Source organism: Pseudomonas sp. B6(2017) (genome assembly GCF_002112765.1).
Lineage (GTDB): Bacteria > Pseudomonadota > Gammaproteobacteria > Pseudomonadales > Pseudomonadaceae > Aquipseudomonas > Aquipseudomonas piscis.
The window spans coordinates 167046-222958 of sequence record NZ_NEIQ01000009.1 but is presented as its reverse complement, the minus strand read 5'-3'; the positions used below and the strand labels follow the sequence as shown (position 1 = coordinate 222958).

The window sequence follows — 55913 nt, the reverse complement described above, 5'->3', positions numbered from 1 at the left end:
GTGATCCGGCCTGGGTCGCCGAACTGCTCGAGCGGTGCCAGGCGCACCAGATCGTGGCCCGGGAACTGAACCTGGCCACCGGCGCGGTGCGACTCGAGCCGGCACGCAAGAGCGATGAGCTGGCGTTCGACGGAGCCATCTTGCGGGCGATCTACGGGCCGCGCTGGCGCTTGCTGTTGATCGGCGCCGGGCAGCTGTCCCGATACGTGGCGCAAATGGCCCGCCTGCTGGACTTCGAGGTGCTGGTCTGCGATCCACGGCGGGAGTTCGTGCATGGCTGGGACGCGGAGGACGGACGGTTTGTCACCGGCATGCCCGACGATGCGGTTTCGAGTATCGAGCCCGATGAGCGTACTGCCGTGGTGGCCCTGACCCATGATCCGCGCCTGGACGACATGGCCTTGCTCACGGCGCTCGACTCCCGGGCCTTCTACGTCGGTGCGTTGGGCTCCCGGGTCAACAGTCGCAAGCGCCGGGACAACCTGGCGCTGCTGGGGTTGTCGGCCCAGGCTATCGGGCGTCTGCACGGGCCGGTGGGCCTGCATATCGGCAGCCATACCCCGGCGGAGATCGCCTTGTCGCTGATGGCCGAGATCGTGGCACTGAAGAACGGCGTCGAAACCGTGCAGAAAAAGCCCGCGTCCCACGCCAGCCAGGTGGCCGTATGAGCCTGCTGCCCTGTGCGCTGATCCTGGCGGCGGGGCAGGGCAGGCGTTATCAGGATGTGGCGGGGCATGGCCAGGACAAGCTGCTGGCGCCCTGCCTGGGGCGTGACGGGGTGTTGCGGCCGGTCCTGGAGCAGGCGTTGGTGAATCTGCCGGGGGAGATTGTGCATCGAGTCCTGGTGACCACTGCACACCGGCCGCAGGTCCTGGCATTGGGTCGGGCCCATCGCTGTGAAGTGCTGCAGTTGGAGTCCGCCGGCATGGGCCATAGTCTGGCAGCAGCGGTGAGCGCCGCGGCAGAGGCCAAGGGTTGGCTGGTGGTGCTGGGGGATATGCCCTTCATCCAGGCCGACACTATCCGGCAAGTGGTCGAGGCCATGGAGCCAGGGTGGATTTGCGTGCCAAGGCAGGGTGACGAGCTGGGACATCCGGTGGGTTTTGGCCGGGCTTATGGCCAAGCGTTGCTCGGGTTGGCCGGTGATCGCGGGGGCAGGTCGCTGTTTGCTTCCGGGGCGGTGGTCGAGGTACCGGTGAGTGATCCGGGTGTCCTGTGGGATGTGGATGTGCCGCAGGCGCTGGACTATCGGCAGGGCTGAAGCACGGGTATGAAAAAGCCCCGCCCGGAGGTCCGGAGCGGGGCTTTTTATCAGCCGATGGAATCAGACGAGAGGTTTGGTCTCGTGCTCTTTCTCTTCGGCGTGGGCTACGTGCTCAGGGCTGTGCTCGACAGCGCGTGGCGCTTCTTCGACCACTGGGGCAGGTTGCTGCGCCTCAGGCTCGGCAACTGGCGCAGGAGCTGCGGCAGGTGCTTCGACAGGTGCAGGAGCTGCCTCGACGATCGCAGGGGCTTCAACTACCGGTGTAGCTTCGACAGCGACCACGGCTTCGGCCGGAGCAGCAGCGGCAGCCAGTTCGGCTTCCTTCTGCAGGCGCTCGGCTTCACGCTTGCGGCGACGCACTTCGCGCGGGTCGTTGGGTGCGCGGCCGTTGCTGGTCAGGGCGCTGGCCGGAGCCGCTTCGGCTACCGGAGCTGGAGCCTCGACCGCTACTGGAGCGACAACCGGAGCAGGCTCCACTACCGGGGCTGGCTGCTCGGCAACCACTGGCTGCTCGATCACCGGTTCAGCTACTGGAGCGGCTACCGGGGCTGGCTCGGCGGCTGGTTCTTCGAACGCTGGAGCTGGGGCTACAGGTTCTACGACAGGCTGCTCGGCAACCACCGGCTGGGTGTCGACGACCACGGCGGGTTCGGCAGCGACCTCGACCGGCTGTTCAGCGGCTGGTGCGACTTCGGCTGCTGGAGCCACTTCCACGGCTGGTGCGGCTGGAGCCTCTACCGCAGTGGTGGCCTCGACCACCGGTGCTTCAGGGGCCGGTTCGGCAACGGCGGCGGTAGCGCGTTCGGCTTGCTGATGAGCCTCGGCTTCGGCATTGGCGCTGATCACGGTGCTGGCAACGGCAGCGGTGACTGCCAGGCCGACGGCCAGGTCGTCGCTGCTTGGCTCTTCGGTGTTTTCTTCCGAGCCTTCGATCAGGTTGCCGTTGGCGTCACGCTGACGCTCGCGACGGTTGCTGCGACGACGCTGGCCGCGGGAGCGACGACGTGGACGCTCGCCTTCGGCGTTGTCCTGGCCTTCTTCCAGCAGTTGCTCTTCGTTAGGCAGCGCTTCTTCTTCGCTGACGGCTGCGGCCTGGGCCTGTTCGGCACGTGGTTGGCGCTCTTCACGTGGCGCACGTGGCTGGCGCTCTTCGCGTGGCTGGCGAGCCGGACGCTCTTCGGCCACGGCTGCAGTAGCGGCGGCAGCGGCTACCGCTGGAGCGGCATCCAGGGGTTCGCGCAGTTCGCGTACGCGCTCTTCACGCTCGCCGCGAGGCTTGCGATCTTCGCGCGGGGCGCGTGGCTGGCGTTCTTCTCGCGGTGCACGCGGCTGGCGCTCTTCGCGAGCAGTGGCCTGGCCTTCATCACGAGCTTCGCGCAGTTCACGCGGCTGACGCTCTTCCCGTGGTGCGCGTTCCTCACGCGGAGCACGTTCTTCGCGCGGCTTGCGATCTTCGTCGCGACGACCGTTGCGGCTACGGCTCTGTTGGCGACCGTTGCGACGTTCTTCGTTACGGGCAGGACGCTCGGGGGTCGGTTTCTCGGCCACCACTGGTGCGGCAGGCTCTTCCTTGCTGGCGAACAGGCTGACCAGGGACTTGACCAGGCCCTTGAACAGGCTTGGCTCGGCCACCGGAGTCGGTGCCGGAGCAGGCGCTGGGGCGGCGGCTTCGGTAGGAACCGGAGCGTTGGCACGCGCTGGAGCTGTCTTCACCGCGGCTTCCTGGCGAACCAGGGTGCGAGTGCCGGCGGCCGGTTGTGGCTCTTCGGCCTCGGCAGCGGCAGCGGCGATTTCGTAGCTGGACTGGTTGTTGTTGGCGTCCGGGTTGTCATCACGCAGGCGCTGGACTTCGAAGTGCGGCGTCTCCAGGTGATCGTTCGGCAGGATGATGATACGGGCTCGGGTACGCAGTTCGATCTTGGTGATCGAGTTGCGTTTTTCGTTGAGCAGGAACGCGGCGACCGGGATCGGTACCTGGGCGCGGACTTCGGCGGTGCGGTCCTTCAGGGCTTCTTCTTCGATCAGGCGCAGGATGGCCAGGGACAGCGACTCGACGTCACGGATGATGCCGGTGCCGCTGCAGCGTGGGCAGACGATCCCGCTGCTCTCGCCCAGGGATGGACGCAGGCGCTGACGGGACATTTCCAGCAGGCCGAAGCGCGAAATGCGGCCGATCTGCACGCGGGCGCGGTCGGCTTCCAGGCATTCGCGGACTTTTTCTTCCACGGCACGCTGGTTCTTGGCAGGGGTCATGTCGATGAAGTCGATGACGATCAGGCCGCCGATATCGCGCAGGCGCAGCTGGCGAGCGATTTCTTCCGCCGCTTCCAGGTTGGTCTGCAGGGCGGTTTCTTCGATGTCGCTGCCTTTGGTGGCGCGAGCCGAGTTGATGTCGATGGACACCAGGGCTTCGGTCGGGTCGATGACGATGGAGCCGCCGGAAGGCAGTTCGACCACGCGCTGGAAGGCGGTCTCGATCTGGCTTTCGATCTGGAAGCGGTTGAACAGCGGCACGCTGTCTTCGTACAGCTTGATCTTGCTGGCGTACTGCGGCATCACCTGGCGGATGAAGGTCAGGGCTTCGTCCTGGGCTTCGACGCTGTCGATCAGTACTTCGCCGATATCCTGGCGCAGGTAGTCGCGGATCGCGCGGATGATGACGTTGCTTTCCTGGTAGATCAGGAATGGCGCGGAACGGTCCTGGGACGCTTCCTTGATAGCGGTCCAGAGTTGCAGCAGGTAGTCCAGGTCCCACTGCATTTCTTCGCTGCTGCGGCCCAGGCCGGCAGTGCGGACGATCAGGCCCATGTCGGCAGGTGCCACCAGGCCGTTCAGTGCTTCGCGCAGTTCGTTGCGCTCTTCGCCTTCGATGCGGCGCGAGATGCCACCGGCGCGAGGGTTGTTCGGCATCAGGACCAGGTAGCGACCGGCCAGGCTGATGAAAGTGGTCAGGGCTGCGCCCTTGTTGCCACGTTCTTCTTTCTCGACCTGGACGATGACTTCCTGGCCTTCGCTCAGGACGTCCTTGATGTTGACGCGGCCTTCAGGGGCTTTCTTGAAGTATTCGCGGGAGATTTCTTTGAGAGGCAGGAAGCCGTGGCGCTCAGAGCCGAAATCGACAAAGGCAGCCTCGAGGCTAGGTTCGATACGAGTGATGCGGCCTTTATAGATGTTGGCCTTTTTCTGCTCGCGTGCACCGGACTCGATGTCCAAGTCGTAGAGGCGCTGGCCGTCTACCAGGGCAACACGCAACTCTTCGGGTTGAGTTGCGTTAATCAGCATTCTTTTCATGTAGTACCGTCGGTTTCCGGGCTGCCGGAAACGGCGTTCGGCACACACGACTTCTCACGGTCGGTGTCAGGTGCGTCAGGAGTGGTTGACCACTCGAGTGTCTAGCGAGGTTCGTCCCTGTCAACCGGGAACGAAGTCGCGACTCACGCGTCCTGCTTGCTGTGGTGACTAAAGCACCGCTTAAGCAAAAGTCTGTCAGGAGGAGGAATCAACCGGCGACTGTGGACGAGATGAAGCGTCTTGATAAAGCCTAATGCTACACAGTCCGACGGTTGTGCATCTCCACCCTACACGTATCCCTGATAATTCGGGTGCTGCCGCGCGCAGAATCCGCAGCGGGTTGGCATTTACCGTGAACTCCGAAAGGGGAGGTCACGCATCATGGCTAAGGCGTTGTTTCCACAACTTCCGCCTGGGTGTCGTCAGTCGCTGACTGCACTTTGTGAACTGGCCGTTAATCGCTGCGTAAGAGGCGAGTGGAACTCTGCTTCCTACGGGTTTCAGGCCTCATGTCACCTGCGCTTGTTACAGCGTCCAACTCGTCCGTTATGTGGCGAGAGCTGCGTAGGACGGCCTTGCGTCCTCATGAATTGCGTTGGTCAGGGCCGGCTGTTGGCCGCTGTTCCTCTGTCCAGCCGCTTTTGGCGGCGTTCGCGACTATAGCAGTAATCATTAAGTGCTTCAAATCCATAAAAATTGTTATTATCCGCGACATGACGACTACTGCCCCCTCGACTCCAGGCGTTCAACTGCTTGAGGTCACGCCGGAATATGCCGGCCAACGTATTGATAATTTCCTTCTCGCTCGACTCAAAGGCGTGCCCAAGACCTTGATTTATCGCATTTTGCGCAAAGGCGAAGTGCGGGTGAACAAGGGGCGGATCAAGCCCGAGTACAAGTTGCAGGAGGGCGATGTTGTGCGCGTGCCCCCGGTGCGCGTGCCCGAGCGCGATGAGCCTGTGCCACTGGCCCAGGGGTTGCTGCAGCGTCTGGAGTCTTCCATCGTCTTCGAAGACAAGGCGCTGATCGTGATCAACAAGCCGGCCGGCATTGCCGTGCATGGCGGCAGTGGCCTGAATTTCGGCGTGATCGAAGCCTTTCGTCAGTTGCGGCCGGATGCCAAGGAGCTGGAGTTGGTGCATCGCCTCGATCGCGACACTTCCGGTCTCCTGATGATCGCCAAGAAGCGCAGCATGTTGCGTCATTTGCATGCTGCATTGCGTGGCGACGGTGTGGATAAACGCTACATGGCGTTGGTGCGTGGCCATTGGGCGACCGCCTTGAAGCAAGTGCGGGCCCCGTTGCTCAAGAGCAACCTGCGCTCTGGGGAGCGCATGGTGGAGGTCAACGAAGAGGGCAAGGAGGCCTTGACGGTGTTCAAGGTTCTGCGTCGCTTCGGCGATTTTGCCACCATGGTCGAAGCCAAGCCGGTGACCGGACGTACGCATCAGATTCGGGTGCACACCCTGCATGCCGGGCATTGCATCGCCGGTGACAGCAAGTACGGCGACGATGATTTCACTCGGGAAATCCGCGATCTGGGCGGTAAACGCCTGTTCCTGCACGCCTACATGTTGACGGTGCCGCTGCCCGATGGTGGCGAGCTGAAATTGCAGGCCCCGGTGGACGAGATGTGGGCCAGGACCGTGGAGCGCCTGAGTGCACCCTGATTACAAGCTGCTGATCTTCGATTGGGATGGCACCCTGGCGGATTCCATTGGTCGGATTGTCGAATCGATGCATGTGTCCGCCGACCGTTCCGGCTTTCCCCGGTGCGATGACTCCGCCGTCAAGGGCATCATCGGACTGGGCCTGCCGGAGGCGATCCGGACCCTGTATCCGGAAATCGATGATGAGCAGTTGGTGACGTTTCGTCAGCACTACGCGGATCACTACATCGCGCTCGATACCGAGCCCTCGCCGCTATTTGACGGGGTGGTGCAGTCGCTCGAGAGCTTTCGGGTCGAGGGGTATCGGTTGGCAGTCGCGACCGGCAAGGCGCGGCGTGGCCTTGATCGGGTGCTGAAGGCTCATGGTTGGGAGGAGTATTTCGATATCACCCGGGCCGCGGATGAGACTGCCAGCAAACCGCATCCCTTGATGTTGGAAGAGATCCTTGCGCATTGTGGGGTCGGAGCCAGGCAGGCGCTGATGGTTGGGGATTCTTCCTTCGACCTGTTGATGGCGCGCAATGCGGGCATGGATTCGGTCGCCGTAAGCTACGGTGCCCAGCCTATCGAGGCGTTGCAAATGCTGGAGCCGCGCTTGTCCATCGATCATTTCCCTCAATTGCATGCCTGGCTCAATCGGGCTGCGAGTTAATTTTTTGCTGAGGTAGTAGGCATGACCGACGAATGGAGGGCGCCGCGCGCATCGGGCGCCGAAGGCCCTGACGACAGAAGCTGGAAACTCTTGGAAAAGACCCTGTTGGCGAGTGTCCAGGAGCAGCGGCGTTCGCGGCGTTGGGGGATCTTCTTCAAGTTGCTGACCTTTGTGTACCTGTTCGTGGCATTGCTCGTGTTCACTCCGTTGTTGAGTATCGAGAAGAATGCCGCCCGTGGTGGCAGCTACACCGCGGTAATCGATGTGACTGGGGTGATCGCAGACAAGGAATCTGCCAGTGCGGACAATATCGTCGGCAGTCTGCGCACCGCTTTCGACGATCCGAAGGTCAAGGGCATCGTGCTGCGAATCAACAGTCCGGGTGGCAGCCCGGTGCAGTCCGGATATGTCTATGACGAGATCCGCCGCCTGCGTGCCTTGCACAAGGACACCAAGGTCTATGCGGTGATTTCCGATCTTGGGGCTTCGGGCGCTTACTACATCGCCAGTGCCGCTGATCAGATTTATGCCGACAAGGCCAGCCTCGTGGGGTCTATCGGCGTCACGGCAGCTGGATATGGCTTTGTCGGGACCATGGAGAAGCTGGGGGTCGAGCGTCGTACCTATACCTCTGGCGAGCACAAGTCGTTCCTCGATCCCTTCCAGCCGCAAAAGCCCGAGGAGACTCAGTTCTGGCAGGGTGTGCTGGACACCACTCATCGTCAGTTCATCGCTAGTGTCAAGCAGGGGCGTGGCGAGCGGTTGAAGGACAAGGAGCACCCCGAACTGTTTTCCGGTCTGGTGTGGTCCGGCGAGCAGGCGTTGCAGTTGGGATTGATCGACGGACTGGGCAATACCAGTTCGGTTGCGCGTGACGTGATCGGCGAGAAGGAAGTGGTGGACTTCACCGTCCAGGAGTCGCCCTTCGATCGCTTCTCGAAGAAGCTTGGCGCCAGCGTCGCCGAGCAGATCGCCATGTGGATGGGCTTCCAGGGGCCGACCTTGCGTTGAGCCTCTGGCGTCCAATGAAAGCCGGCCTTCATGGTCGGCTTTTTCGTGGTCTCAAGGTATGTTCACGCCTTCGACCAGCAGCATGTCCACCAGGCGGATCAGTGGCAGCCCGATCAGGCTGGTGGCGTCGCTACCGTCAGTGCTTTTGAACAGGCTGACCCCGAGGCCCTCGGCCTTGAAGCTGCCGGCGCAATCGAAGGGGCGCTCGGCATTCAGATAGCGCTCGATGCGCTGGTCGTCCAGGGTGCGCATGTGCACTGTGAAGGGAATGCAGTCGACCTGGCATTGGCCGGTCTGGCTGTTGAGCAGGGCCAGGCCGGTGAGGAAGGTCACGCTGGCGCCGCTGGCGTCCAGCAGTTGCTGGCGGGCCTTGTCGAAGGTGTGGGGCTTGCCGATGATTCGTTCGCACAATACTGCGACTTGATCCGAGCCGATGATCAGGTGGCCTGGGTGGCTGGGGGCGAGGGCACGAGCCTTTTCCTCGGCCAGGCGTTTGACCAGTTCCACGGCGCTTTCGCCTGGGCGATGGCTTTCGTCTATGTCGGGGGAGCTGCAGGTGAATGGCAGTTGCAGGCGGGACAGTAATTCCCGGCGGTAGGTCGAGCTTGAGGCGAGTAGTAAAGGCAGCATGCGCATCTCCTGGGCGGGCCGGGAATTCTAGCGGGGCGGGCAAGTGATGGGCAGGGCTGAATTTCCTTTGACATGGCCGGGGGCATCCCTATAATGCTGCGCCTATGTTGAATGACCCGATTCCACCTCACGTTGACCCGCGCAAATTGGCTGACCGTGGTACCACCCTCCAGGGGGAAGTGCTGCTGGCCGATTTGGAGAGACTCTGCGACCCGCTTGCCGACGATGTCGGTACGGTGCAGGCTAAATTCGTTTTCGAGCGTGACGAGCGTAAAGCTGTAGTTATCCACAGCTCCATCGACGTCGAAGTCAAAATGGTTTGCCAGCGTTGTCTTGAGCTGGTCACCCTGCCGATCCACAGCGAATGCAGTTACGCGGTGGTGAAGGAGGGTGCGAATACCCAGTCGTTGCCGAAAGGTTATGACGTGCTGGAACTGGGCGAAGATCCTTTGGATCTGCAGGCGTTGATCGAGGATGAGTTGTTGCTCGCCTTGCCCATCGTGCCTGCTCATCATCCGGAAGAATGCCAGCAGCCGGCGGGGCTCGATGAGCCCGAACCGAGCGAGGACGAGGTAACGCGGTCCAACCCGTTCAGTGTATTGGCGCAGTTAAAGCGTGACCCAAACGTTTAGGAGTTAATCAATTATGGCTGTTCAGCAGAACAAAAAATCCCGCTCTGCCCGTGACATGCGTCGTTCCCACGATGCTCTCGAGGCTAGCACCCTGTCCGTAGAAAAGACCACCGGTGAAGTTCACCTGCGTCACCACGTATCGCCAGAAGGCGTATACCGTGGTCGTAAAGTGATCGACAAGGGCGCTGACGAGTAATCCTTGTCCGCTCAAGTCATCGCGATTGACGCAATGGGCGGGGACTTCGGTCCCCGCAGCATTGTTCAGGCCAGTATTGCGTGCCTGTCTGCTACCCCCTCGCTGCACCTGACCCTGGTGGGTCAACCCTCCCTCCTTGAAGAACTGATTTCCAGCCATTCGGCCGTGGATCGCGCGCGCCTGTCGATCGCCCCTGCGAGCGAGGTGATCACCATGGACGAAAAGCCTTCCCAGGCCTTGCGCGGCAAGCCTGATTCTTCGATGCGGGTGGCGCTTGAGCTGTTGCGCGAGGAAAAGGTCCAGGCTTGTGTCAGTGCCGGTAATACCGGGGCGCTCATGGCGCTGTCGCGTTACGTACTCAAGACCTTGCCCGGTATCGATCGCCCGGCAATGGTGGCTGCCATTCCCACCCAGCGTGGCTACTGCCAGTTGCTCGACCTGGGGGCCAACGTCGATTGCAGTGCCGAGCATTTGCTGCAGTTCGCCATCATGGGTTCGGTTGCGGCGGAGAGCCTGGGCATCGCTCGTCCCCGGGTGGCCTTGCTGAACATCGGCACCGAAGACATCAAGGGCAATCAGCAGGTCAAGCTGGCGGCGAATCTCCTGCAGCAGGCCCGGGGCTTGAACTACATCGGCTTTGTCGAGGGAGACGGTCTGTATCGTGGCGAAGCGGACGTGGTGGTGTGTGACGGCTTCGTCGGCAATATCCTGCTCAAGTCCAGTGAAGGCCTGGCGACCATGATCGCGTCCCGCATCGAGGCGCTGTTCAAGCAGGGCATGCTTTCTCGGGCGGTAGGGGCCTTGGCCTTGCCTTTGATGCGGCGACTGCAGGCGGACCTGGCGCCGGCCCGGCACAATGGCGCGAGCTTCCTGGGTTTACAGGGGATCGTGGTCAAGAGCCATGGCTCGGCGGGAGTTCAGGGCTTCCAGAGTGCGATTCAGCGCGCGCTGATCGAGATCCAGGAAGATCTGCCGCGACGCTTGCACGGGCGCCTCGAAGACCTGCTGCCTTAGGCATTTTCCCGGCGGGATGCTTAAATGTGACCGCTCGGTACGATTGGCCATCCAACTGTCAGTTTCTTGCGTCCACTACGGTGTGACGTCAATTCTCCGACGACAAGATCATTAGGGGCTCGTTACATGTCTGCATCCCTCGCATTCGTCTTTCCAGGACAGGGCTCGCAGTCCCTCGGCATGTTGGCCGAGCTGGGCGCGCAGTACCCGTTGATCCTCGATACTTTCAAGGAAGCCTCCGATGCCCTGGGCTACGATCTCTGGGCCCTGACCCAGGAAGGTCCGGCGGAGCTGCTGAATCAGACCGACAAGACTCAACCCGCGATTCTCACCGCGTCCATCGCTCTGTGGCGCCTGTGGCTGGCCGAGGGCGGTGCGCGCCCGGCATTCGTTGCCGGCCACAGCCTGGGCGAGTACAGCGCCCTGGTCGCTGCCGGCAGCTTGACCCTGGCCGAGGCGGTCAAGCTGGTGGAACGTCGTGGCCAGCTGATGCAGGAAGCGGTGCCGGCAGGGCAGGGCGCCATGGCGGCGGTCCTTGGCCTGGACGATGCCGACGTGGTGGCTGCCTGTGAAGAGGCGGCGCAAGGTGAAGTGGTCAGCGCGGTGAACTATAACTCCCCGGGCCAGGTGGTGATCGCCGGTGCCAAGGCTGCCGTGGACCGTGCCATCGAAGGTTGCAAGGCCCGCGGTGCCAAGCGTGCCATGCCGTTGCCGGTCAGCGTGCCATCCCACTGCGAGCTGATGCGCCCTGCGGCCGAGCGTTTTGCCGAGTCGATCGCCGCGATCGACTGGCAGGCTCCGCAGATCCCTCTGGTGCAGAACGTCAGCGCTGCGGTGGCGGTTGACCTGGATAGCCTCAAGCGCGATCTGCTGGAGCAGCTGTACAAGCCTGTACGTTGGGTCGAATCGGTGCAAACCCTGGCCGCCAGCGGTGCTACCGAGCTGGTTGAGTGCGGTCCGGGCAAGGTCCTGGCTGGCCTCAACAAGCGCTGCGCCGAAGGCGTTTCGACCTCTAACCTGAATACCCCGGATGCTTTCGCTGCCGCCCGCGCAGCGTTGGCCTGAACTAGGAGAAGCTTGCATGAGTCTGCAAGGTAAAGTTGCACTGGTGACCGGCGCCAGCCGTGGGATCGGCCAGGCCATCGCCCTCGAGCTGGGGCGCATGGGTGCCATCGTGGTGGGTACCGCCACTTCCGCCTCGGGTGCCGAGCGTATCGCTGCCACCCTCAAGGAAAACGGCGTTCAAGGCACTGGCCTGGAACTCAATGTCACCAGCGACGAGTCCGTGGCTGCGGTCCTGGCCAGCATCACCGAGCAGTTCGGTGCGCCGGCGATCCTGGTGAACAACGCCGGTATCACCCGCGACAACCTGATGATGCGCATGAAAGATGACGAGTGGTACGACGTGGTCGATACCAACCTCAATAGCCTGTATCGCCTGTCCAAGGGCGTCCTGCGCGGCATGACCAAGGCTCGTTGGGGTCGAATTATCAATATTGGCTCGGTTGTGGGTGCCATGGGCAACGCAGGCCAAGTAAACTACGCCGCCGCCAAGGCCGGCCTCGAAGGTTTCAGCCGTGCCCTGGCGCGGGAAGTAGGTTCGCGGTCGATCACTGTGAACTCGGTCGCTCCTGGTTTCATCGATACCGATATGACCCGCGAGCTGCCGGAAGCACAGCGTGAAGCCCTGCAGGCACAGATTCCGCTGGGCCGTCTGGGCCAGGCCCAAGAGATCGCGCAAGTGGTCGCTTTCCTGGCATCCGACGGTGCGGCATACGTTACTGGGGCTACAATCCCGGTCAACGGCGGGATGTACATGTGAGGCAGATGTGACGGATTGCTTCAAAAAAGTGTCATACGAGCTGTCTAAAATCCGTTATAAGGCTGCAATCTATTTATAGGCAGATGGCCAAAGGGTTGAGTGGTAAAGCTTTCGGTTGAAAAGCTGAAAAGCCTTTCTATACACTTACCCACTGGCCAGTTGCCTGAATTTGTCCATTAGGAGTGAAAACAAGGTATGAGCACCATCGAAGAGCGCGTCAAGAAAATCGTTGCTGAGCAACTGGGCGTTAAAGAAGAAGAAGTTGTTAACACCGCTTCCTTCGTTGAAGACCTGGGTGCCGACTCCCTTGACACCGTTGAGCTGGTGATGGCTCTGGAAGAGGAATTCGAGACCGAAATCCCTGACGAAGAAGCTGAGAAGATCACTACCGTTCAAGCAGCTATCGACTACGTTAACAGCCACCAGGCTTAATCGTTTGTAGTCGTATTTTGCTGTCATGGAAAAACCGCACTGCCGTCACGGCGTGCGGTTTTTTCTTTAGGCCTGATGCAAAGAGTGTCGTCATTAGAAAAAGGAGAGTGCTGTGTCGCGTAGACGCGTCGTAGTCACCGGTATGGGTATGTTGTCGCCGCTGGGTACGGATGTACCGACTAGCTGGCAGGGCATTCTGGCTGGCCAAAGTGGCATCGGTCTGATCGAGCACACCGACCTTTCTGCCTATTCCACCCGTTTTGGCGGCTCGGTAAAGGGCTTCAATGTCGAGGAATACCTGTCGGCCAAAGAGGCCCGCAAGCTCGACCTGTTCATTCAATACGGCCTGGCGGCCGGTTTCCAGGCAGTACGCAATGCCGGCCTGGAAGTCACCGATGCCAACCGTGATCGCATCGGCGTGGCCATGGGTTCGGGTATTGGCGGTCTGACCAATATCGAAGAAACCAGCCGCACCCTGCACGACTCCGGCCCGCGACGGATTTCTCCGTTCTTCGTGCCCGGTTCGATCATCAACATGATTTCCGGTTTCCTGTCCATTCACCTTGGGCTCCAGGGACCGAACTACGCCATTTCCACGGCGTGCACCACGGGCACCCACTGCATCGGCATGGCTGCGCGCAACATTGCCTACGGCGAAGCCGACGTGATGATTGCCGGTGGTGCCGAGATGGCCGCTTGCGGCCTGGGCATGGGTGGTTTTGGCGCCTCCCGTGCGCTGTCGACCCGCAACGACGAACCGACCCGCGCCAGCCGGCCGTGGGACAAGGGGCGTGATGGCTTCGTGCTGTCCGATGGTTCCGGCGCCCTGGTCCTGGAAGAGCTGGAGCATGCCAAGGCGCGTGGTGCCACCATCTATGCCGAGCTGATCGGTTTTGGCATGAGCGGCGACGCCTACCACATGACTTCGCCACCCGCCGATGGCGCCGGGGCTGCCCGTTGCATCGCCAATGCCTTGCGCGACGCGAAGATCAATGCCGACCAGGTGCAGTACATCAATGCCCATGGCACTTCGACGCCAGCTGGCGACCTGGCGGAAGCCGAAGCGATCAAGAGCGTGTTCGGCGACCACGCCTACAAGCTCGCGGTCAGCTCCACCAAATCCATGACTGGCCACCTGTTGGGCGCCGCTGGGGCGATCGAGGCGATCTTCAGCGTGCTGGCGATCAACAGCCAGGTCGCGCCGCCCACCATCAACCTGGATGAGCCCGATGAAGGCTGCGACCTGGATTTCGTGCCGCACACTGCGCGCAGCATGGATATCGATGTCGTGCTGTCCAACTCCTTCGGTTTTGGCGGTACCAACGGCTCCCTGGTATTCCGTCGGTTTTCCGAGTGATGCACAGCTGGGTCGACGGTCGTCCGGCTGACGCTCTGTCGCTCAAGGACCGTGGCCTGGCCTACGGCGATGGTCTGTTCGAGACCATCGTCGTCAGATCCGGCAAGCCGCTGCTGCTCGAGCGGCACTTGCAGCGCCTGGCCGAAGGCTGTCGGCGCTTGGCCCTGGTGACGGATCCGGAGCTGGTGCGCAGCGAAGTGCTGGCCTACGCCCAAGCCCTGGACGAAGGGGTGCTCAAGCTGATCCTGACCCGGGGCGATAGCCTGCGCGGCTACGCGGCCGATCCTGCGGCGCCGGCGCGGCGGATCCTCCAGGGTGGCGCCTTGCCGGCCTACCCGGCGGCCCATGCCGCACAAGGGATTCGGCTGTTTCCTTGTGCCACGCGCCTGTCCGAGCAGCCCTTGCTGGCTGGTCTCAAGCACCTCAACCGCCTGGAGCAGGTCCTGGCCCGTGCCGAATGGCGCGATAGCGAGCATGCCGAAGGCCTGATGCTCGATGGCGCCGGGCGCGTGATCGAGGGCGTGTTCAGCAATCTGTTCCTGGTCGCTGGAGGGCAGCTGCTGACGTCGGACCTGAGCCGTTGTGGCGTGGCCGGGGTGATGCGCGGCGAAATCCTTGCCCAGGCCCAGCTGCAAGGCATTCCCGTGGCGATCACCGACATCAGTCTCGAGCAGTTGCGGCAGGCTGATGAAGTCTTCGTGTGCAACAGCGTCTATGGCATCTGGCCGGTACTGTGCTGCGCCGGGATGCGCTGGTCGGCGGGACCGCTCACCCGTAAACTGCAGGGCATTACCCGCGCACTACTGGATGCTTGATTCGTGAGACGTAAATTACTGCTCCTGCTGGAAACCGGACTGGTCCTGGCAGGGCTGCTGCTGGGTGTCAGTGCCTGGAAACTGAACTCGGCCCTGGAGCAACCGTTGAACCTGAGTCAGGAACAACTGCTCGATGTTCCCGCCGGCTCCACCCCCACCGGAACCTTCAATCGCCTGCAAGCCGACGGTGTGATCCAGGATGCTTTCTGGCTGCGCCTGTATTGGCGTTTCAACCTGCCGGGCCAGCCCCTGCACAGTGGTGAGTACCGCATGACCCCGGGCATGACTGCCCAGGGCCTGATCGGTGCCTGGCAGCGCGGCGAGGTGGTGCAATACAGCCTGACCCTGGTGGAGGGCTGGAACTTCCGCCAGGTCCGCAATGCCCTGGCCAAGAGCGACAAGTTGCAACAAACCCTGGCCGGCCTCAGCGACGCCCAGGTGATGGAAAAACTCGGCCACGGTGGGGTGTTTCCCGAGGGGCGGTTCTTTCCCGATACCTATCGCTTCGTCCGGGGCATGAGCGATGCCGAGCTCCTGGCCAAGGCCTACGACCGTCTGGACAGCGTGCTGGCCAAGGAGTGGGACAAGCGCGCCGAGGATGTTCCCTATGCCGACCCCTACCAGGCGCTGATCATGGCCTCCCTGGTGGAGAAGGAAACCGGCGTGCCCCAGGAACGTGGGCAGATTGCCGGTGTGTTCGTGCGCCGGATGCAGATCGGCATGTTGCTGCAGACCGATCCCACAGTGATCTACGGCCTGGGTGAGCGCTACACCGGCAAGTTGACCCGGGCTCACCTGAAGGAAGCGACGCCCTACAACACCTATGTGAACGCCGGCCTGCCACCGACGCCGATTGCCATGGTGGGGCGCGAGGCGATCCACGCCGCGCTCAACCCGGTGCCGGGCAAGAGCCTGTACTTCGTCGCTCGCGGAGATGGCAGCCATGTGTTCTCCGATGACCTGGACGCTCACAACAGCGCCGTGCGCGAGTTCCAAATCAAGCGCCGTGCCGACTATCGTTCCAGTCCGGCTCCGGCCTCCAGCCCGACGGCTCCCGAGGCGCCGAGCCCGAGCGCCGCGCCGGAGCAGGCACCGGCCGAGGTTGAGCCGACTCCAACGGCGCCAGCGGCCGTTCCTGCCGAGCCTGGGCAAACGCCGAAAAGCCCGCAATGAATTTGATCAAGGACTGCCCGTGACTGGTTTGTTTATTACCCTGGAAGGCCCGGAAGGCGCCGGCAAGAGCACCAACCGCGAGTACCTCGCCGAGCGCCTGCGCGCAGCGGGCATCGAGGTGGTGCTGACCCGCGAACCGGGTGGCACGCCCCTGGCCGAGCGGATTCGTGAGGTGCTGTTGACTCCGGCCGACGAGATCATGAATGCCGACACCGAGCTGTTGCTGGTATTCGCTGCCCGGGCCCAGCACCTGGCAACGGTGATCCGTCCGGCGCTGGAGCGCGGTGCAGTGGTGCTCTGCGATCGCTTCACCGATTCGACCTATGCCTACCAGGGCGCCGGTCGCGGCTTGAGCCTGGCACGGATCGAGGCCCTGGAAGACTTCGTCCAGGGCCCGCTGCGCCCGGACCTGACCCTGGTCTTCGACCTGCCGGTGGAAGTTGGCCTGGCGCGTGCCAGTGCCCGCGGTCGACTGGATCGTTTCGAGCAGGAAGGCCGCGAGTTCTTCCAGAAGGTTCGCCAAGCCTTCCTCAAGCGTGCCCAAGCCGCTCCCGAGCGTTATTTCCTGGTGGATGCGTCCCAGCCCCTGGCCGAGGTCCAGCGCTCCCTGGATGGCTTGCTGCCGCAGTTGCTGGAGCGCGCCCGTGGCTGACGTCTTCCCCTGGCAGGATGGCCTTTGGCAGCAACTGGCGGGGCGTATCCAGCATGCCCATGCCTACCTCCTGCATGGCCCGGCGGGTATCGGCAAGCGGGCCCTGGCCGAGCGCCTGATGGCCCGGCTGCTGTGCCAGCGCCCGGAGGGCCTGGAGGCCTGTGGTCAATGCAAGTCTTGCCTGCTGTTGCAGGCCGGCAGCCATCCGGACAACTACATCCTGGAGCCCGAGGAAGCTGACAAGCCGATCAAGGTCGACCAGGTTCGCGACCTGGTGAGCTTCGTGGTCCAGACCGCGCAGTTGGGCGGGCGCAAGGTGGTGCTGATCGAGCCGGTGGAGGCGATGAACATCAATGCCGCCAACGCCCTCTTGAAGAGCCTCGAAGAACCTTCCGGGGACACCGTGCTGTTGCTGGTCAGCCACCAGCCCAGCCGATTGCTGCCGACCATCAAGAGCCGCTGCGTGCAGCAGGCGTGCCCGTTGCCCAGCGAGGCCATGAGCATGCACTGGCTGGCCGCTGCCTTGCCCGAATGCAGCGACGAGGAGCGAGTGGAGTTGCTGACCCTGGCCGCCGGTTCGCCCCTGGCCGCCGTCAGCCTGCACACCCAGGGCGCGCGCGAGCAGCGGGCGCAGGTGGTGGAAGGGGTGAAGAAGCTGCTCAAGCAGCAGCAATCGCCGACCCAACTGGCCGAGTCCTGGAACGCCGTGCCGTTGTTGTTGCTGTTCGACTGGTTCTGCGACTGGTCGAACCTGATCCTGCGCTACCAACTGACCCAGGATGAGCAAGGCCTGGGGCTGGCGGACATGCGCAAGGTGGTGCAGTACCTGGCGCAGAAGTCCGCCCAGGCCAAGGTGCTGGCCATGCAGGACTGGATCCTGGCCCAGCGGCAGAAGGTGCTGAACAAGGCCAACCTCAACCGGGTGCTGCTGCTCGAGGCGCTGCTGGTGCAATGGGCGGCGTTGCCTACCCAGAACTGACGCCCGGCGCCTAGAATCAGTTCTTTCCCTGGTCGGATGCAGTCATCCGGCCTTTTCATTTATCGGATGCAAGTTGTCGCCCCTATGCTCGTAGATTCCCATTGCCACCTTGATCGCCTCGACCTGGCCGCCCATGACGGCTCCCTGGATGCCGCGCTGGCGGCGGCCCGCGAGCGCGGCGTCGGACACTTCCTGTGCATCGGCGTCAGCGCCGACAATGCCGCGGACGTGAGGGCCCTGGCCGATCGTTATGACGATGTCGACTGTTCGGTGGGGGTGCACCCTTTGGATGTGCAGCCTGGGGCCGCGCCGGCGCTGGACTGGCTGCTGGACGAACTGAACCATCCAGGGGTGGTGGCCATCGGCGAGACCGGCCTGGACTATCACTACGAGCCCGAGGCGGCCGAGCTGCAGCAGGCGTCCTTCCGCCTGCATCTGCAGGCGGCCCGGCAGACCGGCAAGCCGGTGGTGGTGCATACCCGTGGCGCGCGGGCCGATACCCTGGCCTTGCTGCGTGAAGCGGCGCTACCCAATGCCGGGGTCTTGCACTGCTTCACCGAGGACTGGGACATGGCCAAGGCGGCCCTGGACCTGGGGTTCTATATTTCCCTGTCGGGGATCGTCACCTTTCGCAATGCCGACGCCTTGCGTGATGTGGCCCGGCAAGTACCGGCCGATCGGCTGCTGGTGGAAACCGATTCCCCCTACCTGGCGCCGATTCCCTATCGCGGCAAACCCAACCTGCCGCAGTACGTGCGTGAAGTGGCGGAGTTCCTGGCGATGTTGCGCGGCGAGTCCTACGAGGCCTTTGCCGCACAGACCACGGCGAACTTCAAGCGGCTGTTCCCCCTGGCGCGGGTCAAGGAGCAGGCCTGATCCTGGCCTGGCCTGGAGGAATTCCAGGCAAAAAAAACCCGGGTTCTGGGGGGTGAATCCGGGTTAAGACCATTAGGAGTAAAACTTAGGCGCGCGGTCCTTCGGCACCTAGATCGGCGTTTCACTTGGGGGAGATGTCCCGCCGACAGTTCAAGTATTGATCAGGATCGGGTTCAGTCCAGTTTGCCTTGTCCGTTTCTTAAACAAATTTGGAATACGGGCGCTTCGCTTGAGTTCTCACTTTTGGCGCAAGCCGGATCTTGCTCGATAATTTGCCGAAATTTGCTGGATATCCCTCGGTTTTCCACGAAATAATCCCTCCTCGCCTTTTGTCTTGAGCATCACTGGGCATAGGCTGTTCCCCTGTTGGGCATCGATGCTGTTGATGTAGTCGGCTTGTGGCCAGGGCAGGGCATGCTGTCGTGGCTGATTGAGAACGCGACTCGTTGCCTGGTTTTCGTCAAGGACCAGCCCTGGCCAGGGGGTGGCGGTTCCCGTTGCGGGGGAACTGGGGCTTGGTGGTCTGTTCCGGGGCTTGGAGTTGCCTGGTGTTTTTTCCTGGAACCGGTTGCCGACCCCGTATTCATGGCCTATACCGGCTTTTCCAGGCCTCCCGGGGCGCTGGCGGTGAGTTGGGTTTTATGCCTGAAGCAGCAGCAACGATGGATGATCCGTGCATTTTGGCGCAAGTTAGGCATAATACGCGGCTTCGATTTTGACCCCGAACAGATCTTTTCTTATGCAGAAAGAACCTCGTAAGGTCCGTGAGTTTCGCCGCCGCGAGCAAGAAATTCTCGATACCGCGCTCAAGCTGTTCCTCGAACAAGGTGAAGACAGCGTCACTGTCGAGATGATTGCGGATGCAGTGGGTATCGGCAAAGGGACCATCTACAAGCATTTCAAGTCCAAGGCGGAGATCTACCTGCGCCTGATGCTCGATTACGAGCGTGACCTGAACGAGTTGCTGCACTCTGCCGATGTCGACAAGGACAAGGAAGCCCTGTCCCGGGCCTACTTCGAGTTCCGCATGCGTGACCCGCAGCGCTATCGGCTGTTCGACCGCCTGGAAGAAAAGGTGGTCAAGGGCAACCAGGTACCGGAGATGGTCGAGGAGCTGCACAAGATCCGTGCTTCCAACTTCGAGCGCCTGACCCTGCTGATCAAGGGCCGCATCAGCGAAGGCAAGCTGGAAGACGTACCGCCGTACTTCCACTACTGCGCTTCCTGGGCCTTGGTCCATGGCGCGGTGGCGCTGTATCACTCGCCGTTCTGGAGCAATGTCCTGGAGGACCAGGAAGGCTTCTTCCAGTTCCTGATGGACATCGGCGTGCGCATGGGCAACAAGCGCAAGCGCGACCCCGACACCTCCGGCAGCTGAGCCCGCCCGCCTTGGGATTGCGCCATCAGGACCTGTATGGCGCAGTGCCCGAGGAATATACTCAGGCATGGGACTTGTCAAAACCTGATTTTTGAGTCAGGTTTTGCGCGCCTTTCCCTTCCTTCGCCGGAGTCATCCATGATCGTTGACCGTCAAGGCAGGCGCTTTCGCAATCTGCGGATCAGCCTGACGTCAGCCTGCAATTACGCCTGTACCTACTGCGTGCCCAACGGCAAGCGGCTGGTGGCCGCCCGGGACGAGTTGTCGGCCGAGGCGATGGCCCGCGGCGTGGCCTACCTGATCGAGGCGGCGGGCATCGAGCGCCTGCGTATCACCGGTGGCGAACCCCTGGTCAGTCCCAAGCTGGAAGCCTTCATGGGCGCGGTGGGGCGCATGGGCCTGGAAGACATCAGCCTGACCACCAATGGCCAGCTACTGGCCCGCAAGCTGCCGCTGCTGGTGGATGCCGGTATCCGCCGTATCAACGTTTCCCTCGACACCCTGGACGCCGCGGCCTTTCGCGGTATCGCCCGTGGCGGCGACCTGGCCACGGTGCTCGACGGCCTGGGGCAGGCGCGGGCCGCGGGATTGAAGATCAAGGTCAACATGGTGCCGTTGCGCGGGCAGAACCTGGACCAGGTCATGCCGTTGCTCGATTACTGCCTCGAGCAGGGGTATGAGCTGCGCTTCATCGAGTTGATGCGCATGGGCCACCTGGCCAGCGACAACAACGCCTTCCTGCAGCAATTCGTCAGCCTGCGGCAATTGCTGGACCTGATCGGCCAGCGCTACGAGTACCTCCAGGCCGACGCGCCGGTGGATGCCACGGCCGTGCGCTACCAGATTCCCGGCCTTGGCCACTTCGGCGTGATCGCCAACGAAAGCGTGCCGTTCTGCCGGACCTGCTCGCGCCTGCGGCTGTCGTCCACCGGCTGGTTGCACGGTTGCCTGTCGTCGAGCAATCGCCACTATGTCGGCGACCTGCTGGACAAGCCACGGCACCAGGCCCTGCCAGCCTTGCAACGGCTGCTGGTCAAGGCCCTGGGCGACAAGCAGGATGTGGCCTTCTCAGGTGGTGCCACGGTGATGAAGATCATCGGAGGTTGATCCTCTTGCGCAAACGCTGCCCTGCAAGTGCGGAGCTGGCGCGGAAGCTGCATCTCGTGGCCATTCGCCGGTTTTCCGTCACCGGATCTTGGAGGGGTAGGATGCGTAGCCTGGTTTTGCTGCTGGCCTTTTTGGCGCTCGGCGGCTGCATGAATGTCAGTGATATGGGCGAAGGGGTGCGCTACCACCTGAGCGACGCGGGTGTGCTCGATCACAGCGATACCCGTCGCACCAGCTCGTTCCGCATTCAGCCTGATTCGTACATTTTCATCGCCCAGGGGCATTTCGTGCCGCCTGGCAATGCCTATCCACGGCCCAACGTAGTGGCCGAAGAGGCTTTCAACGGTTTCGTCGAGTATTTCCCCATGGTTCGCCGGGCTCGCGCTCCGGAAGGTCTCAACGAGGCCATGGCCGAGGCCCGCAGCCAGGGTGCGCACTACCTGCTCTATGCGCGTTTCGCCAAGGCCGACGATCGCATCGGCAACTCCGATGAGTGGCTGGACCAGGAAGCAGTGGACCGTCTTGGCATCGACACCAGCACCATCCAGATCATGTTGATCGAAACCAGCACCCAGTATCTGATCGATTCGGCGCGGATTCGCAGTCGCGGCGGTTTACTGACGTTCCACGATAACAAGCCACAAGACTTGCTCGGCCCGCCCTTGCAGCAATACGCTCGTAGCCTGTTGGGTCTGAGCGACTGATTGACGAGGAGGGTGGCATGAGTGGTCCAGGCAAAGCCAATGATCTGCTGGCGCAGATTCCCAAGGCCGAAAAAGGCCTGCCACCGGTCCATTCATGGAACCCCGATTTCTGCGGCGATATCGACATGCGTATCGCCCGCGACGGCACCTGGTACTACCTGGGCACTCCCATCGGCCGCAAGCCCATGGTCAAGTTGTTCTCCACCATCATCCGCCGCGATGGCGACGACTATTTCCTCGTCACTCCGGTGGAGAAGGTGGGGATCAAGGTCGACGATGCGCCCTTCGTCGCCGTGACCCTCCAGGTGCAAGGGCAGGGTGAAGACCAGGTGCTGCGCTTTGCCACCAATGTCGATGAACAGGTGTGTGCCGGCAACCAGCACCCGCTGCGGGTGGCCATCGATCCCCGGACCCAGGAGCCGGCGCCATATATCCTGGTTCGACACAATCTGGAGGCGCTGATCCACCGCAACGTCTTCTACCAGTTGGTGGACCTGGCGCAGACCCGCATCCTCGATGGCCAGAGCTGGCTCGGGGTGTGGAGCGACGGAGTGTTCTTCCCCATCGGCCAGGAGCCCTAGCCCTCCGGGATCCGTTCCAGGTTGCCAGCCGTTGCAGGCTCGCCGGGAAATGAACGGGCGCAAGCCGCCCGGTCGCCTCGGGACGTTTCGAACTGTTGTAAGAAGATATTTCTTGCTCTTCCTCGGACGTTTCATGTATCAAGCCGGACATGATCAAACATGTCCGATTCGATAAGAAAAAAAGGGTGGTCGACGAACTGATCCGGCGCATTGAAAGCGGTCTGATGGAAGACGGCTCTCAACTGCCGGGCGAGCATCGCCTGGCCGAGGAATTCGGTGTCAGTCGCGGCACCTTGCGCGAGGCCCTGGCCGAGCTCAAGCGTCGCAACTACATCGCCACGCAAAGCGGGGTCGGTTCCATCGTCACCTTCGATGGTGTCGCCCTGGACCAGAACCACGGTTGGGCCCAGGCGCTGGCCGACAGCGGGGCGCTGATCAATACCGAGGTGCTGCGCCTGGAGGCGATCTGCCGCCCGGATCTCAAGCATCGCCTGGGTACCGATCAGTTCATCGCCCTGGATCGGCGCCGGCGCAGCACCGATGGCCGGGTATTGTCCCTGGAGCGTTCGCTGATCCCCGCATCCGGCGGACTGGAAGGCCTGCCCCGGGTCGGCCTGATCGATGATTCCCTGACCATAACCCTGGCTGCCTACGGCTATATCGGCGAGCGTGGCGACCAGTGGATCGGCGCCGAGCCGCTGAGCGTCGAAGATGCCGAACTGCTGGGGCGGGCCACTGGAGAGGTGTTCCTCAAGGCCCTGCGCACGACTTACGACCGCCAGGGGCGTTTCATGGAGCAGGTCGAGAGCCTGCTGGATCCGCAGCATTTCCGCATGCACCTGCAATTTGGAGAGTCCCAGTGAGCCCGCTGCAGCGGGCACTTGGCGCTTTTTATGGACTGGCCCTGGGCGACGCCCTGGGCATGCCCACCCAATCCCTGAGTCGTGAGCAGATCCTGCAGCGCTTCGGGACCATCCATACCCTGGAGGACGCCGGCCCGGACCAGCCGATCGCCGCCAACATGCCCAGGGGCTCGATCACCGACGACACCGAGCAAGCCATCCTGGTCGGCCAGTTGCTGGTCCGCGGCCACGGGCGGATCGCCCCCCAGGAGCTGGCCCAGAGCCTGATCGACTGGGAAGCGGCGATGCAGGCCAGGGGCTCCCAGGACCTGCTCGGCCCTTCCACCAAGCACGCTATCGAAATGATCCTCGCCGGCCACTCGGTGGAGGAGGCGGGGCGCTACGGCACCACCAATGGCGCGGCCATGCGGATCACCCCGGTGGGCATCGCCAGCGACGTGGCGGCGCCCGAGGCATTCATCCGGGCGGTGGTCCAGGCCTGCCAGGTGACCCACAACACCAGCCTGGGCATCGCCAGTGCCGCCGCTGTAGCGGCAGTGGTCTCCGCTGGTATCAATGGTGCGTCCCTGGGCGACGCCCTGGCCCTGGGCCGGCAGATCGCCAACCAGGCCGAGGTGCAGGGGCACTGGGTGGCCGGCGCGAGCATGGCGGCCCGGCTGCAATGGGCCGCGACCCTGGGGGTGGCTGGCGACAAGGCCGGATTCGCCCAGACCCTGTATGAACTGGTCGGTACCTCGGTGGCTTCCCAAGAGTCGGTGGTGGCCAGCTTCGCCCTGGCCGGGCAAGTGGCGCAGGGCCGGTTGGAGCCGTTCGAGGCCCTGTGCATGGCGGCCAGCCTGGGCGGCGATACCGATACCATCGCGGCCATCCTGGGCGCCATGCTCGGTGCCTGCCAGGGCTTGCAGTGCTGGCCTGGCGAGCTGATCGCCCTGTTGCGGCAAGTCAATGGGCTGGACCTGCAGCCTCTGGTAGAACAACTGCTGGCCCTGCGCTGAGTCGCCGGGCTTGTTGCTGCATCGTCGGCAAGCTGCCGATCGTCAGGGAAAGCCCGGTGCCTGCCAGACCACGCAGGCGCCGGATATGGCCGGGAATGCCGGGACGTTCAACGACTTCCGAAATCGCCTGACACCACAACAATGGCAAGGAGCGTCAAACATGAGTTCATCGACAGGCGGGCAGGGTGCCGGGCAACTGGAGACCCGGGGTATCGAGCCGGTTCCCGAGGCGGAGTGCAACGGTCATCCGCTGCAACTGTTCTGGGTCTGGTTCGCGGCCAACATCAGCATCCTGGGCTTGCCCCTGGGGGCGACGCTGGTGGCTTTTCGCGGGTTGTCGATCTGGCAGGTGCTGTTGGTGGCGATCCTCGGGTCGGTGGGGTCGTTCGCGGTGGTCGGCCTCATCTCCGTGGCCGGCCGGCGGGGACGGGCGCCAAGCCTGACCCTGTCCCGGGCCATCTTCGGTGTGCGTGGCAACATCGGCCCGACCCTGGTGTCGATGCTGTCCCGGGTGGGCTGGGAAACGGTCAATACCACCACCGCGGCCTTCGTCCTGCTGTCCCTGAGCTCGATCCTCTTCCAGACCCCGGCCTCGGCCAAGGACGCACCGCTGCTGACCTTGCTGTTCATTGCCATCTTCGTCCTGCTGACCCTGAGCGTGTCCGGCCTGGGCCATGCCACCTTGCTGCTGATCCAGAAGTGGGCGACCTACGGCTTCGGTGCGTTGAACGTGCTGGTGGGCGGTTTTCTCTGTGCCACCATCGACTGGACGGCGGTGTTCAACGCCTCGCCGGCGCCCATGAGCGCGATGATCATCGGCATTGGCACCATGGCCGCCGGCACCGGGATCGGCTGGGCCAGCTCCGGCGCGGACATGTCGCGCTACCAACAGCGCTCGGTCACTGCCGGCCGCCTGGTGGCCTCGGCGGCCTTTGGCGCCGGCATCCCGCTGGTGCTGCTGATCACCCTGGGCGGGTTGCTATCGGTGGGCAATGACCACCTGGCGTCGGCGGTGGATCCGATCATCGCCATCCGTGACATGCTGCCGACCTGGATGGCGGTGCCATACCTGGTCGCCGCCTTTGGCGGGTTGCTGCTGTCCAACAACCTGTCGGTGTATTCCGCCGGCCTCACCGCCCTGACCCTGGGCCTCAAGGTCAAGCGTGTCTATGCGGTGCTGGTGGACATCGTGGCGATCTTCATCGGCTCGATCTATTTCATGCTGATCGCCGACAGCTTCTATGGCCCCTTCATCAGTTTCATTTCCCTGTTGGCGGTACCCATCACCGCCTGGGTGGGGATCTTCGTGATGGATCTGGTCCACCGTCACTACTACAGCGCCGCCGACTTGCTGGATGTCAGCCCCACCAGTGCCTACTGGTACCAGGGCGGCATCGAGTGGCGGGCGTTTGGCGCCTGGGTGCTGGCCATCGTCCTGGGGTTCTGCTTCACCAGCATCGGCACCACCGCCGAGGATGTCTGGTTCACCGGGCCGCTGGCTGATTCCTGGCTGGGCCAGAACGGCCTGGGCTGGGTCATCACCTTCCTGGTCGCCGGTGGCGGTTATGGGCTCCTGGGCGGGGCTCGCGATCGACGAGCCGCTTTCATCGAGCAGGCCAATGCCTAGGTTGCTGCACAGCGGCCAGGCCATCGTCGACCTGGTCATGGACGTGCCCGGCCTGCCGTCACCAGGCGGCGATGTGCTGGCCAGGTCGGCGAACTTCGAGGCCGGTGGCGGTTTCAATGTCATGGCGGCGGCGGCGCGCAGCGGTATGCCGGTGGTCTATCTCGGCCGTCATGGCCAGGGTCGCTTCGGCGACCTGGTACGCGCGGCGATGCAGGCCGAAGGCATTCGCCTGAGCCTGGCTTGCAGTCCCGGTGCCGACACTGGTGTGTGCGTGGCGCTGACCGATGACAGTGCCGAACGCACCTTCATTTCCCATATCGGCGCCGAGGGCGAGCTGTCCGCCGAGGACCTGGCCCAGGTAACAGTGACAGCCACAGACTACTTGTACGTCAGTGGCTATAGCCTGTTGCAGGCGCACAAGGCCCAGGCCCTGCTCGACTGGTTGCTGGAGCTACCGGCCACGCTGCCGCTGATGTTCGACCCGGGGCCGCTACTGGCTTTGGTGGAACCGGCGCTGCTGGCGGCCTTGCTGCCCCGGGTGAATATCTGGAGCAGCAATCGCGCCGAGGCCCTGCAGTTCACCGCTAGCCAGGACATCGCCGAGGCCATGCTGCGGCTGGCCCCGCAACTGGCCCGCGAGGCATTGATGGTGCTGCGCGACGGTGCCCAGGGCTGCTGGCTCAACCAGCAGGGCGAGGCGGTGCGGGTACCTGGATTCGCAGTCGAGGCGGTGGACAGCAACGGTGCCGGGGATGCCCACGCCGGGGTGTTCATCGCCGCGCTGGCCGCTGGTCTCGCACCCCTGGCCGCCGCACGCCGGGCCAATGCGGCGGCGGCCCTGGCGGTGACGCGCCGGGGGCCGGCCACCGCTCCTCGCAGCGCCGAGGTGGATGTGCTGCTGCGGGCCGGTTGAAGGCTTCAGCCGGCCTTGCGCAGGGCCTCGATCAACTCCTGCTTGCGCATCCGCGAGCGTCCCGCAATGTTCTTCACTCGCGCTTCCTGGAGCAGGCTGTCCTTGCTCTGGGTGGACAGCGACGCCTTGCTGTTACGCGGATGGCCCTCGCGGCTCGCGGCTGCGCGCCGGGCTGAGTCGCTGCGGGCCGTAACGGGAGACCCGCCTACCAGTACATACAGTGATGAAGCTCTGCCGCCAGACTTTGCACTTCAGCGGCGATTTCCGCTTCCGGCGCTTCGTTGATTAGGCCGTGCAGGCACCACGCCAAACGATCCAATCCAGATTCTGTGATGCCTTGACGCGTGATGACTTGCGCACCGAGACGCCAGCCTCCTGCCTGAGCCTGGTTAGGAATGCGGGCGGTCCCCGCATAAATACCCAGCCGCTCTGCTCGTTTGCTCAATGCCGTCGCTTGCTCAGCACTGCCGGTGCGTATGACCAGTTGATGTGAACTGGGCCGAGAGTGGCCTGTTTGCAAGCTGCCGATGACATCGACTCCTAGCTTTCGCAACGCCTCGTACAGGTAGTTCACGTGGTGCAACATATCGCCCATGTACTGGCGCATATGCAGCTTTGCTTCGTCCAGCGCCACGGATATTCCCGTCAATCGGCCGGCATCGTAATTGGAGGTCCAGCCGCCCACCAGGTATTGCTTCAGTTTACGAAGGTGTTTGTCATGGCGGCCCAATAACAATCCGCCAGGAGGGGCCGACAGGGTCTTGTAGGTGGAGCTGGTCATGATGTCAAAGCCCAGATGCATCGGGTTTTGATATAGACCCGCGGCAATCAAACCGGCCACGTGAGACGCGTCATACACCAGCAAGGCTCCCGTTTCTTGAGCCGCCAAAACGGTTTCCTGAGTGTCATAAGGAGCCAGGGTGACGCTTCCCCCAAGCATGATGATGCGGGGTCGATGCATGCGTATCAGCTCGGCACTGGCAAGGTCATCGTACACGCCATTGCTGAACAGCAACGGCAACTGACGTCTGCTGAGGACGCCCAGGGTGCCTTGCTCGTGATGGCTGATATGTCCGCCATGCTCTGAACTGATAGTCGCAATCGTCTCACCAGGTTTCGAGAAGGCGGCATACACCGCTGCATTAGCATAGGTGCAGCTTTGCAGTCTGGCTTCAGCCCAACGGCTATCAAACAGGTCCATCAACTGCTTGTTCACCAACTCTTCAAGCTGAGAAATTTCACCGGTGCCCGGCTGCTGCTTGTGATGCGCTTCGCCCATCGCGGGCATCACCCCCATGGTGTTGTTCAACGCTTCATGTACACGGGGAGACAGCATGCACGACCCTGCATAAAGCTGTATGCCTCTGGCCATTCGAGACTCGAAGCTACGCGCCAACTCCAGAGCGGCGTATGGAGTCGATGAAAGATTATCTGTCATGATGTTTTTGCTGGCTCGGAAAGACTAGTGGCTAAGCACGCGGGATAGAAAGGCGCGAGTACGTTCGTGCTGCGGATCGTCGAAGATTCCCGTGGGGTCGCGATCCTCCAGGATGGTACCGCGGTCGATATAGATCACCCGGTCCGCCACTTCTCGTGCAAACCCCATTTCGTGCGTGACAATCAGCATGGTCATTCCGTCTCGGGCAAGCTCACGCATGACATCCAGTACCTCGCCTACCATTTCCGGGTCCAGGGCGGATGTAGGTTCGTCAAAGAGCATGATGTCGGGCGTCATGGCCAGGGAGCGCGCAATAGCCACCCGTTGTTGTTGCCCCCCGGACAGCTGGCTCGGGAATTTATGGGCGTGCTCTTGCAAGCCGACTCGCTTCAAGAGCTGCAGCGCTTTGGCCCGGGCCTGTTCTTGCGTTTGCTTCAAGACCCGCATCGGCGCAAGCGCAATGTTCTGCAGGGCGCTCATGTGTGGGAAGAGATTGAACTGCTGAAATACCATTCCCACGTTTTCTCGTGCCAGCGCCAGCTGGCGTTCCGCGCCCAACAGCCGCTCGTCCGCATCCGGCAGAGCTTTGCCGTCCACCAGCAAGGAGCCTGCCTGGAATGCCTCCAGGCCATTGACGCAACGAATCAATGTCGATTTGCCTGAACCGCTGGCTCCGATGATTACCAGCACTTCGCCGCGCTTCACGGACAGATTTATGTCGCGTAACACATGGTGCTGGCCGTAGTACTTATTCAGACCTTGGAAACGAATGATCTCGCTCATGCGTAAGCTCCAATCTAGTTTTCGTGCCTGCCCCGGTTCATCGCGTCTTCCAGGCGGCGACTGCCGTAGGTCATGATGGAGGCAACCACCATGTAGACCACGAACATGAAGGCGTAGATTTCATAGGTATGCCCGCCGGCTTGAGGGCTCAACAAGACCATCTGGCCTGCGCGCAGAAAGTCCGTCATGCCAATGATGAAAAGCAGCGGGATGTTGTTGAAAATATCCAGCACGTTGCCGATCAGTGCCGGCGTGCTGACGCGCAGCGCTTGTGGCAACACCACGTCGGCATTGATTTGCCAATGGCGCATGCCAAGCGCTTGGGCAGCTTCCACTTGCCCGGCGGGAACGCTTTGCAAGCCACTGCGCACATACTCAGCCACATAGGCGGCGAAAAATAAGGTGAATCCGAGCACGCCGCGCGCCAAGTCCGGCACATTCCACTGTGGCAGTATCAGTGGGGTCAATACCCACAAGCTATAGACAACCAGGATCAATGGGATGGCTCGCAGTGTTTCTATGTAAGCCGTGCACAAGCACCGAATGCCGGGTTGTTTGCTGCACTTGCCCAGCGCCAGCAAGATTCCCAATGGCAAGCTGAATGCGGCGGCAACAATGGTCACGAGCACACTGACCAGCAATCCTCCCCAACGCTCGGTGCCCGCGGCTGACATGAGACAGCACAACACCACCATGCCAAGTACCCATAACCACGGCACCAGGCGGCGCACGCCAGGAACATGATTGGAAAGCAGGCACGCCAGCGTGGCGGTGAGCAACAAATAGCACAACTGAGAAGTCGAGGGCAAAGTACTGGGGCTCAACAGGGCCACCAGCAGGAAGATGCCGCTCAGCGCCAGGCCTTTGCGCAACTTCAAATGGCTCACCAAGCCCAGGCTGGCGCCGGACAAGAAAACCAGAATCAGCGCGCTCAGCCACGGGCGCCACAACAGCTCGGCCGGATACGTGCCTGCCATGAATACCCGCATGCTATTGCCGACGACGTCCCAGTTGGCTTGCAAGAAGGCCCAACGGAGCAGGGCGTACGCCAAATAAGCACATAGACCGGTCAACACGATGCTGATGCAGCTGTTTTTTACGGAGTTGAACAGGTTGATGCGTAGCCACCTGCCTATCGTGGGATTCATGAACGAGCCTCCGTTTTGAGCAGACGACGATTACCCATGTTGATCAGCACGCTGATGAACAGGCTCAGCAACAGATAGGCCAACACCACAACCACCATGCCTTCAAGACTGCGCCCCGACTGGTTCGCGACCGTTCCATACACGTTGAAGAAATCCGGAAAGCCAATCGCGATGCCCAGCGATGTGTTTTTCGCCAGGCTGATGTATTGATTGCCAAAGGCAGGCAGCACGACCCTGTAGACTTGCGGCAAGATCACGTCGCGCAAGCTCTGGCCATGGCTCAGTCTGAGCGACTGGGCCGCTTCAAATTGACCCCTGGGGATGGCTTGCAACGCGCCACGGGTGATCTCGGCAATGAACGCCGACTTGTAAATAATGAGCCCCAACAGCATCGCGGCCAGCTCGGGGCTGATGGTCATTCCGCCTGAGACAGAAAAACGTTTCGCTTCCGGAATGCTGAGCGCAAACGGCTGCGCGTAGGACTGCAGGGCGACCATGACTATGACCCCCGCGCTCAAGAACAGGTGGCGTCGCGGTCGGAAGGCCTTGATCACGCCGCATAGCAAGCACGACGCCGCTATCGCCAAGCCTATCTGCACGCCCGGCATGCCATCGGTATGCATCGTGATGGAGGGTAGATAGATGCCCTGGCGGCTGGCCAGAGCCCCCAGCCATTGCCCACTGTTGGCCAATGCCGGCAGTTGCAAGATGACGGCGAAATACCAGAAGACCAGCTGAATCAGAGGCGGTGTGTTACGAACAAACTCGATAAATAGAAAGCAAATCTGGCGCAGCAACCAGTTGCGCGACAAGCTGCCTATACAGACAAGAATCCCGAGTATCGTCGCCAACGCAATCCCGATCACGGCGGTTTTGAGGGTGTTGATGCCGCCCGTGATCAGCGCTTGTACGTTGGTATCGCTGGAAACGAAATCCACGAACCGGGGAAGAAGCACGCTTTGCCAATCCAGCGTATAGCCTTCGCTGATGTCAAACCCAGCTGCCTGGCCTAAAAAACCCAAATCGAAACCTATGCCGTTCTTGGCAAGGCTGTTGCTGACGCTAATAGAAAGCCAATATAAAAATATCGCCGCAACTAACAGTATGCCGGCTTGGCGCAAGGCAAAGAGGCCGCGCTTTAGCCCACCATATAAGAGCTTGCTCGAATGCTGCATATTGAGTCCCCGATTCTTCCAGTGGACGGAGCCCTGTGGGCAGATCGTCCTTTGTCAGGCATGGTGATGGCGATGCTCATCAGGACCAGGGCGGGGAATAAATAGCTCCTCCTTTGTTCCAAAGCTGATTCAGCGAATTCTCACGATCGATAAAGGTGGGGCTGCCTTTACCCAAGTTGCGTTCATATATCTGACCGAAGTTGCCGACCTGCTTGATCATCTGGGTGACGAAGTCCTCGGGCAGACCAAAGTCAGGACCAAAGCTCCCCTTCGTACCCAGGAATTTCTGTATGAACGGGTCGGGACTGTTTTTGGCGGATTCCAATTTGTCAGCGGTCAAGCCGTACTCTTCCGCTTGATAGCTGGCGTAGATGATCCAGCGCAGGGCATTGCGCCAGCGAGAGTCATTCACCACCGTAAAGCCAGCAAAGGGAGATTTGTTCAGGATTTCCGGCAACAAGTTATAGGAACTTGGGTCTGCGGCATTGGCTTTGAGTGTGGCCAATACCGAGCGGTCTGTACTGATGGCGACACAGCGCCCAGAGTTGAGCGCGGAAAATAGGCGTTCCAGATTCTCGTAGGTGAGTATCTTTGTGTCGCTGCCCCAGTTATTAGCTTTGATATAGGCGGCCAAGGTTTGTTCGGTATTCGAGCCTTGCGTTGTGCACCAGGTAGCACCCTCCAGCTCCTTCACGCTGGAGACCACATTGTCCTTCACCATGACGCCTGTGCCGTCGTAAAAGTAAACCGGAAGAAAATCGACGGTAATGGCGGACTCACGTCCAGGCTTGAGCGTGGTGCGGGCAAACACCACATCCACTTGATTGGTCTGCACGGCACTGAATCGACTCTTGTCCGTTACCACCACGAACTTGATCTTGGTGGCGTCGCCCAGGACGGCTGCCGCCACCGAGCGGCATAGATCGACCTCGAGGCCTTCCATTTCTCCTGTTCGGGTATTGAGGAATCCAAAACCCGGAGCGGAATTGTCCGTGCCGCAATGCAAGATGCCTCGTTCTTTTACCTTGTCCAAAACAGAGTTCGCCTGTGCGCTGCCAGCTCCCAAGGCGAACAAGGCCGCGAGCAAGGCGAAGCGTCTTAGTGTGAGGGTCATGTCTATTTCTTCCCATGGTGACTGAATTGTTATTGTGCGGGGATCATAGCAAGCAGTTTTATGAAGAACTGCTTAATTTTATTTTCTTTATTCATTAGTTCTTCTTAACTATTGGGTGTGCACATGAACTTGAATCGACTGCGTACGCTGCGGGAGCTATCCATACGCTCCACCATGGCTGCGGTGGCGGACGCGCTTTATTTGACGCCTTCGGCGGTTTCGCAACAGATCACGCAACTGGAGGAGGATTTTGGTATCGCGCTGGTGGAGCGCATAGGACGCAGAGTGCAGCTCACTTCTGCCGGGCACGCCTTGGTCGGACATGCAGAGCAAATCCTGGAAGCCCTGGATCAGGCTTGTTCAGACATAGAGGAAAGGAAAAATGTCGTCTCCGGAGAAGTGCGTATCGCTGCATTTCCTTCGGTGGCCTCGGCTCTACTACCCCATGTAATCCGTGACCTGCGACAAGCCCATCCATTGCTGAAAGTGGTCTTCATGGAGCGCGGGGCGGACGAAGGCCTGGAAGCGTTGCACTCGTGGATGGTGGATATCGCATTGACCGATAGTTTTGTTGGCATGCCCGCGCATGAATACAAAGGTCTGCAAAAGACACTTTTGTTGGAAGACGAGGTACGTGCCTGGTTGCCCCGCGATCACCCGTTGGCCACAAAGAGTGTCATCCGCTTGGCGGAGCTGAAAAATGAAAGCTGGGCCTTGGAGTCCACCTCTAACTCGTTTGCCCAATTCGTGCGGGAACGCTGTTTGAGCGTTGGTTTCGAGCCCAACTTGAACGGTTATTGCAAAAGCGTCGTGACAGTGGAAGCGATGGTGGCTTCCAGTGGTTCCGTATCCGTTATTCCAGGGTTATTCGCGCGCAAGCCGCATCCTGATATTGTCGTGCGTCGGCTGGAGCCCAAGCTGGTACGCAGTATTTATCTGATGTATCGGAAAACCCAGCAACAGCGTCCCGCTGTGCAAGCGGTAGTCAGGGCATTGCAACACTCGGCGGCAAACTATCAGAACGATAATCTGGAAAAGTCAGACGACGCATGCCCGCCGCCTCAGGGTAGTTGTCGTGTGAGTTGATTCGATGAGTCTTGGTCGGTGGGCGGAAGTGCGGGCTGTGCGGTGCTGGAAAGCGCCGGACACAAAAGCCTGTAGGTCGAGCAGGTCAAGGCCTGGCGTGAAGCCTGCGAACCGGCCAATAGTCCGGCGTCGCGAGCCAAGACCTGGCACGAACGCGACGAGCAAAAGGCCGCGAAGAAGCGCATCGAGCAACTGGAGCGTGAACGGCGGAGCAAGGATGCAACGCTGTCGAGGATCGGCGTCCTTCGGCTCCACGCGTCGCCCCGGCCAACCAGCTGAGCCCACAAGAGCGTCGCCGCGCAACCAGACCGAGCTGGCCAGCCGGCCACCGCTCCTCGCAGCGCCGAGGTGGATGTGCTGCTGCGGGCCGGTTGAAGGCTTCAGCCGGCCTTGCGCAGGGCCTCGATCAACTCCTGCTTGCGCATCCGCGAGCGTCCCGCAATGTTCTTCACCCGCGCTTCCTGGAGCAGGCTGTCCTTGCTCTGGGTGGACAGCGACGCCTTGCTGTTACGCGGATGGCCCTCGCGGCTCGCGGCTGCGCGCCGGGCTGAGTCGCTGCGGGCCCGGGCCTTGTCCGCCGGGTGCTTGTCCCTGCCGGAGCCTCCGGCCCGCTCGCCACCGCCGGACTGCTTGTTGACCGTGGCCCAGGCCCTGGCTTCGGCCTCTTCCGGGGGCAGGCCGCGTTCTTCATAGCTGGCCTCGATGGCCGCCGCCTTGCGGCGCTGGGCCAGGGTGTACTTGGCTTTGCTTCCTCGAGTCATGGCATCTTTCCTCTTCGATCCTGGCAAGCAGGACTGGCTGGATGACAGCGCGAATGGCCCGTTACTGACTGCTGCCTTCGGAGCCCGAGCCGCCGGTGGTGGTCTTGGAGCCGGTACCGCTCTTGCCGTTATCCGGCGTCCCGGAGTCCAGGGTGCCGGCGCCGCCCTGGCGGCCGTTGTCGTTGCCCTGGATCCGTGGATCGGTGCCGGTGGCTGGTGGCAACGAGCCCTCGTCCATGGTCGGCGGGTTGATGTTGATCTTCGGTGAGCCTTGGGTGGCCGGGGACTTGGGGCCTTCCACGGGGTTGGTGGGGCCGGTGGAGCCGGCCATGGCCGCGCTGGACAACAGCCCGGCCAGGACCAGGGCAGAGAGTTGGACCTTGATCATGATGTCGCCTCCATTCGTTAGAGTCGCTACCTGATATTGGTCTGCCCGGATGGGGCGTTGGTGCCGGGGACGCGACGAACGGTGTCAGGCCTCCCGGGCCTGGAGTCGCTGGCGCTGCCGCCAGCCCAGGCGACCGAGGCTGATCAGCCAGTTCAGCACGGCGATCGCCAGGACGGTGGACAGCAGGGCCTGGATGCCAGAGCCGACGATGAGCCTGCCGGCCAGCCACGGGAAGCCGAATACGCCAATGAAGTAGGACAGGCTGAACAGCAGCAATGCCTGCGAGGTGTGGCCCGGTGGCGCTTCATTGGCTGCCTGGCCGTTGATCACCGAGTAGGTCAGGCCATAGCCGATGCCCAGTGCCATGGCGGCCAGCAGGTAGCTGGCGCTGCTATCCACCACCGACAGGAACAGCAGGATCGACACCATCATCAATCCCGACAACAGGCACGCGGCCCAGTACGGATCGCGTTTGACCACGATGCCGGCAATCAGCATCCGGCTGGCGATGGCCGCGCTCATGAAACCAATGAAGAACAGTGAGTAGTCCACGCCTCGGGCGGGGCCATAGCTGGTCTGGAAGCTCGACAAGCCGCCGAAGACGCAACCGCCCAGGCCCACCATCAGGATCGGCAGCGACGCCCCGGACCTGAGGACGCGGGCACTGCCACTCCAGGTGATTCGAGCCGCAGTGGCCTGCAGGTGGTTGGCCTGGTTGCGCAACTGGCCAGCCAGCCTCCAGAAGATCAGCACACCCAGCAGGCTGGCTGCCGCAGCGATGAAAAAGGCGCTGCTCAACGGATAGCCCAGGGCACTGGCCAGGCGCCCCAGCAGTGGCGCGCTGCCGATGCCGGTCATCATGCTGCCCGAGAGCAGGGCGAAGTAGCGGGCTCGGTGGGCCGGCTCCACCAGCATGGCGACGATGATCGGGCCCAGGGTATAGAACACCCCCCAGCCCAGCCCCAGGAGCAGGCCGAACCCCAGCAGCACCGGGCCAACCCCCGGGCTCAGGGCGAACCCCAGGCAGGCCACGGCCAGCAGGCTGCCGAACCAGGCCACTGAGCGGGCGGCGCCGAGCCAGTCCGAAAGGTGGCCGGATCCGATCACCGCGGCGAAAGTGCTGAGCATCGCCACGGCAATCACTTGGCCGGCGTCCTGTTCGTTGCCGCCGTGGCTGCCGATCAGCAACGCCAGGAGGAAGGTCGAGCCATAGGACAGCGACAACAGGTAGCTGCCCAGGCAGAGCAAGCCGAACACCGGGCCGGGGACGCGGGTGGCCGGGATAGAACAGGGGGACATGCAGGCGCCTCTTTATGCTTGTGGTTATGCGGGGCTTTCTAGCATGACGGTCGCGGGTGTTGGTTGTATTCCTCGCTGCCTCAGGGTTAGCCGGCGGCGGAGTAAGAGCGGGCGCTATTGGCCGATTTCCTCCAGCAGCTCCTGGCGAAAGCGTTCAAGGCGCTCATGCCGGACCTGGGCCAGGCGGCTGCCGGCGGCGGTCTGGAAACCTTCGGCCAAGTGCAGCAGCTTGCTTTGGAAGTGGTCCAGGGTGAAGCGCGAGTCATCCAGTTCGCGATGGCTGGCGCGTGGGTCGGCCGGGTCGTACAGGGCCCGCCCCAGGCGCCCCGAGACATAGAAGGTGCGAGCCACGCCGAGCGCGCCCAGGGAGTCGAGACGATCGGCATCCTGGAGGATTCGCGCTTCCAGGGTGGTCGGCGTCAGCCCTGCGGAAAAACTGTGGGTGGCGATGGCATGGGCCACGGCCTCGATATCGCTGGCGCTCCAGTGCAAGTCGGCCAGGACCTGCCGCGCCCGCTCTGCCGAGAGCCGTGACGCCTGGGAGCGCAGCGGCGAGCTTTTTTCCACGTTCACGCAGTCATGGAGCAGGGTCGCGGCCAGCAACAGGCGCAGGTCGCCGCCTTCCTCTGCGGCGATACGCCGGACGTTGCTCCACACCCGATACAGGTGGGACAGGTCGTGGGCACCGTCGTCGTGGGGCTCGAAGGCATGGGGCAGCAGGCTGGCGGCCAAGGACTCCAGGGGCGCGAAAGTCATGGGCAGGCTCCGGTTGGCGGTTGGGCCGTCACTCTAACCGCTGGCGCCAGTGGTGATAAGTGTCGATGGGGGCAAGGCCGGTACGGAGCATGGATGGCCGATGGCGGAGAAATGCCCGTGCATGTCTTTCGGCTGTCGTTCTAATATGGCCGACCTGATTCCGCCATGAGACCCGCCGATGACCGTCGAAATTCGTCCTGCGCTGCCCAGCGATGCCCTGCAGATCCTTGCGTTCATCACCGAACTCGCCGACTACGAGCGAGCCCGTCACGAGGTGATCGCCAGCGTCGCCGACATCGAGCGCAGCCTGTTCAGCGAAGGCGCCACGGCCCATGGCCTGATGTGCCTGCGCGACGGCGTACCGATCGGTTTTGCGGTGTTCTTCTTCAGCTATTCCACCTGGCTGGGCAGCAACTGCCTGTACCTGGAGGATCTCTACATCACCCCCGAGCAGCGTGGGGGTGGGGCCGGCAAGCAACTGTTGCGGCACCTGGCGCAGATCGCCTGCGACAACGACTGCGGGCGTTTCGAGTGGAGTGTGCTGGAGTGGAATGAACCGGCGATCCAGTTCTACAAGTCCCTGGGCGCTCAGCCCCAGGAGGAGTGGGTCAAGTACCGCATGGATGGCGAGGTGCTGCGCGCCTTCGCCCGGGGTTGAGGCGCGGGCGCCAGCGATCCGGGTCGCTGGCGCCGCACTTCAGGGTGACTCAGCCCTTGAGGGTCGCCATGTCGATCACGAAGCGGTATTTCACGTCGCCCTTGATCATGCGCTCGTAGGCCTGGTTGATCTGGCGGATATCCAGCATCTCGATGTCGCAACGGATGCCGTGCTCGGCGCAGAAATCCAGCACTTCCTGGGTTTCTGCGATGCCGCCGATCAACGAGCCGGCCAGCACCCGACGGCCCATCACCAGCTTGCCGGCGTGCAGTGCCGGGTCCACCGGTTCGATCAGGCCCACCAGGATGTGCACGCCGTCAAAGCGCAGGGTATCGAGGTAGGGATTGAGATCGTGGGCCACCGGGATGGTGTCCAGGAGGAAGTCGAACTGCCCGGCCGCGGCCTGCATCTGCGCCGGGTCGGTGGACACGACCACGTGATCCGCGCCTTGTTGCCGGGCTTCCTCGGCCTTGCTCGCCGAGCGGGTGAACAAGGTCACTTCGGCCCCCAGGGCCTTGGCGAACTTGATGCCCATGTGGCCCAGGCCGCCCATGCCGAGAATCCCCACCTTGTCCCCGGCCTTGACGCCGTAGTGCTTGAGCGGCGAGTAGGTGGTGATGCCGGCGCAGAGGATCGGTGCGGCACTGGCTGGGTCCAGGGACTCGGGGATGCGCACCACGAAATGCTCGCTGACCACGATGCTGTCGGAGTAGCCACCCATGGTGTTGCTGCCATCGATCCGGTCTGGCGAGGCGTAGGTCAAGGTCGGACCCTGCAGGCAGTATTGTTCCAGGTTGGCGGCGCAGGCCTCGCACTGGCGGCAGGAGTCCACCATGCAGCCGACGCCGACCAGGTCGCCGACCTTGTGCAGGTTGACGCTGGAGCCGACGGCGGTGACCCGGCCGATGATTTCATGGCCCGGCATCAGCGGGTACACGGCGATGCCCCATTCGTTGCGGGCCTGGTGGATGTCGGAGTGGCAGACGCCGCAGTAGAGGATCTCGATGGCCACGTCGTCCGGGCGCGGGCTGCGCCGCTGGAAGCTCATGGGGGCGAGGGGAGTGGTGGCCGACTGGGCGGCATAACCGATGGCGGTGTACATGGTGAACCTCGCAAAGCGCTGACAAGTGAGGCGGCGCATTGTCGGCGCGAGGCTTGCGGGCAACCATGGCGATTCCTCGGCATGTCATGCCTATTCCTCCGCCATCGACGGTTTTCACGGGGCATTGGCCAACGGACCTGCGATGATGCTGGCATCCCCTCCCTTGCATGAAGTTTGCCCACATGTTGTTGACCCGCCATCTGGACGCCAATGCCCCCCTGGTCGCGCTGCTCGAGCCCCTGGCCAGCCGCGAGGGCTTCGCCGCTACTGCCTTGCCCGGGATCCAGGTGCTGCGGGCCAGTCGTGACGTCGCCCGAGGACCGCAGATCTACGAGCCGAGCCTGATGATCATCGTCCAGGGCAGCAAGCTGGCCTACCTGGGCACCCGGACCCTGGAGTACGGCGCCGGGCATTACCTGATCCAGGCGCTGTCGGTGCCGTTCGAGTGCGAAACCTTCGCCTTGCCCAACGCGCCGCTGCTGGGAATCTCCATCGGTATCGACCGCGCCATGCTCAGGGAGCTGGTGCTGGCCATGGGCATCGGCGATGGGCCGGCAGCTGCGGCGCAGACCCTGGAGTCCATGACCTCGGTGGTCCTCGACGACAGCATGCGCGGTTGCGTAGAGCGCTTGTTGCGCTGCCTGCACGATCCCCTGGAGTGCAAGGTCATGGGGGCGGCGCGGGTCCGTGAGCTGCTGTTCGCTGCCTTGCGCGGACCCCAGGCCGAAGCCTTGCGGGCACTGGTGGAGCAGCAGGGGCATTTCGCCCGGGTCGCCGCCTCGCTCAACCATTTGCACCAGCACTACACCGAGCCGTTGAACGTCGAGACCCTGGCTCGCTGCGCCAATATGAGTACTTCGACCTTCCATGAGCATTTCAAGCGCAGCACCTTGTTGTCGCCGGTGCAGTACCTCAAGCGCTTGCGGTTGCTCAAGGCCCAGCAATTGCTGCTGGGCGAGGGGCTGGGCGTGGCCCAGGTGGCCCACAGGGTGGGATACCAGAGCACCTCGCAATTCAGCCGCGAGTACAAGCGCTACTTCGAGCGCACCCCGGGGGACGAGCGCGTGGCTTGAATGCTGGAATGAAAAAGGCCCCCATTTGGGGGCCTTTTCGCAGGGCGCCGACTTACATGTTCGGGTAGGTCGGGCCGCCAGAACCTTCCGGGGTGACCCAGGTGATGTTCTGCGCAGGGTCCTTGATGTCACAGGTCTTGCAGTGCACGCAGTTCTGGGCGTTGATCTGGAAGCGCTTCTCGCCATCTTCCTGGGTGACCACTTCGTACACGCCGGCCGGGCAGTAGCGCTGGGCTGGCTCGTCGTACAGCGGCAGGTTGCGGCCCAGGGGGATGCTCGGGTCGGTGAGCTTCAGGTGGCAAGGCTGCTCTTCTTCATGGTTGGTACCGGAGATGAACACCGAGCTCAATTTGTCGAAGCTCAGCTTGCCGTCGGGTTTCGGGTAGTCGATCTTCACGCAGTCCTTGGCCAGCTTGAGGCAGGCGTAGTCCGGCTTGGTGTCGTGCAGGGTGAACGGCAGCTTGCCGCCGAACAGGTTCTGGTCGACCCAGTTGAAGCCGCCACCGACGATGGCGCCGAACTTGTGGATCGCCGGGCCGAAGTTGCGGCTGGCGAACAGCTCGTCATGCAGCCAGCTGGACTTGAATGCGCTGACGTAGCTGTTGAGCTCGTCGGCGCCTTCGGAACCGGCCAGCAGCGCATCGGCCACGGCATCGGCGGCCAGCATGCCGGACTTCATGGCGGTGTGGCTGCCCTTGATCTTGGCGAAGTTCAGGGTGCCCAGGTCGCAGCCGATCAGCGCGCCGCCCTTGAACACCATCTTCGGCAGCGAGTTCAGGCCACCCTTGCAGATGGCACGGGCGCCGTAGCTGATGCGCTTGCCACCTTCCAGGTACTGCTTGAGTACCGGGTGGTGCTTGAGGCGCTGGAATTCATCGAACGGCGACAGGTAGGTGTTGGCGTAGGACAGGTCGACGATCAGGCCGACCACCACCTGGTTGTTCTCCAGGTGATAGAGGAAGGAGCCGCCGGTGTTCTCGGTGCCCATGATGTCCAGCGGCCAGCCGGCGGTGTGCACCACCAGGCCCGGTTGGTGCTTGGCCGGATCGATTTCCCAGATTTCCTTGAGACCGATGCCGTAGTGCTGGGCGTCGGCGTCGCTGTCCAGGTTGAAGCGCTTGATCAGCTGCTTGCCGATATGGCCACGGCAGCCTTCGGCGAACAGGGTGTACTTGCCGCGCAGCTCCATGCCAGGGGTGTACATGCCGTCCTTGGGATGGCCTTCGCGATCCACGCCCATGTCGCCGGTGAGGATGCCGCGAACCACGCCGTTTTCGTCGATCAGGGCTTCCTGGGCGGCGAAGCCTGGGTAGATTTCCACGCCCAGGTTCTCGGCCTGCTGGGCCAGCCAGCGGCACAGGTTGCCCAGGGAAATGATGTAGTTGCCTTCGTTGTGCATGGTCTTGGGCACAAAGAAGTCGGGAACCTTGGTGGCGGCTTCGCCGTTGCGCAGGACATAGATGTCGTCACGGGTGACAGGGGTGTTGAGCGGGGCGCCCAGTTCCTTCCAGTCAGGGAAGAGTTCGTTCAGGGCCCGTGGTTCGAACACGGCGCCGGAAAGGATGTGGGCACCGACTTCGGAGCCTTTTTCAACGACGCAGACGCTGATTTCCTTGCCTGCTTCTGCAGCCTTCTGCTTCAGGCGGCAAGCGGCGGACAAGCCTGCGGGGCCGGCACCGACGATGACTACGTCGAATTCCATGTATTCGCGTTCCACTAGGCTATCTCCTACTCAAGGCTCAACGGTTTTTTCTAATTGGAGGTTTGGCATTGCGTCCCGCTTTCTCCCATCGCCGATGGGGGGAGAGGGGAGGGACGGCCGACCTTTCTCTCTGGGCGGCGCATTATATCTACACCACTCCTAGCGTCCAATACAAACGTTTGTTTGAAATTGCCGCAGGCCAGGTAAATCAAAGAAGCGCGGCTCATGAACGGCCATTTTGCCGTATTGACCGGAAAAGGTGTTCCGGTCAAGATACGGTCGGTTTTGCGCTCGCCGTAGGCTGACTGTTGGTCTCAAGAGCACCTCTAAAGACAGGGCAAAGGCAGTGAAGGTGATGCGCCGCGCAGCTTGAAGGTGCGCAGTTTACACGCCGCGATAATGAATGACTCGTCGGTCGCCACTGACGAACGGTCATCGTCCCGTGAGCAAGGTCAACCTTAGTGTGCCGGCGTTTTTGGAGGTGCCCTTGTGCCGATGAGCATCAACCGCCAGGTTCTCGCCTAGGCGACTTTCTTTTCACCGGAGAGTAACGAGGAATCCATGAAGGTTCTTGTAGCTGTCAAACGAGTGGTCGACTATAACGTCAAGGTTCGCGTCAAGGCGGACAACTCCGGCGTCGACCTCGCCAACGTCAAGATGTCGATGAACCCTTTCTGCGAAATCGCAGTGGAAGAAGCCGTACGCCTGAAAGAGAAAGGCGTGGCGACTGAAATCGTCGTCGTCTCCATCGGTCCTGCTACTGCTCAAGAGCAGCTGCGTACCGCCCTGGCACTGGGTGCCGATCGCGCGATCCTCGTCGAGTCCGCTGAAGAGTTGACCTCCCTGGCCGTGGCCAAGCTGCTCAAGGCCGTGGTCGACAAGGAACAGCCACAGCTGGTGATCCTGGGCAAGCAGGCCATCGACAGCGACAACAACCAGACCGGCCAGATGCTGGCTGCCCTGAGCGGTTACGCCCAAGGCACCTTCGCCTCCAAGGTCGAAGTGGCTGGCGACAAGGTCAACGTCACCCGTGAAATCGATGGCGGCCTGCAGACCGTTGCGCTGAACCTGCCAGCGATCGTCACCACCGACCTGCGCCTGAACGAGCCACGCTACGCGTCGCTGCCGAACATCATGAAAGCCAAGAAGAAGCCGCTCGAGACGCTGACTCCTGATGCTTTGGGCGTTTCCACCGCCTCCACCAACAAGACCCTGAAAGTCGAAGCACCGGCTGCACGCAGCGCGGGCATCAAGGTCAAGTCGGTGGCTGAACTGGTCGAGAAACTGAAAAACGAAGCGAAGGTAATCTGATCATGACTATCTTGGTAATCGCCGAACACGATAACAAAGCGCTGGCCCAGGCCACCCTGAACACCGTGGCCGCTGCTGCCAAAATCGGTGGCGACATTCACGTGCTGGTGGCCGGCCAAGGCGTTGGCGCCGTGGCCGAGGCTGCAGCCAAAGTCGCTGGCGTGGCCAAGGTGCTGGTAGCCGACAACGCTGCCTATGCGCACCAACTGCCGGAAAACGTCGCACCGCTGGTTGCCGAGTTGGGCGCCGGCTACAGCCACATCCTGGCTGCCGCCACTTCCAACGGCAAGAACATCCTGCCGCGGGTCGCTGCCCAGCTGGACGTCGACCAGATCTCCGAGATCATCTCGGTAGAAAGCGCCGACACCTTCAAGCGTCCGATCTATGCCGGTAACGCCATTGCCACCGTGCAGTCCACTGCTGCGGTCAAGGTCATCACCGTGCGCGCCACCGGCTTCGACGCCGTTGCCGCCGAAGGTGGTTCGGCGGCGGTGGAAACCGTCGGCGCGGCCCACGATGCTGGCAAGTCGAGCTTCGTCGGCGAAGAGCTGGCCAAGTCCGATCGCCCTGAGCTGACCGCTGCCAAGATCGTCGTTTCCGGCGGCCGCGGCATGCAGAACGGCGACAACTTCAAGCACCTGTACGCCCTGGCCGACAAGCTGGGCGCTGCGGTCGGCGCTTCCCGCGCGGCCGTGGACGCAGGCTTCGTGCCCAACGACATGCAGGTCGGCCAGACCGGCAAGATCGTCGCGCCACAGCTGTACATCGCCGTCGGTATCTCCGGCGCGATCCAGCACCTGGCGGGCATGAAGGACTCCAAAGTGATCGTCGCGATCAACAAGGACGAAGAGGCGCCAATCTTCCAGGTGGCTGACTACGGCCTGGTGGCTGACCTGTTCGAAGCCGTACCTGAGCTGGAGAAGCTGGTCTAATCCAGCCGCTTCACTTATAAAGAGCCCGGCCTCATGGCCGGGTTTTTTTTTGTCTGTCGTTTATCGAGGGAGTGATGTCATGGAACTGCGTCGCATGAGTGGCTGGCCCGTATTGCTGGGGCTGGCGCTATTGCCTTCGCTGGCGATGGCGGTGGGCAAGTGCGAGCGGCTGGTGGTGACCGGCAGTCCCGATGCGCCACCCTACCTGTGGCGTGATCCACAGGATCCCAGGCACCTGATAGGTGCCAGCGCCGACTTGCTGCAGCAGGTGGCCGGGGAGCTGGGGCTCAAGGTCGAGCTGCTGTACGCCGGCAAGCGTTCCGAGGCGCTCGAGGAGGTGCGTACCGGGCGCATGGACATGCTCGCCGATGCCCCGTTGACCCTCGACGAGCTGGAGTCCCTGGACTATATCCACCCGGCCCTGGTGCAGAACGACTATCTGGTCTGGACGCGCAAGGAAACGACCCTGGATTACCGCCAGTTGTCCGATTTGCAGGGCCACTCCGGCGCCGTTTCGGAAAAGGCCCGCCTGACCCAGCCATTCCAGGCCTTGGCCAAGGAGCAATTGCAGCTCAAGCGCCTGCCGAACCTGACCCAGGTTTTCCAGAAACTGCTGCTGGGCGAGTTCGACTATGTGCTGGCGCCACGCTACGCCGGCATGGTCATGGCCCAGTCCCTGGGAATGGCCGCCGACCTGGCGGCATTTCCCCTGCCCATCGACAAGCCCGGGTTGTTCCTGGCGCTGTCCCACAACTCTGCCTGCAATGACCCATGGTTGCGCGGACAGCTGGCGAAAAAGATGACAGAATTGCCCGCGTCCGGTCTGACGGAGGCCCTGTTGCAGCGCAATCTCGAGCGTTGGAAGGCCCAGTTGCAGCAACCCGTCAGCAGCCCCAAACCGTAGGAATCTCGTGTGACTATTCGACCTCTTTTTGCTGCCTTGGCCCTGCTGGCCATGGCGGGTTGTGCCTCAGACCCAGCCCCCAACGAGCAGATGCGCCTCACTGCCCAGGCCCTGGAGCAGGCCAAGGCCGTGGGAGCCTCGGCCGAGGACGTGCCGGAGTTGAAGCTGGCCGAAGACAAGTTTTCCCGGGCCCAGGGCAATATGCAGGATGAGTCCTACAAGAAGGCGCGGGTCCGTGCCGAGCAGGCGGAGTTGGATGCGCGCCTGGCCGAGGCCAAGGTCCTGACCCAGAAGAGCCGGGAGCAGGTGAATATGCTCGAGACCCGCATCACTCGCCTGCGCAAGCAACTGGGGGATGCCCAATGAAGATTTCCAAGCAGCTCTTGGGTGCCGCGGTGTTGCTGGCTGGCGCCAGCCTCCTGGGATGTGCCGGCCAGCAGAGCGAGGAAGCGCTGCAACAAGCCGGCAACGACTTCCAGAAGGTCAAGGAAGACTCCAATGTCCTGCGGGTCGCCCCCAAGGATGTGATCCGCGCCGGTGAGTCCCTGGCTCGTGCCGATCGTCTGTCCAGCTACTGGGGCAGCGGCAGCGACGTGGAGCATTACGCCTACCTGAGCCGCCGCTACAGCGAGATTGCCCGCGAGCATACCGAGCAGACGCTGAACCAGGAGCGGGCGGCCAAGCTCGAGCTGGAGCGCCAGCGCCTGCAACTGGCCCTGCGTGAAGCCAAGTTGATCAGCGTGCAACAGCAGGGCAAGTGGCTGGAGGAGCAGATCCTCAACATGGCCACCACCCAGACCGATCGAGGCCTGGTGATGACCCTGGGGGATGTGCAGTTCGATACCGGCGAGGCGGAGCTCAACAACTCCGCCAACCGCATCGTGCTCAAGGTGGCCCAGTTCCTCCAGCTCAATCCCAAGCGCGTGGTGCGGATCGAGGGGTACACCGACAATACCGGTGAACATCAGGGCAACCTGCAGCTGTCCCGCGACCGGGCCCAGGCCGTGGCGGATGTGCTGGTGGACCTGGGCGTCGACGAAAAGCGCATCCAGGTCGAGGGTTATGGCGACGACTATCCGGTGGAGGCCAACGCTTCCGAGCGCGGCCGGGCGCAGAACCGTCGGGTAGAGATCGTTTTCTCCGACGAGAAGGGCCAGCTCGGCGCCGCACGCTGAGGTTTTGCCAGCTTTCATGAAAAACCCGATGCCTGGCCGCATCGGGTTTTTTTATGCCTGCCCAACGGCTGGAAAAAACTTGCCGTGGTGCTTTTCACTGCCTGGTGTCCTCGACTATTGTGGAAACTGTCCCAGTACACTTCTAAACTGTGCCGGTATTGTTTCACACAAGAATAAAACACCGTGAAATCGGGTGCTGCGCCATGACCAATCTCTTGCTCTATCAACGTATCGCTCAGCAGTTGGCTGAGGATATTCGCCGTGGTGTCTATCAGCCGGGGGAGCGCGTACCGTCGGTGCGCAAGATGAGCTCGCAGCTCAATGTCAGCCACGCCACGGTGCTGCAGGCCTACGCCAACCTGGAAGACCAGGGGCTGATCCGCGCGCGACCGCAGTCGGGCTACTACGTGCACCAGACGCCCGCGCTCACCGCGCCGACGCCGGATATCGCCCGGGTCGAGCGTCCGGGGCTGGTCACCCGCAGCAGCATCATCCAGCAGGTGCTGGTGGAGTCGCGCCGGGAAGGGGTGTTTCCCCTGGGGGCCGCGGTGCCCAGCGTCGACTACCTGCCCGTGCGCGCACTGCACCAGCAATTGGCCAAGGTCACGCGCTTCCATAGCCCTCGCGCCTTCAGCTACATGTTCAGCCCGGGATTCGAGCCGCTGCGGCGCCAAGTGGCGATTCGCATGCGCGATGCCGGCGTGGTGGTCGACCCGTCCGAAGTGGTGATCACCCACGGTTGCGTCGACGCGCTGCAGATGTCGCTGCGGGTCCTGACCCGACCCGGTGACCTGATCGCCGCCGAGTCGCCGACCTATTACGGGTTGCTGCAACTGGCCGACTTGCTGGGGCTCAAGGTCATCGAGATCCCCAGCGATCCATCCACCGGCATGAGCCTGGAGGCCTTGCAGCTGGCGGCCAACCAGTGGTCGATCAAGGCCCTGGTGTTGACCACGCGCCTGAGCAATCCCCTGGGCGGCACCATGCCCGAGGAGCGGCAGAAGCAGTTGCTGCGCCTGGCGTCGGACTTCGATATCCAGGTGGTCGAGGATGATATCTACGGCGAGTTGATGTTCGAGGTCGGCCGGACCAAGTCCCTGAAGGCCTATGACCGCCTGGACCGGGTGATCTACTGTTCCAGCTTCTCCAAGACCTTGTCGCCCGGCGTACGCATCGGTTGGATGATCGCCGGCAAGTACCAGCAGGAAATCCAGCGCCTGCAGACCTTCAGCACCCATTCGGCCTGCAGCGTGACCCAGATGGCCGTCGCGGCTTACCTCGAGAACGGCGGCTACGATCGGCACCTGCGCTACATCCGCCAGGAGTATCGCAAGAACCTCAGCGCCTTCCAGCTGGCGGTCCAGCAGTACTTCCCGGAGGGCACGCAGATCACCCGGCCCACTGGCGGCTTTATCCTCTGGGTCAGCTTGCCGGGGCGGGTCAACACCCAGGAATTGCATGTCCGGGCCCTGCAACAGGGCATCAGCATCGCCCCCGGGTTGATCTTCAGCAATACCGAGCAGTTCAACCACTGTGTACGCCTCAACTGCGGCACCCCATGGAATCGCGAGGCCGAGCGGGCGCTGATGACCTTGGGGATGCTCGCCAGCCAGTTGTGCCAGGAAGCGGCAGGCGGATTCTAGGCAATGCAGCCCCATGCTTGTCATGGGGCGTGCAACAAGCGAGCATAGGGGCACCTTGTTCTCGATCTGCCTGTTTTTATGAAAGCCTTTCTTCCTGCCATCTGGTTATGTGCCTGCCTGTTGGGAGCGGTTGCTGCCATGCCCGTCCAGGCCGCAGCACCTGTGGAAAAAACCGCTGCCGGCACTACTCGGACGGACCATTCGACAACCTCTGGCAAAGCACCGGCAAAGAAAGTCCCGGTAAAGAAAGCTCCGGCCAGTAAAACCAAGGCCAGCAAGACCCAGCCGGCAAACAAGAAGCCTGCTCCCGCCAAACAGTCCAAGTGGGCCTACCAGGACATCAAGACGCCGCTGGTCAGCCCCAAGCTGGACTTGAACCTGCCAACCGAGATGGTCAAGCACCTGCAACCCCTGGGCGCCACGCCATTACCCAAGCGCGCGCCGTTGCTGCCGCCGATGTTTGGCGAGAAACCCAAGGAAAGTACGCCGTTCCAGCTCAACGGCCGCCTGCTCACCAACGAGATGCAACTGCAATTGCGTCGGGAAGAGCGTCGGGACATCGAGGGCGCCGCCCTGGATTTCGAGTTCAAGCAGTAAATTCTTTGTCGTCCTTGTGACCGTCGTGGCCGACACTTTGTCGGAGACTGATCAGTCACGCACGGTTGTGCGTCAAATCCGTTCTTCGAGTAATTTTAAACGGCTGTTTTAGCGGTTACTCTTGTGCGGCGTCATCCAACTCTTTGCTTGTCGCGAGGAAATCTTCGTCATGAACTGCCGTGAAGGTTGTGGCGCTTGCTGCATCGCCCCTTCCATCAGCACCCCGATTCCCGGAATGCCCCAGGGCAAGCCGGCTGGAGAACGTTGCCTGCATCTTTCGGTCGAACACCTGTGTGGGCTGTTCGGCCTGCCTGAGCGGCCGGCGGTGTGTGGGGCCTTCCAGGCTGAGGCCGAGGTCTGTGGCCAGAGTCGTGAAGAAGCCATCCGCCTGATCGGCTGGTGGGAGCAAGTGACGGCGGCTTAGGGTGTTCTCAATGAACGGAACTTCAACAATAAGGAATAAGACAATGGGTTCGCTGCATCGAATTGCTGTGCTCTGTGGTTTAACCGTGCTGTTGTCGGCAACGGCCCAGGCCGAAGACTGGCAGACGGCCAAGGACGAAGACGGCATCAAGGTCTCCTTGAGCGAAGTGGCCGGCTCCAAGTACAAGGCCTACCGTGGTGTCACCACCATGAAGACCTCCATCGCCAAGCTCCGCGCGCTGCAAGAGGACGTGGCCGGGGCCTGCTCCTGGATCCACGAATGCAAGACCCAGAAGCTGCTCAAGCACGAGGGCGACCAAAGCTGGACCTACACCCAGTTCAACACCCCATGGCCGGTCACTGCCCGCGACTCGGTCCTGCACATCACCACCAGCCAAGGCGCCGACGGCAGCCTGACCCGCAAGTTGGAGGGTATGCCGACCTATATTCCCGAGGAGAAAGGCTTCGTGCGCGTGGCCCAGGTCGAGGGCTACTGGAAGTTCGTCCCCAAGGGCGCCGACCAGGTGGAAGTGACCTACCAGGTTCATACCGAGCCAGGTGGCAGTGTCCCTTCCTGGCTGGCCAACAAATTTGTGGTCGATGCTCCGTTCAACACCCTGAAGGCACTCAAGGCCCGTGCCGAGAAGCCTTGATCACAGCGCTGCATCCGCCATGCAAAAGGCCGCCTTCGGGCGGTTTTTTAATGGCTTCGGGCCATGGCGCAGCGGAACGTTTACCTGGGCCACAAGGTCCAGATTATGTGGGCCCATACAGGGGCCATCGAGGAGGCATTGATGCAAAAGTGGCAAGTCACTTTCGTTGATGATCATGGCGTCCAGTCCGTCGAGCATTTCGACTGCGAACAGCCACCGACCCTGGAGCGTGCCGCGCAGCTGGTGCGGGCCAGATTACTGCCGGTGAGTGCCGAACTGGATCTCAACGACCTGGAGGGGCGCACCGACACGCCCACCCTCAAGAGCCTGAAAGAACAGAACAGCATTCAGATTCTGAGCATCACGCCGATCCAGTAAGTAGCAGAGATGGCACCGGCCATGATTTCTGGCAGCGTCCAGAGGCAGGCGCTAATCTGCAAGCAAGGTCAGCGAATTCTCCCCCAAGGCCTGATCTTGCCAGCTCCATGCTTGTTTCCTGGCGACCTCCCCGGGTCGTGATACGGGCCTTTTGGGCCTGTCATTCGGGAAGCACGGAAAGTCTATCCATCGGTTTGAGGAGGACGTTTCATGAGCACAGCCTTTCAAGACGACATCAGCAGCAGCATGCTGCGCCGCATGAAAGAGGGCGGCTTCGATTTTTCACGCTTTCATCCCATCGAGTTCTACGCCATTTTTCCGGATGAGGAGCGGGCGCGCAGGGCCGCGGGGCAGTTTCGCGGCGAATCCTTGAATGCCCAGGTCAGTCCCCGTGACGACGGTGCCTGGTACCTGGAGCTGAGCAAGGTGATGTATGCCACCCATGGTGGCATCGGTGATTTCGAGCAGGACTTCGAAGCAGTGGTCGAGCCGTTGGGCGGCATCATCGAGGGCTGGGGAGTCAAGCACGAGATTCGTGGGCGGCTGATATAGCCGGATAAGCGCACCGAGACCGACGATTGGCCAACCCACGGGTTGGCCAATTGCATTTCAGGGCCCGCAAAGGCAAAAAAAAGCCACCCGGGAGGGTGGCTAAAAGGGAAGACCGGTCTTGAGCGGGAGCCGGTCAGGAGAGTCCGGATCCTTTGATCGTCGGCGTCATCAGGTTTGCAGCAGTGGCTTCATCAGGCAGGTGAAGTGTTGCTCGATGGGGGCGATTATCCGCCGGCATGCGCAGTGGGTGAAATCGACTCTGGCTATGCCAGCGATAGCCAGGGTCTCTAGTCGAACCGAGGGGTTCAGGGCTGCTTGCGCCCGGCCATGTGGCGCAGGTAGCCCAGCAACAGCTCCAATTCGGTATCGGGCAGGACGCTGTTGCTGAAGCCCGGCATCTTCGCCTGTGGCCAGCGTCTCAGGCTCTGTGGATCGCGGATGTAGCGCTTGAGGAAGTCACCGCCGAAGTACTCGGTGGGGTTATAGGGGACGTTCAGGTCGGGGCCGAACTGCGAATCCCCGGCGCCGTTGAGCCGGTGGCAGGCCAGGCAGTTCTTCTGGAACAGGGCAAAACCCTGGTTCACCGGGTCATCGGCGGCTAGCGCAGGGTCCGGCCGCAGGGCCGGGAAACGCTCGGCCACCGGCGCCAGGCGCTGGATCCGCGCCACCTGGAACGGCCATTGCTCGGGGCTGATATGCCCGGCCGCGGGGTTGGTCCACACCAGGTAGAAGGGGCCGGCGCTGGGCTTGTCGGCTGCCAGGGCTGGCCAGGGCCTGTGTGGATCCTCGATGGCCAGCCAGGCCCGGGCTCCCTGGCGTTCGAGCAGTGGCGCGGCGCTCAATTCGGCGGCGAAGCCGTCCAGGGCCACGGCCTGCAAGTGGTCCTCGGGCTTGAGGCCGGGGAGCAGGTCGGCCAGGGGGACCGCGCGGTAGCGCATCTGGCGTTTGTAGGAGACATCGTCCTGGATGCTGATGTCCCGGGCCTCGGGGTGACGCAACAGCTCCTCGGTCTGCCAGGCGCGGCTGCCGGAGCCCAGGTCGATCAGCAGTTGTGCGGCGTGCAGGGGCATGCTCAGCAACAGGGCAGTGCACAGGAACAAGGTTTTCAATTGATGGCCGTCGGATCGTCGTCAGTGGGTTCGTTGCCGGGCAGCACGTCGTCCGGTCGCGACACGTGATCGAACAAGGCGTCCCGGAGTTCTTCGTAGTTGCCGCCGTTCACGATACCGAAATAACCACGCTGGATCAGCGTGTCCTCGGCTTCCAGGGCGTGCTGGTTGGTGTCGCTGTAGATCACCACCGTAGCGTTGGGGTCCAGCACCACCTTGCGCAGCTGGTAGGCCAGGCCCTCGGCGCTGATGCCGGTGCCGTCTTCCAGTTCGAGGTTGACCTGCAGCGAGTTGTGCAGGTTGCCGGCGGCGAAGTCGCTGTCGTTGCGCAGATCCAGGATCAGGGCACCGTCGTTGATCTCATCCACGGCGCGGTTGACGTCGATGATCCCGGCATGGGCGTTGAAGGCGCTCAAGAGCGCGGCAAGTGCAATCCAATGGCGCATGAATCTTCCCCGTGATGTTCCCCAGGAAGACTGGCACACAAGTCCGTGCCCCGGTAGGAACCGGGGACAATTTTATGACTCGTTGATCGAGCCGCCATGAATCAGCCGATCACCTTGGTGAGGTTCGGCAAGATCAGCAGCAGCGTGGTTGCGAAGAGGATGAGTCCCGCCTGGCGAACTTTCGAGTGTCTGAACATGGCTGAATGCCTTTTGTTGTTATTCCTGAGCATCAATGCAAGCCGGTCCCTGTTCTTCACTATGGGCCGGCGATGTTTCCATTTTCTTACCTGTCCCGGTGCAAAGACCCTCCGGGACTTCCTACAGTTTCTACCTTAGGGGCCTTGAATCCCCTGGCTTAGATCCAATTCATATGACGTCCTCGCGAGTTTCGATAAAAACCTTATAAGTTCCTCCCGATGCCCCCTGGCCGCCCTTTGGCTAGACAGCTCGCGACCCTTTGTCGGGCTATCCATTAGCTGCCTACCGTTCGTCTGAGCGTCACCGTCAAGGCGGCTGAGCGCATCGGTCATTGAATCCGACGCTGCCGCGCCTAAGGTGGGAACTCGACATTTTCTCCCTGCACAAACGGTTCGAGGACGTCATGACCCAAGCTTTGATATTCGATGCGTTACGCACGCCCCGTGGCAAAGGCAAGGCCGATGGCGCCTTGCACAGTGTGAAGCCGGTGAACCTGGTGGCGGGGCTGATGCGGGCCCTGCGCCAGCGTTGCGAGCTGGATACCAGCCAGGTGGACGATGTGGTCCTGGGCTGCGTGACGCCCATCGGCGACCAGGGCGCCGATATCGCCAAGACCGCGGTGCAGGTCGCGGACTGGGATATCAGCGTGGCCGGGGTACAGATCAACCGCTTCTGCGCCTCGGGCCTCGAGGCGGTGAACCTGGGAGCGATGAAGGTGCGCTCCGGCTTCGAGGAGCTGGTGGTGGTCGGTGGGGTGGAGTCCATGTCGCGGGTACCCATGGGCAGCGACGGTGGCGCCTGGGTGCTGGACCCCGAGACCAACCTGCACAGCCACTTCACGCCCCAGGGCATAGGTGCCGACCTGATCGCCACCCTCGAAGGCTTCTCCCGCCAGGATGTCGACCAGTTCGCCCTGCAATCCCAGCACAAGGCCGCGCGGGCCCGGGCGGCCGGAGCCTTCGCCAAGTCCCTGGTGCCGGTGCAGGACCAGAACGGCATTGTCCTGCTGGACCATGACGAATTCATTCGTGCCGACTCGACCCTCGAGGGCCTGGGCAATCTCAAGCCGAGCTTCGAGATGATGGGGCAGATGGGTTTCGACGCCACGGCCTTGCGGGTCTACAGCCACGTCGAGCGGATCAATCATGTGCACACCCCGGGCAACAGTTCCGGGATCGTCGACGGCGCGGCGCTGATGCTCATCGGCTCCGAGGCCAAGGGGCGTGAGCTGGGCCTCAAGCCCCGGGCGCGGATCGTCGCCACTGCGGTCACCAGCACCGACCCGACCATCATGCTCACCGGCCCGGCACCGGCCACCCGCAAGGCCCTGGCCAAGGCCGGGCTGCGGGTCGAGGACATCGACCTGTTCGAGGTCAACGAAGCCTTCGCCTCGGTGGTGCTCAAGTTCATCAAGGACATGGCCATCGACCCCGCCAAGGTCAACGTCAACGGTGGCTCCATCGCCATGGGCCACCCCCTGGGCGCCACGGGCTGCGCGATCCTCGGCACCCTGCTCGACGAACTGGAAGCCCGCGGCCAGCGCTATGGCCTGGCCACCCTGTGTGTCGGCGGCGGCATGGGCATCGCCACCATCATCGAACGCCTCTGAGCCCCGATATCAAGGAATCCTTTCATGACTGATGCCATCCGTTACGAAAAAGGCCAGGACCAGATCGTGGTCCTGACCATCGACATGCCGGGCCAGAGCGCCAACACCATGAATGCGGCCTACCGCGACGCCATGGCCGCCACCCTGGCCCGGCTGCAGGCCGAGCAAGCCTACATCGCCGGGGTGATCGTCACTTCGGCGAAGAAAACCTTCTTCGCCGGCGGCGATCTCAACGAGCTGATCAAGGTCGGCAAACCCCAGGCCCAGGCCTTCTATGACATGGTTCTGGCCCTCAAGGCCCAACTGCGGGCGCTGGAGACCCTGGGCAAGCCGGTGGTGGCGGCAATCAACGGCGCGGCCCTGGGCGGCGGTTGGGAAATCTGCCTGGCTTGCCATTACCGCGTGGCCCTGGACGACAAGTCGCTGCAGGTAGGCCTGCCGGAAGTCACCCTGGGCCTGCTGCCTGGCGGCGGCGGGGTAGTGCGCATGGTGCGCATGCTGGGCCTGGAGAAGGCCTTGCCGTATCTGCTCGAGGGCAAGAAGGTCCGGGCGCGGCAGGCGCTGCAGGCGGGCCTGGTGAATGAGCTGGCTGGTGATCGCGACGAGTTGCTGGCCAAGGCCCGGGCCTGGATCGCCAGCAACCCGACGGCCAAGCAGCCCTGGGATGTGAAGGGCTACCAGATTCCCGGCGGCACCCCTTCGAACCCGAAAGTGGCGCAGATGCTGGCCATCGCTCCTTCGATCCTGCGCACCAAGACCCAGGGCTGCTTCCCCGCACCGGAGAAGATCCTCTGTGCCGCGGTCGAGGGCGCCCAGGTGGACTTCGATACCGCCCAGTTGATCGAGGCTCGCTACTTCACCGAGCTGACCACCGGCCAGGTGGCGAAGAACATGATCGGCACCTTCTGGTTCCAGCTCAATGAAATCAACGCCGGCGGCTCGCGGCCCCAGGGCGTGGCGCCCCAGGCGACCCGCAGGGTCGGGGTGCTGGGCGCCGGGATGATGGGCGCAGGCATCGCCTATGTCAGTGCCGTGGCGGGCATCGAGGTGGTGCTCAAGGATGTCAGCCGCGAGGCGGCGGAGAAGGGCAAGGCCCATTCCGCGGCCCTGCTGGAGAAGAAGGTCGGCCGTGGGCAACTGAGCGCCGAACAGCGCGACGCGACCCTGGCACGCATCCTCCCCACCGCCGAAGATGCCGACCTGGCCGGTTGCGACTTGATCATCGAGGCGGTCTACGAGGACCGCGAGCTCAAGGCCAAGGTCTCCAAGGCGGCGCAGCAGGTGGTCGGTGCGCAGGCGGTGATCGCCTCCAATACCTCGACCTTGCCCATCACCGGGCTGGCCAGCGCGGTGCCCAATCCGGACAAGTTCATCGGCCTGCATTTCTTCAGCCCCGTGGAAAAGATGCCGCTGGTGGAGATCATCAAGGGCGCCAAGACCAGTGACGAGACCCTGGCCCGAGGGTTCGATTTCGTCCAGCAGATCAAGAAGACCCCGATCGTGGTCAACGATAGCCGCGGCTTCTTCACCTCCCGGGTATTCGGCACCTTCACCAACGAAGGCATCGCCATGCTCGGCGAAGGCATCGCCGCGCCGATGATCGAGACCGAGGCCCGCAAGGCCGGGATGCCCGTGGGCCCGCTGGCGATCTCCGACGAAGTGTCCCTGAGCCTGATGAGCCACATTCGCCTGCAAACCACCAAGGACCTGCAAGCCGAAGGCAAGCCTGCCATCGAACACCCGGCATTCGCCGTGATCGACCTGCTGCTCAACGAGTACAAGCGCGCGGGCAAGGCCGCCGGTGGCGGTTTCTACGACTACCCGGCCGGTGGCCAGAAACACCTGTGGCCGCAGTTGCGTACGCGCTTCTACAAGGCCGACGGGCAGATCTCGCCCCAGGACGTGCGCGACCGCTTGTTGTTCATCCAGGCCATCGAGACCGTGCGCTGCGTGGAAGAGGGCGTGTTGCAATCCACGGCCGACGCCAACGTCGGTTCGATCTTCGGCATCGGTTTCGCGGCCTGGAGTGGCGGCGCGCTGCAGTTCATCAACCAGTACGGGGTGCAGGATTTCGTCGCCCGCGCCCAGTACCTGTCACGTCAGTACGGCGAGCGCTTCAACCCGCCGGACCTGCTCCTGGAGAAGGCGCGCCAGGGCCAGTTGTTCTGAGCCTGGCGGGCGTCAAATGACGGCCCCCGGGGCTTGCCTTGCCGTGGTATTTCAAGGCAGGCTCTGGGGTGTTCGTTATTGCCATCGCCTTGTCAGGAATATTTTATGTCGCTACGCATCTGCATTCTTGAAACCGATATCCTGCGTCCCGAACTGATCGACCAGTACCAGGGCTACGGGCAGATGTTCCAGCGCCTGTTTTCCCAGCAGCCCATTGCCGCGCAGTTCAGCGTCTACAACGTGGTGCAGGGCCAGTATCCGGCTGACGACCTGAAGTTCGATGCCTACCTGGTGACTGGCAGCAAGGCCGATTCGTTCGGCACCGATCCGTGGATCCAGACCCTCAAGACCTACCTGCTGGAGCGCTACGAGCGTGGCGACAAGCTGCTGGGTATCTGCTTCGGTCATCAGTTGCTGGCGCTGCTGCTGGGGGGCAAGAGCGAGCGGGCGAACCAGGGCTGGGGCGTAGGCATCCACAACTACAAGCTTGCGGCCAAGGCGCCGTGGATGAGCCCGGTGGTGGAGGAGCTGACCCTGCTGATCAGCCACCAGGACCAGGTCACCGCCTTGCCGGAGAACGCCACGGTGATCGCCTCCAGCGATTTCTGCCCGTACGCGGCCTACCACATCAATGACCAGGTGCTGTGCTTCCAGGGGCATCCGGAATTCATCCACGACTATTCCCGCGCCTTGCTCG

At 62.4% G+C, this 55913-nt stretch carries 57 protein-coding genes and 1 pseudogene (2 of these 58 cut by a window edge); 42 read left to right on the top strand and 16 right to left on the bottom strand.

The genetic code is table 11. The annotated features are described in order from the left end of the window. Together CAG11_RS17350 and CAG11_RS17345 are read left to right on the top strand one after the other, a co-directional pair. A protein-coding gene (locus CAG11_RS17350) for an XdhC family protein (protein WP_085597201.1) crosses the window boundary here: on the top strand, nt 1-668 show its 3' portion. 328 nt of this gene lie to the left of the window's left edge; the window shows 668 of its 996 coding nt (coding positions 329-996); the start codon falls outside the window, past its left edge; the stop codon is at nt 666-668. Continuing rightward, nucleotides 665-1261, top strand: coding sequence for a nucleotidyltransferase family protein (locus CAG11_RS17345; RefSeq protein WP_085597200.1), 597 nt, complete (start codon nt 665-667; stop codon nt 1259-1261). Before CAG11_RS17350 ends, CAG11_RS17345 begins: the two co-directional genes overlap by 4 nt. Before the next feature lie 63 nt (nt 1262-1324). Here CAG11_RS17345 and rne read toward each other — a convergent pair whose 3' ends face one another. Further along, complete coding sequence (gene rne / locus CAG11_RS17340; protein ID WP_085597199.1) at nt 1325-4555, bottom strand: ribonuclease E; 3231 nt, start codon at nt 4553-4555, stop codon at nt 1325-1327. 713 nt (nt 4556-5268) lie between these two features. On the opposite strand from rne, the gene rluC reads away from it, so the two are divergent. The 3 genes from rluC to sppA are packed head-to-tail and all read left to right on the top strand — an operon-like array spanning nt 5269 to nt 7888. Beyond that, nucleotides 5269-6225 (top strand): 23S rRNA pseudouridine(955/2504/2580) synthase RluC, encoded by a 957-nt coding sequence (gene rluC / locus CAG11_RS17335; protein ID WP_085597198.1) that lies wholly within the window; start codon nt 5269-5271, stop codon nt 6223-6225. Further along, nucleotides 6215-6877 (top strand): HAD-IA family hydrolase, encoded by a 663-nt coding sequence (locus tag CAG11_RS17330; RefSeq protein ID WP_085597197.1) that lies wholly within the window; start codon nt 6215-6217, stop codon nt 6875-6877. Before rluC ends, CAG11_RS17330 begins: the two co-directional genes overlap by 11 nt. A 21-nt stretch (nt 6878-6898) precedes the next feature. After that, entirely contained in the window at nt 6899-7888 is a 990-nt protein-coding gene (gene sppA, locus CAG11_RS17325; protein ID WP_085597196.1) for a signal peptide peptidase SppA, read from the top strand. Nucleotides 7889-7939: 51 nt separating this feature from the next. On the opposite strand, the gene CAG11_RS17320 is transcribed toward sppA, so the two are convergent. Further along, nucleotides 7940-8518 (bottom strand): nucleoside triphosphate pyrophosphatase, encoded by a 579-nt coding sequence (locus CAG11_RS17320; protein WP_085597195.1) that lies wholly within the window; start codon nt 8516-8518, stop codon nt 7940-7942. A 104-nt stretch (nt 8519-8622) separates the two neighbouring features. On the opposite strand from CAG11_RS17320, the gene CAG11_RS17315 reads away from it, so the two are divergent. The 20 genes from CAG11_RS17315 (at nt 8623) to CAG11_RS17220 (ending at nt 26634) form a co-directional block, all read left to right on the top strand. Then, a complete protein-coding gene (locus tag CAG11_RS17315) occupies nt 8623-9150 on the top strand; it encodes a YceD family protein (RefSeq protein WP_053135801.1) in 528 nt (175 codons plus the stop codon). Nucleotides 9151-9163: 13 nt separating this feature from the next. Then, on the top strand, nt 9164-9346 hold the full coding sequence (gene rpmF / locus CAG11_RS17310; protein WP_003179396.1) for a 50S ribosomal protein L32: 183 nt from the start codon (nt 9164-9166) through the stop codon (nt 9344-9346). Nucleotides 9347-9349: 3 nt separating this feature from the next. Continuing rightward, a complete protein-coding gene (gene plsX, locus CAG11_RS17305) occupies nt 9350-10360 on the top strand; it encodes a phosphate acyltransferase PlsX (RefSeq protein WP_085066058.1) in 1011 nt (336 codons plus the stop codon). Between the two features lie 126 nt (nt 10361-10486). Further along, nucleotides 10487-11425 carry an ACP S-malonyltransferase gene (gene fabD / locus CAG11_RS17300; protein WP_085597194.1) on the top strand — a complete coding sequence of 313 codons (939 nt, stop codon included), beginning with the start codon at nt 10487-10489 and terminating at the stop codon, nt 11423-11425. A gap of 16 nt (nt 11426-11441) precedes the next feature. Then, a complete protein-coding gene (fabG, locus tag CAG11_RS17295; RefSeq protein ID WP_022643173.1) occupies nt 11442-12182 on the top strand; it encodes a 3-oxoacyl-ACP reductase FabG in 741 nt (246 codons plus the stop codon). A gap of 195 nt (nt 12183-12377) precedes the next feature. After that, nucleotides 12378-12614 carry an acyl carrier protein gene (acpP, locus tag CAG11_RS17290; RefSeq protein WP_004884578.1) on the top strand — a complete coding sequence of 79 codons (237 nt, stop codon included), beginning with the start codon at nt 12378-12380 and terminating at the stop codon, nt 12612-12614. A 112-nt stretch (nt 12615-12726) separates the two neighbouring features. Beyond that, nucleotides 12727-13971 carry a beta-ketoacyl-ACP synthase II gene (gene fabF, locus CAG11_RS17285; RefSeq protein ID WP_031321260.1) on the top strand — a complete coding sequence of 415 codons (1245 nt, stop codon included), beginning with the start codon at nt 12727-12729 and terminating at the stop codon, nt 13969-13971. Further along, nucleotides 13971-14786 (top strand): aminodeoxychorismate lyase, encoded by an 816-nt coding sequence (pabC, locus tag CAG11_RS17280; RefSeq protein ID WP_085597193.1) that lies wholly within the window; start codon nt 13971-13973, stop codon nt 14784-14786. The genes fabF and pabC overlap by 1 nt, the downstream gene beginning before the upstream one ends. Before the next feature lie 3 nt (nt 14787-14789). Next, the gene (gene mltG, locus CAG11_RS17275; protein ID WP_085597192.1) at nt 14790-15959 is read left to right on the top strand and encodes an endolytic transglycosylase MltG; all 1170 of its coding nucleotides are present in this window, start codon (nt 14790-14792) and stop codon (nt 15957-15959) included. Nucleotides 15960-15978: 19 nt separating this feature from the next. Then, on the top strand, nt 15979-16611 hold the full coding sequence (gene tmk / locus CAG11_RS17270) for a dTMP kinase (protein ID WP_053135813.1): 633 nt from the start codon (nt 15979-15981) through the stop codon (nt 16609-16611). Beyond that, nucleotides 16604-17590 (top strand): DNA polymerase III subunit delta', encoded by a 987-nt coding sequence (locus tag CAG11_RS17265; protein ID WP_085597191.1) that lies wholly within the window; start codon nt 16604-16606, stop codon nt 17588-17590. Before tmk ends, CAG11_RS17265 begins: the two co-directional genes overlap by 8 nt. Nucleotides 17591-17674: 84 nt before the next feature. Further along, entirely contained in the window at nt 17675-18466 is a 792-nt protein-coding gene (locus CAG11_RS17260) for a TatD family hydrolase (protein WP_085597190.1), read from the top strand. Between the two features lie 739 nt (nt 18467-19205). Further along, a complete protein-coding gene (locus CAG11_RS17255; RefSeq protein ID WP_085597189.1) occupies nt 19206-19844 on the top strand; it encodes a TetR/AcrR family transcriptional regulator in 639 nt (212 codons plus the stop codon). 138 nt (nt 19845-19982) lie between these two features. Then, complete coding sequence (locus CAG11_RS17250; RefSeq protein ID WP_085597188.1) at nt 19983-20951, top strand: GTP 3',8-cyclase MoaA; 969 nt, start codon at nt 19983-19985, stop codon at nt 20949-20951. Nucleotides 20952-21052: 101 nt separating this feature from the next. Further along, nucleotides 21053-21655, top strand: a complete 603-nt coding sequence (locus CAG11_RS17245) for a DUF4823 domain-containing protein (RefSeq protein ID WP_022643181.1) — start codon at nt 21053-21055, stop codon at nt 21653-21655. 17 nt (nt 21656-21672) lie between these two features. Beyond that, complete coding sequence (locus tag CAG11_RS17240) at nt 21673-22236, top strand: DUF1285 domain-containing protein (RefSeq protein ID WP_085597187.1); 564 nt, start codon at nt 21673-21675, stop codon at nt 22234-22236. A 149-nt stretch (nt 22237-22385) separates the two neighbouring features. Continuing rightward, entirely contained in the window at nt 22386-23099 is a 714-nt protein-coding gene (locus CAG11_RS17235; RefSeq protein WP_031321263.1) for a GntR family transcriptional regulator, read from the top strand. Then, the gene (locus CAG11_RS17230) at nt 23096-24094 is read left to right on the top strand and encodes an ADP-ribosylglycohydrolase family protein (RefSeq protein WP_085597186.1); all 999 of its coding nucleotides are present in this window, start codon (nt 23096-23098) and stop codon (nt 24092-24094) included. The genes CAG11_RS17235 and CAG11_RS17230 overlap by 4 nt, the downstream gene beginning before the upstream one ends. A gap of 160 nt (nt 24095-24254) precedes the next feature. Then, nucleotides 24255-25721: a cytosine permease gene (locus CAG11_RS17225; RefSeq protein WP_085597185.1), complete on the top strand. Its 1467-nt coding sequence runs from the start codon at nt 24255-24257 to the stop codon at nt 25719-25721. Continuing rightward, complete coding sequence (locus tag CAG11_RS17220) at nt 25714-26634, top strand: PfkB family carbohydrate kinase (RefSeq protein WP_085597184.1); 921 nt, start codon at nt 25714-25716, stop codon at nt 26632-26634. The genes CAG11_RS17225 and CAG11_RS17220 overlap by 8 nt, the downstream gene beginning before the upstream one ends. 5 nt (nt 26635-26639) lie before the next feature. Here CAG11_RS17220 and CAG11_RS17215 read toward each other — a convergent pair. The 6 genes and pseudogenes from CAG11_RS17215 to CAG11_RS17190 form a co-directional block, all read right to left on the bottom strand. Then, nucleotides 26640-26822: pseudogene (locus CAG11_RS17215) on the bottom strand (Rho termination factor N-terminal domain-containing protein); the annotation flags it as partial. 17 nt (nt 26823-26839) lie between these two features. Continuing rightward, the gene (locus CAG11_RS17210; protein WP_256578528.1) at nt 26840-28006 is read right to left on the bottom strand and encodes a beta-eliminating lyase-related protein; all 1167 of its coding nucleotides are present in this window, start codon (nt 28004-28006) and stop codon (nt 26840-26842) included. A gap of 90 nt (nt 28007-28096) precedes the next feature. Next, nucleotides 28097-28855, bottom strand: a complete 759-nt coding sequence (locus tag CAG11_RS17205; protein ID WP_085597182.1) for an amino acid ABC transporter ATP-binding protein — start codon at nt 28853-28855, stop codon at nt 28097-28099. 14 nt (nt 28856-28869) lie between these two features. After that, entirely contained in the window at nt 28870-30003 is a 1134-nt protein-coding gene (locus tag CAG11_RS17200) for an amino acid ABC transporter permease (RefSeq protein WP_085597181.1), read from the bottom strand. Then, nucleotides 30000-31178: an ABC transporter permease subunit gene (locus CAG11_RS17195; RefSeq protein WP_085597180.1), complete on the bottom strand. Its 1179-nt coding sequence runs from the start codon at nt 31176-31178 to the stop codon at nt 30000-30002. The genes CAG11_RS17200 and CAG11_RS17195 overlap by 4 nt, the downstream gene beginning before the upstream one ends. 79 nt (nt 31179-31257) lie before the next feature. Then, nucleotides 31258-32292, bottom strand: coding sequence for a transporter substrate-binding domain-containing protein (locus CAG11_RS17190; RefSeq protein WP_085597179.1), 1035 nt, complete (start codon nt 32290-32292; stop codon nt 31258-31260). Between the two features lie 123 nt (nt 32293-32415). Between CAG11_RS17190 and CAG11_RS17185 the strand changes: the two genes are divergently transcribed. After that, a complete protein-coding gene (locus CAG11_RS17185; protein ID WP_085597178.1) occupies nt 32416-33378 on the top strand; it encodes a LysR substrate-binding domain-containing protein in 963 nt (320 codons plus the stop codon). Between the two features lie 380 nt (nt 33379-33758). On the opposite strand, the gene CAG11_RS17180 is transcribed toward CAG11_RS17185, so the two are convergent. The 4 genes from CAG11_RS17180 to CAG11_RS17165 form a co-directional block, all read right to left on the bottom strand. Then, nucleotides 33759-34139 carry a Rho termination factor N-terminal domain-containing protein gene (locus tag CAG11_RS17180; RefSeq protein ID WP_085597177.1) on the bottom strand — a complete coding sequence of 127 codons (381 nt, stop codon included), beginning with the start codon at nt 34137-34139 and terminating at the stop codon, nt 33759-33761. Nucleotides 34140-34200: 61 nt separating this feature from the next. Further along, nucleotides 34201-34527, bottom strand: coding sequence for a hypothetical protein (locus CAG11_RS17175; protein ID WP_085597176.1), 327 nt, complete (start codon nt 34525-34527; stop codon nt 34201-34203). A gap of 84 nt (nt 34528-34611) precedes the next feature. Then, a complete protein-coding gene (locus CAG11_RS17170; protein WP_085597175.1) occupies nt 34612-35826 on the bottom strand; it encodes a sugar MFS transporter in 1215 nt (404 codons plus the stop codon). Between the two features lie 114 nt (nt 35827-35940). Next, nucleotides 35941-36582: an HD domain-containing protein gene (locus CAG11_RS17165; protein WP_085597174.1), complete on the bottom strand. Its 642-nt coding sequence runs from the start codon at nt 36580-36582 to the stop codon at nt 35941-35943. Nucleotides 36583-36760: 178 nt separating this feature from the next. Here CAG11_RS17165 and CAG11_RS17160 point away from each other — a divergent pair, with 178 nt between their 5' ends. Further along, the gene (locus tag CAG11_RS17160; RefSeq protein WP_022643191.1) at nt 36761-37240 is read left to right on the top strand and encodes a GNAT family N-acetyltransferase; all 480 of its coding nucleotides are present in this window, start codon (nt 36761-36763) and stop codon (nt 37238-37240) included. 49 nt (nt 37241-37289) lie between these two features. Here the strand turns inward: CAG11_RS17160 and CAG11_RS17155 are convergent, their stop codons facing one another. Next, nucleotides 37290-38342 carry an NAD(P)-dependent alcohol dehydrogenase gene (locus tag CAG11_RS17155; RefSeq protein ID WP_085597173.1) on the bottom strand — a complete coding sequence of 351 codons (1053 nt, stop codon included), beginning with the start codon at nt 38340-38342 and terminating at the stop codon, nt 37290-37292. Nucleotides 38343-38524: 182 nt separating this feature from the next. On the opposite strand from CAG11_RS17155, the gene CAG11_RS17150 reads away from it, so the two are divergent. Continuing rightward, nucleotides 38525-39415, top strand: a complete 891-nt coding sequence (locus CAG11_RS17150; RefSeq protein WP_085597172.1) for an AraC family transcriptional regulator — start codon at nt 38525-38527, stop codon at nt 39413-39415. Nucleotides 39416-39467: 52 nt separating this feature from the next. Here CAG11_RS17150 and CAG11_RS17145 read toward each other — a convergent pair whose 3' ends face one another. Continuing rightward, the gene (locus CAG11_RS17145) at nt 39468-41132 is read right to left on the bottom strand and encodes an electron transfer flavoprotein-ubiquinone oxidoreductase (protein ID WP_022643194.1); all 1665 of its coding nucleotides are present in this window, start codon (nt 41130-41132) and stop codon (nt 39468-39470) included. Nucleotides 41133-41678: 546 nt separating this feature from the next. Here CAG11_RS17145 and CAG11_RS17140 point away from each other — a divergent pair. The 11 genes from CAG11_RS17140 to CAG11_RS17090 all read left to right on the top strand — a co-directional run bounded on the left by CAG11_RS17140 (nt 41679) and on the right by CAG11_RS17090 (nt 49685). Continuing rightward, nucleotides 41679-42428, top strand: a complete 750-nt coding sequence (locus CAG11_RS17140; RefSeq protein ID WP_031321267.1) for an electron transfer flavoprotein subunit beta/FixA family protein — start codon at nt 41679-41681, stop codon at nt 42426-42428. A gap of 2 nt (nt 42429-42430) precedes the next feature. Then, the gene (locus CAG11_RS17135; RefSeq protein ID WP_022643196.1) at nt 42431-43360 is read left to right on the top strand and encodes an electron transfer flavoprotein subunit alpha/FixB family protein; all 930 of its coding nucleotides are present in this window, start codon (nt 42431-42433) and stop codon (nt 43358-43360) included. 79 nt (nt 43361-43439) lie between these two features. Then, entirely contained in the window at nt 43440-44264 is an 825-nt protein-coding gene (locus CAG11_RS17130) for an ABC transporter substrate-binding protein (protein WP_022643197.1), read from the top strand. 9 nt (nt 44265-44273) lie between these two features. Further along, nucleotides 44274-44630, top strand: a complete 357-nt coding sequence (locus CAG11_RS17125; protein ID WP_031321268.1) for a DUF4398 domain-containing protein — start codon at nt 44274-44276, stop codon at nt 44628-44630. Next, entirely contained in the window at nt 44627-45439 is an 813-nt protein-coding gene (locus CAG11_RS17120; RefSeq protein ID WP_022643199.1) for an OmpA family protein, read from the top strand. The genes CAG11_RS17125 and CAG11_RS17120 overlap by 4 nt, the downstream gene beginning before the upstream one ends. A gap of 203 nt (nt 45440-45642) precedes the next feature. Further along, a complete protein-coding gene (locus CAG11_RS17115) occupies nt 45643-47082 on the top strand; it encodes a PLP-dependent aminotransferase family protein (RefSeq protein ID WP_022643200.1) in 1440 nt (479 codons plus the stop codon). 78 nt (nt 47083-47160) lie between these two features. Then, nucleotides 47161-47679, top strand: a complete 519-nt coding sequence (locus CAG11_RS17110) for a translation initiation factor 2 (RefSeq protein ID WP_272482547.1) — start codon at nt 47161-47163, stop codon at nt 47677-47679. A gap of 169 nt (nt 47680-47848) precedes the next feature. Continuing rightward, nucleotides 47849-48103, top strand: coding sequence for a YkgJ family cysteine cluster protein (locus tag CAG11_RS17105; RefSeq protein WP_053135844.1), 255 nt, complete (start codon nt 47849-47851; stop codon nt 48101-48103). 43 nt (nt 48104-48146) lie between these two features. Then, nucleotides 48147-48755 carry an START domain-containing protein gene (locus CAG11_RS17100; protein WP_085597170.1) on the top strand — a complete coding sequence of 203 codons (609 nt, stop codon included), beginning with the start codon at nt 48147-48149 and terminating at the stop codon, nt 48753-48755. A gap of 141 nt (nt 48756-48896) precedes the next feature. Beyond that, on the top strand, nt 48897-49133 hold the full coding sequence (locus tag CAG11_RS17095; RefSeq protein WP_031321271.1) for a hypothetical protein: 237 nt from the start codon (nt 48897-48899) through the stop codon (nt 49131-49133). A gap of 210 nt (nt 49134-49343) precedes the next feature. Then, on the top strand, nt 49344-49685 hold the full coding sequence (locus tag CAG11_RS17090; protein ID WP_085597169.1) for a ribonuclease E inhibitor RraB: 342 nt from the start codon (nt 49344-49346) through the stop codon (nt 49683-49685). 305 nt (nt 49686-49990) lie between these two features. On the opposite strand, the gene CAG11_RS17085 is transcribed toward CAG11_RS17090, so the two are convergent. Together CAG11_RS17085 and CAG11_RS17080 are read right to left on the bottom strand one after the other, a co-directional pair. Beyond that, nucleotides 49991-50755: a cytochrome c gene (locus tag CAG11_RS17085; protein ID WP_085597249.1), complete on the bottom strand. Its 765-nt coding sequence runs from the start codon at nt 50753-50755 to the stop codon at nt 49991-49993. Nucleotides 50756-50790: 35 nt separating this feature from the next. Next, nucleotides 50791-51240, bottom strand: a complete 450-nt coding sequence (locus CAG11_RS17080; protein ID WP_031321273.1) for a rhodanese-like domain-containing protein — start codon at nt 51238-51240, stop codon at nt 50791-50793. A 601-nt stretch (nt 51241-51841) separates the two neighbouring features. On the opposite strand from CAG11_RS17080, the gene CAG11_RS17075 reads away from it, so the two are divergent. The 3 genes from CAG11_RS17075 to CAG11_RS17065 form a co-directional block, all read left to right on the top strand. Next, nucleotides 51842-53047, top strand: a complete 1206-nt coding sequence (locus tag CAG11_RS17075) for an acetyl-CoA C-acetyltransferase (RefSeq protein WP_085597168.1) — start codon at nt 51842-51844, stop codon at nt 53045-53047. A 24-nt stretch (nt 53048-53071) separates the two neighbouring features. After that, nucleotides 53072-55216, top strand: coding sequence for a 3-hydroxyacyl-CoA dehydrogenase NAD-binding domain-containing protein (locus CAG11_RS17070; protein ID WP_085597167.1), 2145 nt, complete (start codon nt 53072-53074; stop codon nt 55214-55216). 105 nt (nt 55217-55321) lie between these two features. Then, nucleotides 55322-55913: the 5' portion of an amidotransferase gene (locus tag CAG11_RS17065; protein ID WP_022643210.1), read on the top strand. Its footprint extends 131 nt past the window's final position; only the first 592 of its 723 coding nucleotides appear in the window; it begins with the start codon at nt 55322-55324; its stop codon lies off the right edge, out of view.

Coding starts and splice junctions, on each gene's coding strand:
- CAG11_RS17345 (WP_085597200.1), top strand. CDS start 665: ATGAGCCTGCTGCCCTGTGCGCTGATCCTGGCGGCGGGGCAGGGCAGG.
- rne (WP_085597199.1), bottom strand. CDS start 4,555: ATGAAAAGAATGCTGATTAACGCAACTCAACCCGAAGAGTTGCGTGTT.
- rluC (WP_085597198.1), top strand. CDS start 5,269: ATGACGACTACTGCCCCCTCGACTCCAGGCGTTCAACTGCTTGAGGTC.
- sppA (WP_085597196.1), top strand. CDS start 6,899: ATGACCGACGAATGGAGGGCGCCGCGCGCATCGGGCGCCGAAGGCCCT.
- CAG11_RS17320 (WP_085597195.1), bottom strand. CDS start 8,518: ATGCTGCCTTTACTACTCGCCTCAAGCTCGACCTACCGCCGGGAATTA.
- CAG11_RS17315 (WP_053135801.1), top strand. CDS start 8,623: ATGTTGAATGACCCGATTCCACCTCACGTTGACCCGCGCAAATTGGCT.
- rpmF (WP_003179396.1), top strand. CDS start 9,164: ATGGCTGTTCAGCAGAACAAAAAATCCCGCTCTGCCCGTGACATGCGT.
- fabD (WP_085597194.1), top strand. CDS start 10,487: ATGTCTGCATCCCTCGCATTCGTCTTTCCAGGACAGGGCTCGCAGTCC.
- fabG (WP_022643173.1), top strand. CDS start 11,442: ATGAGTCTGCAAGGTAAAGTTGCACTGGTGACCGGCGCCAGCCGTGGG.
- acpP (WP_004884578.1), top strand. CDS start 12,378: ATGAGCACCATCGAAGAGCGCGTCAAGAAAATCGTTGCTGAGCAACTG.
- pabC (WP_085597193.1), top strand. CDS start 13,971: ATGCACAGCTGGGTCGACGGTCGTCCGGCTGACGCTCTGTCGCTCAAG.
- CAG11_RS17260 (WP_085597190.1), top strand. CDS start 17,675: ATGCTCGTAGATTCCCATTGCCACCTTGATCGCCTCGACCTGGCCGCC.
- CAG11_RS17255 (WP_085597189.1), top strand. CDS start 19,206: ATGCAGAAAGAACCTCGTAAGGTCCGTGAGTTTCGCCGCCGCGAGCAA.
- CAG11_RS17250 (WP_085597188.1), top strand. CDS start 19,983: ATGATCGTTGACCGTCAAGGCAGGCGCTTTCGCAATCTGCGGATCAGC.
- CAG11_RS17245 (WP_022643181.1), top strand. CDS start 21,053: ATGCGTAGCCTGGTTTTGCTGCTGGCCTTTTTGGCGCTCGGCGGCTGC.
- CAG11_RS17240 (WP_085597187.1), top strand. CDS start 21,673: ATGAGTGGTCCAGGCAAAGCCAATGATCTGCTGGCGCAGATTCCCAAG.
- CAG11_RS17235 (WP_031321263.1), top strand. CDS start 22,386: ATGATCAAACATGTCCGATTCGATAAGAAAAAAAGGGTGGTCGACGAA.
- CAG11_RS17225 (WP_085597185.1), top strand. CDS start 24,255: ATGAGTTCATCGACAGGCGGGCAGGGTGCCGGGCAACTGGAGACCCGG.
- CAG11_RS17220 (WP_085597184.1), top strand. CDS start 25,714: ATGCCTAGGTTGCTGCACAGCGGCCAGGCCATCGTCGACCTGGTCATG.
- CAG11_RS17210 (WP_256578528.1), bottom strand. CDS start 28,006: ATGGCCAGAGGCATACAGCTTTATGCAGGGTCGTGCATGCTGTCTCCC.
- CAG11_RS17205 (WP_085597182.1), bottom strand. CDS start 28,855: ATGAGCGAGATCATTCGTTTCCAAGGTCTGAATAAGTACTACGGCCAG.
- CAG11_RS17200 (WP_085597181.1), bottom strand. CDS start 30,003: ATGAATCCCACGATAGGCAGGTGGCTACGCATCAACCTGTTCAACTCC.
- CAG11_RS17195 (WP_085597180.1), bottom strand. CDS start 31,178: ATGCAGCATTCGAGCAAGCTCTTATATGGTGGGCTAAAGCGCGGCCTC.
- CAG11_RS17190 (WP_085597179.1), bottom strand. CDS start 32,292: ATGACCCTCACACTAAGACGCTTCGCCTTGCTCGCGGCCTTGTTCGCC.
- CAG11_RS17185 (WP_085597178.1), top strand. CDS start 32,416: ATGAACTTGAATCGACTGCGTACGCTGCGGGAGCTATCCATACGCTCC.
- CAG11_RS17180 (WP_085597177.1), bottom strand. CDS start 34,139: ATGACTCGAGGAAGCAAAGCCAAGTACACCCTGGCCCAGCGCCGCAAG.
- CAG11_RS17175 (WP_085597176.1), bottom strand. CDS start 34,527: ATGATCAAGGTCCAACTCTCTGCCCTGGTCCTGGCCGGGCTGTTGTCC.
- CAG11_RS17170 (WP_085597175.1), bottom strand. CDS start 35,826: ATGTCCCCCTGTTCTATCCCGGCCACCCGCGTCCCCGGCCCGGTGTTC.
- CAG11_RS17165 (WP_085597174.1), bottom strand. CDS start 36,582: ATGACTTTCGCGCCCCTGGAGTCCTTGGCCGCCAGCCTGCTGCCCCAT.
- CAG11_RS17160 (WP_022643191.1), top strand. CDS start 36,761: ATGACCGTCGAAATTCGTCCTGCGCTGCCCAGCGATGCCCTGCAGATC.
- CAG11_RS17155 (WP_085597173.1), bottom strand. CDS start 38,342: ATGTACACCGCCATCGGTTATGCCGCCCAGTCGGCCACCACTCCCCTC.
- CAG11_RS17150 (WP_085597172.1), top strand. CDS start 38,525: ATGTTGTTGACCCGCCATCTGGACGCCAATGCCCCCCTGGTCGCGCTG.
- CAG11_RS17140 (WP_031321267.1), top strand. CDS start 41,679: ATGAAGGTTCTTGTAGCTGTCAAACGAGTGGTCGACTATAACGTCAAG.
- CAG11_RS17135 (WP_022643196.1), top strand. CDS start 42,431: ATGACTATCTTGGTAATCGCCGAACACGATAACAAAGCGCTGGCCCAG.
- CAG11_RS17130 (WP_022643197.1), top strand. CDS start 43,440: ATGGAACTGCGTCGCATGAGTGGCTGGCCCGTATTGCTGGGGCTGGCG.
- CAG11_RS17120 (WP_022643199.1), top strand. CDS start 44,627: ATGAAGATTTCCAAGCAGCTCTTGGGTGCCGCGGTGTTGCTGGCTGGC.
- CAG11_RS17115 (WP_022643200.1), top strand. CDS start 45,643: ATGACCAATCTCTTGCTCTATCAACGTATCGCTCAGCAGTTGGCTGAG.
- CAG11_RS17110 (WP_272482547.1), top strand. CDS start 47,161: ATGAAAGCCTTTCTTCCTGCCATCTGGTTATGTGCCTGCCTGTTGGGA.
- CAG11_RS17105 (WP_053135844.1), top strand. CDS start 47,849: ATGAACTGCCGTGAAGGTTGTGGCGCTTGCTGCATCGCCCCTTCCATC.
- CAG11_RS17100 (WP_085597170.1), top strand. CDS start 48,147: ATGGGTTCGCTGCATCGAATTGCTGTGCTCTGTGGTTTAACCGTGCTG.
- CAG11_RS17095 (WP_031321271.1), top strand. CDS start 48,897: ATGCAAAAGTGGCAAGTCACTTTCGTTGATGATCATGGCGTCCAGTCC.
- CAG11_RS17090 (WP_085597169.1), top strand. CDS start 49,344: ATGAGCACAGCCTTTCAAGACGACATCAGCAGCAGCATGCTGCGCCGC.
- CAG11_RS17085 (WP_085597249.1), bottom strand. CDS start 50,755: ATGCCCCTGCACGCCGCACAACTGCTGATCGACCTGGGCTCCGGCAGC.
- CAG11_RS17080 (WP_031321273.1), bottom strand. CDS start 51,240: ATGCGCCATTGGATTGCACTTGCCGCGCTCTTGAGCGCCTTCAACGCC.
- CAG11_RS17075 (WP_085597168.1), top strand. CDS start 51,842: ATGACCCAAGCTTTGATATTCGATGCGTTACGCACGCCCCGTGGCAAA.
- CAG11_RS17070 (WP_085597167.1), top strand. CDS start 53,072: ATGACTGATGCCATCCGTTACGAAAAAGGCCAGGACCAGATCGTGGTC.